Origin of the sequence: Halobacillus sp. HZG1 (assembly GCF_035818575.1) — a bacterium.
GTDB lineage: Bacteria > Bacillota > Bacilli > Bacillales > Halobacillaceae > Halobacillus > Halobacillus litoralis.
Genome location: NZ_JAYLVQ010000038.1, coordinates 1 through 57671, shown reverse-complemented (window position 1 = coordinate 57671; position 57671 = coordinate 1). Strand labels below are relative to the sequence as shown.

The following is a 57671-nucleotide window of genomic DNA, read 5'->3' as shown; positions in this document are numbered from 1 at the left end:
GCGCTCTTCCCCTTCGAATTCTTTCTCACGACCACCACTCATGAAGAAGGTCACGTGTGGATACTTCTCCGTTTCGGCGATGCGCAGCTGCTTCATATCATTGTCAGCAAGGACTTCTCCAACGGTATTTTTCAAGTCGTTCGGAGGGAAAGCAATCTTGCTTCGCACCTGATCGCTGTATTGCGTCATCCCTACAAAGTGTAGATTCTTCGGTGCGTTCTCTCCGCGCTCATAACCATCAAAGTCATCGTTTGCGAATGTACGGGAGAGTTGGATCGCACGGTCCGGACGGAAATTGAAGAAAATGATGCTATCTTCATCTTCCACTGATCCAATCGGGTTGTTGTCCTCATCTGTTAAAACGACAGGCTCAACAAACTCATCGTACACTTCCTGCTCATAAGAATCGTCGATGGCTTTAATTGGATCCTTGTACGTCGGGCCCTCACCATAAGCGATGGCATCATAAGCTTTCTTCACACGTTCCCAGCGATTGTCACGATCCATCGCATAGTAACGTCCGGAAAGAGTAGCGATTTGCCCTATGCCGACTTCTTCAATCGCTTCCTGAGTCTGTTTGATATAGGTCTTAGCTGATTGCTGACCAACATCACGTCCATCCAGGAAAGCGTGAATGAGAACTTTTTCGATTCCTTCTTCTTTCGCCAGCTTCAAGGTAGCGATCATATGGTCGATATGACTATGAATCCCGCCATCAGATAACAGGCCGAAAATGTGAAGAGCTTTATCTTTAGTCTTCGCCTCACGAACTGCGTTTAGCAGCACTTCATTCTCAAAGAAGTCCCCTTCACGAATGGAAAGGTTAATTCTCGTCAGACTTTGGTAAACGACACGGCCTGCGCCGATGTTCAAGTGCCCAACTTCTGAGTTCCCCATTTGACCTTCCGGCAGTCCGACAGCTTCCCCGCATGCCATTAATTGAGAATGCGGAAATTGGTTCCAGTAACGATCAAAGTTCGGCGTGTTCGCTTGTTTGACAGCATTACCTTTCTCTTCATCACGAAGAGCGTAGCCGTCAAGGATGATTAAGGCAGCCAGGTTTTTATTACTCATTCTTACCTGCCTCCACTAGTTTTAGGAAAGAATCAGCTTCAAGGCTGGCTCCTCCTACTAGAGCACCATCAATGTCGGACTGGGATAGGAGTTCATCAACGTTTGCAGGCTTCACGCTGCCTCCGTATTGAATGCGGACAGCTTCTGCTGCATCTGCACTTACGTATTCACTGACAACTTTACGGATGTGAGTACAAACTTCATTGGCTTGTTCAGATGTCGCTGTACGACCTGTGCCAATCGCCCAGATCGGCTCATAAGCAATGATTGTCTCTGCACATTGATCATTTGTCAGACCGTCCAATGCTTTTTTCACTTGTGTCTCTACAACGTTCATCGTTTCGTTCGCTTCCCGTTGTTCTAGAGATTCCCCTACACAAATGATCGGTGTCAAGCCATGGTTAAATGCAGCATGAACTTTCTTGTTCACCTCTTCATCGGTTTCCTTGAAAATTTCACGACGTTCGGAGTGACCAAGTACGACGTAAGATACGCCAAGCTCTTTCAGCATGACCGGGCTTACTTCACCTGTAAACGCACCATTTTCTTCAAAGTGCATGTTTTGAGCACCGATTTTAAGACTTGTACCTTCTGTTTCCTCTACGAGTTTTTGTAGAAAAGGAAATGGAGCACAAACAACCGATTCTACCTGCTCAGAGGAAGGAACTTCGTTCTTAGCTGTTTGAATAAAATCTTCCGCTTCACGGTGGTTTTTATTCATTTTCCAGTTACCAGCGATTACTTTTTTACGCATATGGTTTCACCTCTCCTTTTTATTTATCGTTCAACAAGGATACGCCTGGAAGATCTTTACCTTCCATGAATTCCAAGGAAGCACCGCCACCAGTGGAAACGTGGTCCATATCATTGGCATATCCGAATTTTTCAACGGCTGCTGCAGAGTCTCCTCCACCGATGACCGTGTAACCCTTTGTTTCAGAAAGAGCATTCGCTACGGCTTTTGTACCGTTAGCAAAAGATTCGATTTCAAAGACGCCCATTGGTCCGTTCCAGATGACCAATTTAGAATCTTTAATCACTTCTGCATATTTTTCTCTCGTCTTCGGACCGATATCCAGCGCTTCCCAGTCAGCTGGGATGCTATCGATTCCTACTTCTTCTTTGTTAGCAGAATCAGAGAAATCATCAGCAACGACGACATCATCTGGCATAAGGAAGTTTACGCCTTTCTCTTCTGCTTTTTTCATATATTCTTTAGCTAGATCAATTTTATCTTCTTCCAGCAGCGATTTACCGATCTCATGACCTTGGGCTTTTACGAATGTGTAAGCAAGACCTCCACCGATAATCAAGTTATCGACTTTATCGATCAAGTTGTCGATGACACCGATCTTATCTTTCACTTTCGCACCACCAATGATGGCTGTGAATGGACGCTCTGGATTAGACAGGGCTTTACCTAGAACATTGATTTCTTTTTCCATCAGGAAACCAGCAACAGCAGGAATATACTCTGCAATACCTGCTGTGGAAGCATGCGCACGGTGGGCAGCACCGAAAGCATCGTTTACGTAGAGGTCAGCCATGTCTGCAAATGCTTTGGCTAGTTCCGCATCATTCTTTTCTTCACCAGGATGGAAGCGCACGTTTTCGATTAGAAGAACATCGCCGTTTTCCATTTCAGAGATGGCTTTGTTCACTTCAGCTCCGTGTACTTCATCCGTTTTTGTAACCGTTTGTCCAAGAACATCACTTAGACGGTTGGCTACAGGATCAAGACGAAGATCTTCGACAACTTCCCCTTTAGGACGTCCAAGGTGACTGGCAAGAATGACTTTCGCACCGTTTCCAGTCAGGTGCTTGATTGTTGGGAGGGCAGCTTTGATTCGAGTGTCGTCTGTGACCTCTCCCTCACTCATCGGTACGTTGAAGTCAACACGGCAGAAAACGGTTTTCCCGTTCACTTCAACATCGCGGATTGTTTTCTTATTCATAGAATGACAACCTCCTTGGTTTGTGGTCAGGTTCATCGCCTGCCCTTATGTACGTTTCCACAGAATCATGTTGCAGAAACGCCGATAAGCAGGATGCGAAAAAACATGGATAAAGGAGGAGGACCTGAGACCTCCTCCTTTCCAGCTTTTTCATAGTATTTTCTAAAACGGCTCAGATATTACAAGCCTTGGTTCTTAAGGTATACAGCCAAGTCTACACAACGGTTGGAGTAACCAGTTTCGTTGTCATACCAAGAAACGATTTTAACCATGTTGTTTTCAAGGATAAGTGTAGAAAGACCATCAATGATAGAAGAGTGAGTGTTGCCATTGTAGTCTGTAGAAACAAGTGGCTCGTCACTGTATCCAAGGATTCCTTTAAGGTTTCCTTCAGCTTCTGCGCGAAGTGCTTCGTTCACTTCTTCTGCAGTTACGTCTTTATCAAGCTCAGCAACCAAGTCTACGATGGATACGTTAGACGTTGGTACACGCATAGCCATACCGCTAAGCTTACCATCAAGGTGTGGAAGTACTTTTGCAACAGCTTGTGCCGCACCAGTTGTTGTTGGGATGATGTTTTCAGCAGCTGCACGAGCACGACGGTAATCTTTGTGTGGAAGATCAAGGATCTGCTGGTCGTTCGTGTAAGAGTGAACAGTTGTCATCATACCGCGCTTAAGACCGAATTTCTCGTCAAGAACTTTTGCGTATGGAGCAAGGCAGTTCGTTGTGCAAGACGCGTTTGAGATAACGTGGTGAGAATCTTTGTCATACTGATCTTCGTTTACACCCATAACGACTGTAAGGTCTTCTTGTTTCGCTGGAGCAGAGATGACTACTTTCTTAGCACCTGCATCCAAGTGTTTCTTAGCATCGTCACGCTGAGTGAAGCGACCTGTAGATTCGATCACGATATCTACGCCAAGATCTCCCCAACCAAGTTGAGCTGGATCTTTTTCAGAAAGTACTTTAACTTCTTTACCGCCGACAATCAGGTTGTCACCGTTTGTTGTCACTTCTTGATCAAGCTTGCCATGTACTGTATCGTATTGAAGCAAGTGTGCCAGCATGTTTGCATCTGTCAAATCGTTAACCGCTACTACCTCAACTTCATTGTTGTTCAAAGCAGCACGGAAAACATTACGTCCAATACGTCCAAATCCGTTAATACCAATTCTTACTGTCATGCAAAATTCCTCCTTAGGATGATTGAAATCATATTTATTTAAAGGGATAAACCCCTTATTAACTCTTGGGCTGCACCTTCATCAGTGATCAGGACATTACTCTGGCCCGGTTGGAAATAAGATGAGATGGCTTGCGCTTTCGAGCGACCTCCAGCAACAGCAATGACATGTTTCGCACGCTTAAGATCTTCTAACTGCAGACCTACCGTACGAACTTTGTGAACGATCTCACCCTCAACATTGAAATAATAACCAAAAGCCTCGCCTACAGCGTTGTGCTTTTTGATTAATTCCAACTGTTCAGGAGAAGTCTTTCTTCGTTCTGCCATCGTGAGTGCATCCCCGACACCGTGAATAACGATTTCAGCGTTACGGATGATATCCAACACTTCTTTAATTGAAGGTTCTTCTTTTATCGTCTGATACGATTCCTCACTGAGAGGATCGGGTACATATAAAAGACGATAGTCACCCCTGGCTTTTTTCGCCATTTCCGCGCAGATCGTGTTGGCCTGGTTTTCAACTCTTTCACCTAAACCTCCACGTGCAGGCACGTATAAGCATTGATCAGCTCCAGACAGCGGCGTCATCACTTGTGCGACGGATGCCATCGTTGTTCCACCGGTAATGGCAATCACCTGATCCGGCGACATATGTTCTTTCAAATATTGGACACATGCTTTTCCCATCTCTTGTTTTACCCAATTAAGCTCATCACTATCACCCGGAACAACAACGACATAGTCTAAATTTAATTTATCCTTTAATTGTTGTTCTAAAACCTTTATCCCAGAGACCTCTTTAATAAATTCGGCTAACTGCTCAAGAATGTTCTGTCCCTCATAACTTAAATGCATACCTCGTGAGGTAATCTCTACAGCTCCTTGTTTATTCAGAAAATCCACTTCACTTCGAACCGTGCGTTCAGCCAGCTCAACACTTTCAGCTAACGCTCTTCGGCCCACAGGCTGCATGATCTGGATATAATACAACAGCTGATAACGGCGCTGTATAACGTCCAGGACATCCGGGAATAATTTTTTTTGTAAGTCGATGAACGCTCTCATGGAAAAAGCTCCTTCTTTGAAATGGTACCAACCGGGATGTATTACGTCCCAGCTAGTCATATTATGTCCCGCTCGGAGCAAAAAAATATCTTATTTCAGTTTTATATTAACAGTGGGGTAGTCCTCGTGCAAGTGAAAACCTAGACGTTTTTCATTGTAAACGCTTCATTAGTTCGAAGTAATCAATATTCCGATAATCCAGCTCTTCCTCACCAATTTTCAATACCGGCACCTCAAGCATATACTTATCCAGCAGGACAGGGTCAGTACCAATATCCACCAATACCACTGCGACGTCAAAGAGAGACAAAAGATCCTTAACTTCCTCACATAACCCGCAGTTTTCTTTAACGTATAAAATAACTTCAGACATATACAGGCCTCCCTGAACTTCCTCTTCATCATAACAAAGGAAATCTGCCCCATCCATCCCTCACTATTGCTTATTCACAAAAAAGGACACGCTGTTAGGAAGCGTGTCCTTTTTTATCATAAAAACCATTATCGATTTTCAACTTCCGTTTATCCAAGAAATGTGCTAACTCTTCGCCTACATAACTTTCGGGTGTCCGTTTCAATAACTTATAGTTGAAGGATAACTTTTGCTGTTCCTGCATGTCGAACACGTGAATCCGCCTGTCTTCAGAAACCTCTTCAGTCGACAACATTTTGTAACGGATTAGGTTTGTCATAAATACCCCTCTTCTAAATAAAGCGAAAAGTCTGACTTTATTTCTTCAATAGTAACATAGAAAAAGCCCGAAATAAACTACATTGCGATAATATACCCAAATAAACGTTCGTATAATTTCTGTGAGATTTCTGTTCAAATAATATTTAAATAACATTAATGTAACTGTTAGTGATTCGACAACATCACTATACTAATATAATGAATTTCTTGTAAAAAAAGGACCTTCCTTTCATCTGAGGAAGGTCCATCTAGTTTAGCGCGCCCGAGAGGATTCGAACCCCCGACTGACGTAGAACCGGAATCTACCGCTCTATCCAACTGAGCTACGGGCGCAAAAGCGACATGCATTTAATATTATAAGTAGAATCAACAAAAAACGCAACCCATTTTTTGATCTTCAAGAAAAGCTTCCTATTTTGGAAGGCTTAGTTACCTGACATTTGCGTGAACGGTTCAAGGCGTCCACGGGAAGCGCAAGGTAGATGTGCCCCCCAGAACGTTAGCCCGAGGAGACTCACCACTCGCCTCGGAAAGCGAACCTTTTCCCGCAGTCCCTGAAATCCTACAAACATCTCGAAATAGAGTTTTCCACAGTCCTGTCATATCGCTAAAATGTAGGTATGGACGTTTATATAGGTAAATTTAGGGTATGATGGTAGAAGGAATTGGAACACATCACATAGAACGAATAATAATAACCGTTTTTCATACTTAAAAGGCGCAGCAACCCTTGCTGAAATAAAGAATAAAAGGTCGATTGTTTTTGTTTGACCTTTATTGACCTTATAGGTATGATGAATGTATTCCATCATTATTAATTTGATGTTAAGGAGGAATTTCAAATGAATTTAGTCCCTACAGTTATTGAACAAACAAACCGCGGAGAACGTGCTTATGATATTTACTCCCGCTTACTTAAAGACCGCATCATCATGCTGGGAAGCCCGATTGATGATAACATCTCAAACTCTGTTGTTGCACAGCTGCTTTTCCTTGCTGCTGACGACCCAGACAAAGATATTTCCCTATACATCAACTCCCCTGGTGGATCGATCACAGCAGGTATGGCAATTTATGACACGATGCAGTTCATCAAACCGAACGTATCTACAATCTGCACAGGTATGGCCGCGTCAATGGGTGCATTCTTGCTGAACGCCGGTGAGCCTGGCAAACGTTATGCACTACCTAACAGTGAAGTCATGATTCACCAACCACTTGGAGGAACACAAGGTCAGGCTTCTGACATCGAAATCCACGCTAAGCGTATTATCAAAATGCGTGAGAAGCTGAATAAGATTCTTGCTGAGCGTACGGGACAACCGATGGAAGTCATCGAACGCGACACAGATCGTGATAACTTCATGTCTGCCCATGAAGCTGTAGACTATGGCTTGATTGACAAAGTCATGGAGAAAAACGAACAATAATAAAACACAAAATCCGCTGTGGAATCCACAGCGGATTTTTTTGTTCTGTATGAGAACGTTCCCTCACTGGAGAACGTTCATTTTTTCACATAAATACAGATTACTCATTCTTTACGAAGTCTGTCAGCACCTGCATCGCTTCTTCCTCATCAGAACCATCTGCAATCAATTTGATTTCTTCATCAGTTCCGACAGCAAGACTCATTAACCCCATTATACTTTTGGCATTCACCCGTTTTTCACCTTTTTCAATAAAAACGTCTGCGGTAAATTTGTTCGCTTCTTGTACGAATTGTGCCGCCGGCCTTGCCTGTAAACCTGTCTCTAACTCAATTACGATCGTCCTTTCAATCACCTGTCATTCTCCTCTCATTCTATATTTCAATTTCTTTGTAAGCGGATTCAATACTTAGAAAAAAGAACGCTCTCTTTTCGAAAGCGTTTATAATTGTATTTCATTATAGCATGAATTTGTTAAGGAAACATTAATTTCTTGTGTTTTCTGTCACTTCGCCTTTTCTAACTTTTTCGGCGAACTCATCGATTTTACGCAGCCGGTGATTGATGCCGGATTTACTTATCGACCCGCCGGAAACATACTCACCAAGCTCTTTCAAGGAAACTTCCTGGTGCTGCAATCTTAAGGATGCAATCTCCTGCAATTTATCTGGCAGCGCTTCTAAACCTACTGTCCGTTTAATGAATTTTATGTTCTCCACTTGGCGGAAAGCGGCCCCGATCGTTTTATTCAAATTCGCCGTCTCACAGTTGACGAGACGATTGACAGAGTTCCTCATATCCCGGACGATCCTTACATCCTCAAACTTGAAAAGCGCCTGGTGTGCTCCAATATTGCTAATGAGCTCCGTAATTTTATCCGCTTCTTTCAAATAAGTGATGAATCCTTTTTTACGGCTGAGTGTCCTTGCGTGCAACCCGAAACTATTCATAAGCTTACACAACGCCTCGTTGTGTTCCTCATCCGAAGAGTAAACCTCAAGATGATAGGAAGAGGTTTCCGGGTTATTGACGGAACCGCCTGCAAGAAATGCCCCTCGTAAATAAGCCCTTTTACAACACGTATCGTTCAAATACTTTTGAGGGATATCTGGATTAATGGATAGAGGACCTTTCAGAATTTCAAGATCTTCAAGAACGACTTTCGCTTTCTCCGTCATCCTCACAATATAAACATTGTTCTTTTTTAACCTCATTTTTTTCCGGACAAGGAGTTCTACCGGGTAGGGATAAAGCTTTTTGATTAACGTGTAGATCCTTCTGGCAATCGCTGCATTCTCTGTTTGTACATCCAGAATATATTCACGATTGGAAAGGGAAAAGGTTCCGTTCATGCGCACAAGGGCAGCCAGTTCTGATTCCATGCAGCAGGTATCTGCTTCTACGTTCGTTAATTCTTTTTTGATCTCTGATGCAAATGACATGATGTACACCCCCTTCTACCTACCAAGCAACACCTAAAGCATAGAGTGCAGTAACTTTGCTAATTTATCTGTGTCGTGACGTAACATAGGCTTGCTATGGTCGATGATATCTTCTTCTATGACTTTCAATCCCATGGATTTAATTCTTTCAATATCGTAAACGACGGGTTCTGCATTTTCTTCTGCATACGCAGCCCTTACCCCTTGATCAATGGGTTGATTATGCACAATCACTGACTGTAACACACCTTCTCCAATATGATCAAATAGGGCCTGGATATGATCAGCAGCCGTGTAACCGGAAGTCTCCCCCTCCTGTGTCATCACGTTGCATATATAAGTGACCGTCGCTTTTGTTTCTTTCAATGCCTGCCCGATTTCCGGAATGATGATATTCGGCAATATACTGGTGTACAGACTTCCGGGAGAAATCACTATTAAATCTGCAGACTTAATGGCCTCTACGGCTTCTGGCAAAGGCTGAATCGGCGTAGGACTTACATACACCCTTTTTATTTTCTTGTTCTGTTTTGGAATACTTGACTCACCGGTTACGACAGTTCCATCATCCATCTCCGCATGGAGGTTCATGGAATGATTGGCAATCGGATAAATATGACCACGCACATTCAGGACTCTGGAGATTTCCTTAATCCCTTTATAAAAGTCCCCCGTCATGGATGCCATCGCAGCCAGCAGAAGATTCCCCATAGAATGACCGGACAGGCCATTCCCCGCTGCAAACCGGTGTTGAAAAAGCTCCAGGAGCATAGGTTCAGCATCGGATAGGGCAGCAACGACATTCCGGATATCCCCCGGGGCGGGAATGGCCATCTCGTCCCGCAGGCGGCCGGAACTTCCACCGTCATCAGCAACCGTGACAATGGCTGAGAGGTCAATCGGTAAATTTTTTAATCCGCGCAACAGCACAGGCATTCCGGTCCCGCCACCTACAACGACGACACGCGGCTTGGTCTTATGATCCATCCGTTACAAACCCTTTCTTTTATCAATGTCTCTATGCGTGACATGGGTCACGAAGTCTGTAGAGAAGTATTCCGATAGATGCTCAGCAAGAGCTACAGAGCGGTGTTGACCGCCTGTACAACCGATAGCAATGACAAGCTGACTTTTTCCTTCTCGTTTATATTGAGGAAGCATGAAATGCAGCAGGTCTTTCAGTTTTTCAAGGAACTTCTGTGTATCTGTCCATTTAAAAACATAGGAGGAGACTTCTGTATTCAACCCTGTCAACGGCCGCATATGTTCAACATAATGCGGGTTCGGCAGGAAGCGCACATCAAACATTAAGTCTGCATCAATCGGAACGCCATACTTGAAACCGAAGGATACCATCTGAATGGAGAACACCTGTTGTTCCTGTTGGCGGTACTTTTCAATGATCCGCTCTCTCAGTTCTTTCGGTTTCAACGATGTCGTATCAATAATCGTCTGCGAACGGCCTCTCAGCTCATCCAGCATTTTTCTCTCTCTACGAATACCTTCAAGGGGCAACCCTTCTTTTGCAAGTGGGTGAGATCTTCGTGTTTCTTTATAACGGGAAACAAGCGCCTGATCTTCTGAATCAAGGAATAGAATGTGTTCCTGCAGCCATTCTTCTTTTCCAAGACGGTCAAGAGAATCAAAAAGCGCATCAAAGAATTCCCGCCCACGCAAATCCATCACTAGAGCTACATTTTGGATATTGTTGCTGGAATCTTTCATCAGTTCAAGAAATTTCGGAAGCAGGGCCGGTGGTAAGTTATCGACACAAAAAAAACCGAGATCTTCAAAACTCTGAACAGCTACGGTTTTTCCTGCCCCTGACATTCCTGTGATGATTACTAACTGAGTATCGTTGGCATTTACTGGCATCTTTCATCGCTCCCCATTAGTCAGGTCGTGACGGATCCAAATCTTCATCGATCAAGCGGAAGTCCGTCGTATATACAAATGTTCCATATACTTGCTCTTCACTGCTTAAGATGTGCTTGAAAATTCTCCGATCTCCCTCTGCCATCGGCTTTTGAAGAACTTCACTAACCGGAACCCACTCCAGTTCACCCTCTTCACTTTCATCAAGCAGATCTCCAGAATAGCTCGTACTGTAAAATGTAAACATCATCCACTCCTGAGCAGTTTTCTCCTCTTCCCGCATGACGAATGTAAAGGAACCACGAAGCTCTGGGTTTTCGATGGAAAGACCCGTTTCCTCTTTAAACTCACGGACGACAGAATCTTTAATATTCTCTCCGGCTTCCATCTTTCCGCCAGGGGCAACATACCAGCCTCTGCGTGGTTTTTTTAACATCAATACGGAACCATCAACTTTCAAAATACAATTCGCTACACGCTGCATCGTTATGGTCACCTCAATTTCTTTCTAGAGGGCATCTCCACCCATTATACAATGAATACACAGGTTGCTACAATATTATGTTCCACAGCCTGAATTGAAAACTATTTCCTTATACTTATCATGAATCTGAACAGGTCGCACCGGGAGATCCGGTTTCAAATTTTATGTGTGAACGGATGCTTGCGGCGGGAAGGCGAGTCATACCCCGCCACTCCTTTCCCATTCCTTCTCGAAATCAACCCATTAAAGTCCTTCTATTAAACATACCGATTTAACAGACCAAAACAAAAAAAGACACAGATGACGAGCACCTGTGCCTCATAGAGATTAATCTATTAAAAGGGGGTCAATTAATCATTTCCATCGTAACAGGAAAATATTTCATAGGTGTTACACCCGAGTTAAGATGGTGTTTCTTTTTAATTGACGACCTTTAATTCCTCTAAAAGATTTTCAATATAGTGCTGGGCCGATTGTGCGGCGATACTTCCATCACCAGTTGCTGTCACAATTTGACGCAATTCTTTTTCACGGATATCCCCGGCAGCGAATACACCAGGTACTTTCGTTTCCATGTTTTCATCTGTTTCGATATATCCTTGTTCATTTGTAATGCCCAGGCTTTCGAAAGGTGTGGACAATGGAATCATACCGATATAAATGAACGTACCATTGGTATCGAAATCATATTCTTCATCTGTTTTTTTATTGTGAAGCGTGACGCTTCCTACTTTGCCATCTTTTTCATTGATGGTTTTGACAACGGTATCCCAGATGAAGTCGATCTTGTCGTTATCAAATGCGCGATCCTGAAGAATCTTCTGGGCGCGTAATTCATCACGACGGTGAACGATTGTCACTTTGCTTGCAAAGCGTGTAAGGTAGACCCCTTCTTCTACTGCAGAATCTCCTCCGCCTACAACAACCAGTTCTTTATCACGGAAGAATGCGCCATCACAAACCGCGCAATAGGAAACCCCGCGGCCTCCGAGTTCTTTTTCACCCTGTACACCAAGTTCTTTATATTGAGCACCTGTCGTTACGATGACAGCACGTGCTTTATATTCTTTATTACCAGCTTTGACTGTCTTGTATTCCTTGCCATCTACGACCTCTTTGATGTCGCCGAACGCATATTCTGCACCGAATTTTTTCGCGTGATCGAACATCTTGTTGGATAAGTCTGGTCCAAGAATACTTTCAAAGCCCGGATAGTTTTCAACATCTTCCGTATTAGCCATCTGACCACCCGGAATCCCACGCTCAATCATAAGCGTATCCAAGTTGGCACGGGAAGTGTAAACAGCTGCTGTCATACCAGCAGGACCTGCCCCGGCAATGATGACATCATAAATGCGATCTTCACTCATCAATCTTCACTCCTTATGAATCCGAATAATCTCAGTTGCATTTCCTGTACATATCATAGTAAATCATACGAAAACCGTCCATTAATGTGCTTACAGAGAAAAGAAATGCATGTTCACCTATTCCTGTTCCCAGGGTCCGCCTTCTTTTCCCATCTTCGGGAACTGTTTGCATCCCTGTTCCCAAAGCTGCAAGGCTTTAGATGGGTTACCTGTATGATAAACAGAGATGCTGTACCATTTGTAATACACTCTGCGTCGAGTGACCTGCTTATCGCGAAGCGACTTGAACCGTTCGACCGCTTCTTTATAATAGCCAGCTCTCGCTAAAGTCTCAGCTACGGCTAGTTTTTGCTGTTCATGCATGGGAAATACATTACGGAGCCGTTCAATGTGAAAATCCGCTTCTTCCTTCATGCCCTGTTTCAAATAAAAGGCAGCCAAATTCACGTCACAGTGGATGTTCGCTGGTTCCTTCTCCAAGGTCTCTTTTTCAAATTGAATCGCTTCGTCACGGTTTCCGTTCATGAATAACGCGTAGGCGTATCGGTGTTTGGCGATTTTAAATTCCGGGAAAAGCTCCATCATTTCATCAAGAACACTTAAAGCCTGATCCCATTCTTCGTGCTCTAAATGGTAAAAGGCGGTTTCCTGATAGATGATGAGCTCATCTTCATCCTCAAACGCCCAATCATCGTCTTCATCTTCTTCCTCTAAAGAATCCAGCATATCCCTCAATTGCTTAGCCGCTTCTTCAAATTCGCCGTCTCCGGGTTGTTCTAAATAGGTGTCTACATATTTTTTGGCATCATTAAGAAGACCGAGGTGTGCGTAATTATTTGCCATCAGATAGTAACAATCAACGTATTCTTTTCCGTGTTCAGCCAATACCTCAGTCAGTACCTGATTGGCGGCATGATAAGAGCCAACTTCTGTGTAAACAACAGAAAGTTGGCATGGATACAATGGTTCCTCGGGAGAAGCTTCAACCGCCTTTTTCAGCCACTTGACAGCAGCACTGAAACGACGCTTTTGAAAAGCCTGAATCCCATGAGAAAAATAAAATGAACCTGTAGGTACAAATGGGATGATGTTCGTATCCTGTTGTGCTGTAGTTCCTTTAAGTGTAGTCGTCATGACTGTCCCCCTGTTTCCGTTTCAAATCTCACTAATTATGCAGTATAACATAAATGTTTACAGAGAAATAGGAGAAAAATGTAATCCGTTTAGGAATGGCGTTTTTCAAGAACAGCGAGAACATCATCCAACGGAACTTGACGATCCGTAAGAATTAATAAGAGGTGGAACAATAGATCAGCAGATTCCAGAGCGATTTCTTCCGGATCATCATTTTTTGCAGCAATGATGACTTCCCCTGCTTCTTCACCGATTTTTTTCGCAATCCGGTCGACCCCTTCCTGAAACAGAGTGGATGTGTAAGATCCTTCAGGAAGGGTCGCTTTTCGATCAGCCAGAACAGTTTGAAGTTCGTCCAGAATGTGATAACGATTTTCTTTCAGCTTGGTTTCCGAATCTGTGAGCTCTTCTGAGAAGCAGCTGTAATTCCCTTTGTGACAAGCTGGCCCCGACGGTACTACTTGAACAAGCAAAGCATCCTGATCACAATCGTAATGAATGCTTCTTACTTCCTGTGTATTTCCGGAAGTTTCCCCTTTGTGCCACAATTCCTGACGGGAACGGCTGTAAAATACCGTTTCACCGATATCCAACGTCTTTTTCAAAGATTCTTCATTCATGTAGGCTAAGGTCAGTACAGCTTTCGACTTGGCATCTTGCACAATCGCCGGAACCAGACCTTGTTCATCAAATTGAATTTCATCGATATTCATCGCACAGGCACTCCTTTTCCCTTCAAATACGCTTTCACGTTTTGCACAGATGTTTCTTTATAGTGGAAAATCGATGCAGCAAGCGCAGCATCTGCATCAGCTTCCGTAAATACGTCATAAAAATGATCACTCGAACCTGCCCCTCCGGAAGCGATGACAGGAACATTCACAACTTCCTGCACGGCTTTTAATAAAGGAAGGTCAAAACCGGATTTTTCGCCATCTTTATTCATAGAGGTCAGCAAAATCTCGCCTGCTCCGAGCTTCACGGCTTCTTTTGCCCAGTCCGTCACAAGCCAATCGGTGGGTGTGCGCCCCCCATGCGTATAAACGCGCCAGTTCGCTGTCTGTTCATCATACTTGGCATCTATGGCCACCACGATGCACTGACTTCCGAAGTAATCCGCCCCTTCCGTAATCAGAGCCGGCCTATTCACAGCGGAAGAATTCAAGGATACTTTATCTGCTCCATTTCGGAGAGTTTCCTTGATATCTTCAAGTGTCCTTATGCCGCCCCCAACTGTAAAGGGAATAGCTAGTTCAGAAGCAACAGAACGGACGACATCGATCATCGTTTTCTTTCCCTCGTGACTGGCGGAGATATCGAGAAACACAAGCTCATCTGCCCCTTGTTCGTCATACACTTTCGCAAGTTCAACAGGGTCTCCGGCGTCACGGATATCAACAAACTGTATGCCTTTTACCACACGGCCTTCCTTTACATCCAGGCAGGGAATGATTCGTTTTGACAGCATTCAGTCCACCTCCACATTGAGGGCTTCTTTTAAGGTGAACTGGTTCGTGTATAAAGCTTTCCCAACAATCGAACCAATCACATTTCGATCCTTATATTCTTTCAGTTCGTTAAGGTCATCCAAACCTTTAATGCCTCCAGATGCAATCACATCCACACCTGTTTCTTCAGCCAGGCGGACGATTTCCTTCGTATTCGGACCTGAAAGCATGCCATCTTTCGCAATATCTGTATATATGAACGTTTTCGCTCCAGCAGAAGCCAGGTCTTTCCCTAAATCCACCGCCTTCACTTCCGATTGTTCCAGCCATCCAGCTGTCGAAACAAAACCGTCACGCGCATCCAATCCAATGGCAATCCGTTCCCCATACTTGGAAAGAAGCAGTTTGGTTGTTTCCACATCGCGGACAGCAAGAGAACCGATGATGACACGGTCGACACCTGCGTCCAAGTAAAAGCGGACATCTTCTTCTGATCGAATCCCTCCGCCAATTTGCACACGACAGTCCAGTTCCTTCGCCACTCGCAGCACATGCTCCGCATTTTGCTTGGAACCTTGTTTCGCACCATCAAGATCCACCATATGGATCCATGAGGCCCCTGCGTCTACAAATTCCTTTGCCACTTCAAAAGGATTCTCCCCATAAACGGTTTCTTTATCAAAGTCACCTTGCTCAAGACGCACACACTTTCCGTCACGCATATCAATTGCAGGATAGATCGTAAAGCTCATCGTTAAAACTCCTCACTGTTTACACATTACTTTACAAAAGTTCTCTAATAGCTGCATGCCGGCTCTCCCGCTTTTTTCCGGGTGGAACTGACTCGCTACAAGGTTGCCTTTTCCAATGATTGCAGGCACTTCCATATGATAATCAGAGGTCGCATATAAAATAGAAGGATTGTTCGTCTTCACAACAAAAGAGTGAACGAAGTAAACATGGTCTTCCTTTACGTCTGTCATCAAAGGCTTGTCCGGCTGATGGATCTCAAGTTCGTTCCAGCCCATATGCGGAACTTTATAAGAACATCCTTGGTCATCCATTCCTGGAAAACGGGAAATGGTGCCTGGGAACAATCCTAACCCTTCCGTAAGTCCACCTTCTTCACTACTCTCGAACAGCAGCTGCATGCCGAGACATATGCCGTAGACCGGTGTCCCCTCGGCCACTTTATCTTTTATAAAATCTATGAATCCATGCTCCTGAAGTGCTCTCATGGCATCCGGAAATGCGCCTACACCAGGGAGGATGTACCCATCACATTCTCCCAACGACTGGGGGCGGTCCCCGATTTTGTAATCCACGCCGAGTCGTTCAAGCGCTTTTGAAACACTGAATAAATTGCCCATTCCATAATCGATGATGCCTATCATTATAAACTTCCTTTCGTACTCGGAACTCCTTTGACGCGTGGATCGATTTGAGTCGCTTCATCCAAAGCACGTGCAAAGGCTTTGAACATCGCCTCAATAATGTGATGGGTGTTCTGCCCATGATGTAAGACGATATGTAAGTTCATCCGAGCTTCTACTGCAAGTTTCCAGAAGAATTCATGAACATTTTCCGTATCAAAGGTGCCGACACGATCCTTTGGAAGCTCTGCCCGCCATTCCAGGTGCGGACGGTCACTCAAATCTACGGCTACCGTGACAAGCGTCTCGTCCATCGGCAGAGTCATGGATCCGTAACGTTTCATGCCATATTTATCGCCGACCGCTTCTCGTAACGCCTGTCCAAGACAAATCCCGATATCTTCTGTTAAGTGATGATCATCCACTTCCACATCGCCTCGACCGACAACGGATAGATCAAAGAGACCGTGTTTTGTGAACAATTCCAGCATGTGAGAAAGAAAAGGCACCTGAACATCCAAGTCCGCTTTTCCTCCTCCATCAATTCCAAGTTCAAGCTGAATATCTGTTTCTCTCGTTTTTCGTTCAATTCTAGCTGCTCTCGCTTCTGTCATTTCCATCGCTCCTTACGTGTCTCTACTGCGCGTGCGTGGGCTTCCAACCCTTCCAGCCGGGCGAACCGGGCAATTTTGTTGACGTTCGTTTCAAGAGCCTGTCTGCTGTATGAAATGACGCTCGATTTTTTCACAAAGTCATCGACATTGAGAGGACTTGAAAAACGCGCCGTTCCATTCGTTGGCAGTACATGATTGGGTCCCGCAAAATAGTCCCCGACAGGCTCACTGCTGTAAGGCCCTAGAAAAATCGCTCCCGCATGCTTGATTTTCCCCAGTTCCTGAAAAGGATCTTCCGTCACAATTTCCAGGTGTTCGGGCGCTATTTCATTGATGGTGCTAATTGCTTCTGCCCAAGTCTCACACAGCACAATCATTCCATAGTCTTCCACGCTCTTTCTAGCGATATCAGCACGAGGCAGGGAATCCAGCTGTACCTGCACTTCTTTTTCCACTGCCTTCGCAAGACGCTCACTTGTTGTCACAAGGACGCTTGAAGAACGGGCGTCGTGCTCTGCCTGAGAAAGAAGATCGGCAGCGATTTCTTCCGCACGGGCGGTTTCATCAGCAAGAATGGCAATCTCACTTGGTCCGGCGATCATATCAATATCGACATCCCCGAACACTTCACGCTTTGCAAGCGCAACGAAAACATTTCCAGGACCTGTTATTTTATCCACAGAGGGGATCGTTTCTGTCCCATAAGCAAGAGCGGCAATGGCCTGCGCTCCCCCTACTTTGAACACATCTTCCACGCCAAGGATCTGGGCAGCAAGAAGGACCCCGTCAGGTACTTTTCCATCCTCCCCTGGAGGAGTCATCATGACGACCCGCTCTACACCTGCCACTTGTGCCGGAATCACATTCATAAATACTGAAGAAGGGTAAGCAGCCGTTCCGCCCGGCACGTAAACCCCTGCGGCTTCAATCGGGGTGATTTTTTGTCCTAAGATGGTCCCGTCTTCCGAACTATCAAACCAGGAAGCGGTCTTCTGCTTTTCGTGAAAAGCACGGATGTTGTCCGCGGCCTCCTGCAGAATTTGGACAAACTCCCCATCGAGAGAGGCATACGCTTGTTCAAACTCTTCTTTTGTAACTTTGAACGTTTCCATAGTGGTCCTGTCAAAACGCTCGGTGTATTCTTTGACCGCTTCGTCTCCCCGGCTCTTCACCTGTGCAATAATCTCCTGAACAGATTTTCGCTGTTCCTCTGTTCCTTGGTCGACGGAACGCTTCAATGACTGTAAATCAGACTTGTTTATGATCTTCATCAGCGCTCCCCTTCCATCACTTCACTTAGTTTGCTTACCATTTCCTCAATTTCGTTACTCTTCAATCGGTAACTGACCGGGTTCACAATCAAACGCGACGTAATCTCTGTAATCTTCTCATACTCCACCAGCCCGTTTTCTTTCAACGTACGTCCTGTAGAGACGATGTCGACAATACGGTCTGCCAATCCAATCAAAGGCGCAAGTTCAATGGATCCATTCAATGGAATGATTTCAATCTGTTCGCCCTGCTCACGGAAATAATCAGAAGCGACTTTCGGATATTTCGTGGCGATCTTTGGTGCAATCCGGCTCAATGGCTGGTCAGGCAGTCCAGCTACAGCTACATAGCAGGGGCTGATTTTCAAATCAAGCACTTCATAAACATCCCGATCCTGTTCAAGCAGAACGTCTTTCCCGGCGATCCCGATATCCGCCGCTCCATACTCTACATAAGTGACGACATCCATCGGTTTGGCCATCATGACGCGGATGTTCTGTTCAGGAAATTCCAGGATTAACTTTCTTGACTCATCCATGTCCGCTTCCAGCTCATAGCCCGCTTTTTTCATCAGTTCCGCCGCTTCTTCGTAAATACGGCCCTTCGGCATGGCAATGGTCAACGGCTTACTCATCACGCTCACCTCCGCCTTTCGTGAAATCGATCGTCTCTGATAATTCCGCTTTAAAAGCCTGCAAATCCGGGATTTGATCCACGTGTTGTAAAAGAACCGCCTGACCATCCTCACGGTAGCGCTTCGCTTCCTTCAACCCTTGTCCGTAACTATCATCGTCAACGATGACACCGATACGCCCGTCACCTGACTCCTGCTCGTTCAATGCTTCTACCAGACGTTCCAGATGGACGGCAAATCCAGTTGCTGAGGCACTGAGCTGGAAAGAAGGAAGTAAGGTGTCATAGCGGCCTCCGTTACATAGAAGGGCCCCAAGGTTCGGCGCATAGCCTTCAAACAAAATTCCCGTGTAATAGTCCATGTGACTGATTAAATTTAAATCAAAGTGAATGTATTTTTCGACCTCATACTGTTGCAGCAGACGATACAACTGCTTCAGTTCATTTACGGCCTGCATGCAGGCTTGATTCCGAGCAAGGGAACGACTGCTCTCAAAGATTTCTTCGCCGCCTTTCAGAGCGAGGAGCTGAAGAAGGGCCTCTTTTTTATCTTTCGAAACAGAAAGCTCTTTTACCGCTTCCCTGTACCCGACGTAATTCTTTCGATATAAGTAATTTAAAAGGTATTCAATCGTATCCTCATCATCGCCAAGTAAATCTGTGAAAAAGGCTTTCACATAGCCAATGTGACCGACTGTAATCACAAAATCATCGAGTCCAGTCTGCTTTAAAGATTCAACGAGGAGAGCGATGACTTCTGCGTCTCCATAAGAGGAGTGGTCCCCAATCAATTCCGTTCCGACCTGCTCAAATTGAGCCGGTTTCCCTCCTTCGGTCTGTTGGGCACGGAATACCGGGCCTTCATAAGCCAGACGAAGCGGAAACTCAGCATCTTTCAGTTGAGACGCTGCCACCCTTGCGATGGGTGCAGTCATGTCCGGTCTCAATACAAGTGTGTGTCCCTGTTGATCCAAAAGCTTGAACAATTGCTGATCAAGTGTTGCACTTACTTTTCCTACCGTTTCGTGATATTCCATGATCGGAGTATCCATGAACGAATATCCGAACGAAAGAATGGCATTCGATAATTGTTGGCGCGCTTTCGATTTTTGGTTATAAAAAAAGGGAAGCGTGTCCCGCATTCCCAATGGCTTTTCAAACATCAGGCGTTTAACCAATGGTATTCATCCTTTCCCCAAATCCTTTAGCTTGCTAATATGCTAACATGATAAAGATAGAGCGTCAATGAAGAAACTCCTTAGCTTTGTTCCCCTTCTTATCATAGCAGAAACCGTTTCATAAATACGGGGCCTTGCTGGTAGAGTTCGCGGTTTTTCATGTAGAGGACGTTATACACCTGAACCATAATAAAACAGACGCACAAAACTGTGCGTCTGTTCATTCAGGAGAAAGCTTTATTCAAATGGAGGATTTCATCAGCGTAACGAAGAGCAAGTGGTTCTGCATTCGGTGACTCTTTCTGCATCTGTTGGTGTATGAAGAGTTTCCCAACCCTTTCAAACCTTGCTCCCTTTTCCATCATCTCAAGAGCAATGACGGATTCATAAAGCAAAGCCATTTTTCCGGCAAGAGGTTTGCTGTAATAGGTTTGTACTTCCCCCGGCTGTTTTAATACCTCGTCTACATAAGCGATAAAATTCAGAATCGCCTCCTTCACCAGTGTATACTCTTTCCCCTTATGGGCAACTTTGTCCAAGCGTTCTTGAATATGTTGGACAAATAACTCGTGCCCCTGGTATTTATTGAAAAGTTTTAAGACTTCCAGGCCGAGAATATTCGCTGTTCCTTCCCATACTGTCAATACTTGAGCATCACGCAAAAGACGAGGCGTAACAAAGTCTTCAATGTATCCATTACCTCCATGCATCTCAATCGCTTCATGTGTAAAATCCACCGCCTGTTCAGCTGTTTCTTTTTTCATGATCGCAATGCGGACACGGTTCAGGATATGTTCTTCTATTCTTGCATCTTCAGGCGTACGAGCTACTTTTTCAAAGGATTGGATTAAATCGAAAACCGCTCTCGTTTCCACTTCCTGCTTAACCGTCATAGAAACGAGAGTATCTTTCACCATCGGATATTCAATCAGCGAGTGCCCGAATGCATTTCTCTTACTGGCATAATCCTGCGCTTCTGTTAAAGAACGACGCATAATACCAATAGACGCGATTGCATTACAAACGCGGGAAAGGTTCAAGGCTTCCATCATATAGTAGAATCCCCGCTCCGCTTCTCCGACCATAAATGCTTTCGCACCGGTAAATTCAACTTCAGCGGACGGTACAGCACGGACACCTAGTTTATCTTTCAGTCTTCGGATCTGAATACCATTCAATTCTCCACTTTCATTCCTCCAGGGAACAAGAAAAAGACTGAGACCTCTCGTCCCGGATGGTGCGCCTTCTGTCCGCGCAAGAACCATAGCCACCCCGCAGGCTCCCGCGTTGCTGGCAAAATATTTTTCCCCATGGATCCTGTAATGCCCACCTTCTTTAATGGCTTTCACTTCGTTAGCACCCACATCTGAACCACCCTGGCGCTCCGTTAGAAAAGTCGCACCTTCATACAATTCAACCTCTCCCGTTGATAGCACGTGCGGTAAATATGTGGCTTTCAACTGTTCATCTGCGTAATGATCGATCAAATAAGCGGTAGCCATCGTCAACGTCACTGGACAGTAAAAACCAGGTTCTGCCTGAGAGAGAAGGTAACCTTGCGCGTACGAATACATGTAATCACCTTTTTTTCCAAGCTCAGGAATATCCTTATGAAGATAACCAACGATTCCTTCCCCATACGTTTCTTCTATAGTTTTTTTGTACCCTTCATTTAACCATACTTCTGAAATATCGTTGCCCATCTTGTCATATTTGATCAATTTCGGCTGACCCTCACGATCAGTGTGAACCGCCCGTTCATCAATCTCCTGGGCACACTTCTCACCGAAAAACCGGAGTCGCTCATCAGCCCACTGATAAAAAGGTTCATCCCACGTTTCCTTCAGGAGATCCTGAAGGTTCTCGTCCCTTTCGTAAAAGTTCATTTCACAACCCCCTTAGGCTTGACGCGCCTGTTCTCGCAATCGATGTTTCAATAATTTACCCGTCGCGTTCCTCGGAAGCTCCTCCATTTCCTCATAGAGCTTAGGAATCTTGTAATCCGCCAATTGAACCTCCAAAAAGCGTCGGCATTCATTTTCCACATCTGTCATTTGCCCGTTTTGAACAATGTGCGCTTTGACCGTCTCGCCCCAGTCAGGATGAGGGACGCCTACGACAGCCACATCCTCAATGTGTGGATGCTGCAACAAGAGCTCTTCTACTTCACGCGGATAAACATTGACCCCACCCGAGATGATCATATCCTTTTTACGGTCAATGACCCACAAGTAGCCGTCTTCATCCTTTTCACCCATATCCCCTGTAAGGAGCCATCCGTCACGGAAGGTTGCGGCCGTTTTTTCCTCATCTTTATAGTAGCCTTTCATAATTCCTTCACCTTTAAGAGCGATTTCGCCCACCCCGCCGTTTTCTACTTCATAGCCATTTTCATCTACTAGACACATTTCACAATGAAGGGCCGCACGTTTCCCGACACTTCCCGCTTTTTCATCATGCTCCTGTGGAAGCAGCAACGTTCCGCTTGGCCCTGCTTCCGTCAAGCCATACAAACAGCAAAGACTATCCGTTTCAAACTGCTCTCTCACAAACTCCACTTCTTTTTTAGACAAAGGTGCGCCGCCATAAGTCCAATATTTCACCCAGCTCAAATCCGTTTCCCTCACTTTAGGATGTTTGGCCGTCATTAAATAAGCAACAGGTGCCCCGAAAAAGTGTGACGCCCGTTCAGTCGAAACAAGCTCAAGTAATAAGTCCGGAGTAAAAGTAGGAGCGATGATGTGTGTGGCACCGACAAACGTGCCCCCTGCTAAAAAGAGATGTAATGGTGCGGAATGACTGAAGGGCATCATATGAAGCATACGGCTCGATGGTTTCATTTCCAGTTCCACGGCCATCATTGAAGAGACTGTCAAAATATTTTTATGGGTAAAGACAACCCCCTTTGGCTGCCCAGTTGTCCCTGAAGTATATAAAATCGAAGCTTCTTCATCTTCATGGGCTTCATTTACCATTTCCAGTGGCTCTTCTTTTGCAAGCATATCCGAAAAAGAGTGCCAGCCTCCGTCAGCGTCTCCAGTTTTGATAAATGTCCCCTGTCTTTCATCAGCAAGTCCTCTCACCTGATCGATGAGCAAATCATGAGTGAGCAAAGCAACAGCATCACTGTGATCGTATATATAAGTAATTTCTCCCTGTACCAAACGTGCATTAATGGGAACGACAATAGCCCCCAGTCGGTGGATCGCAAAGTAACTGATGACAAACTCTTTCGTATTCGGCATATGGATGATGACCTTGTCACCCGCCTGAATTCCTAACCTCATCAAACCTCTGGCACACTGATTGACCTGACTGTTCCACTCCTGATATGTCAAACGTTCTTCAGGTGTGACTATCCCTTCTTTTTCCGGATACTTACGAGACTGGTAAGCTAATAATTCAGAAAGATTCATACAGGATCTCCTCTCCGTTCCTTTAATTCTACTTCGAATTTGTCGAGCCACTGTCCCATTTCCGCTTTTAACTGTTCCAACTCCCGGATCCGATCGTCCACCTCCTGCATTTTTTCTTTTCCATAGGTAAGCGTCCGTTCAAGCTGACGGACCCCGGAAGGATCCTGGTCGAAAAGATGAATCATTTCTTTGATTTCTTCAAGCTGGAAACCATACTTTTTCCCACGAAAAACAAGCCCAAGACGCGTTAAATCCTTCGGAGAAAAAGAACGGTGCCCTCCCGAGCTGCGGGAAGGTTTGATCAGACCAAGCTCTTCATAGTATCGGATGGTCCGCTGAGTCACATCGTATTTGTCGGCCACTTGCTGGATAGATAAACGTCCTTCCATTCGATCCCCTCTCATTGAATGAAAATTCTAACAATTTAACTATACCATTAACGTTAACGTTAAGTTCAACTATAAAAATTTGGAAATTACCAATAGAAAAAGCACCTTACTCAGAAGGTGCTTTCATAAAGTATAGCTCCCTTTAGTGGAAGACTCAGTTTCGAGACTTTTGTTGTGTGGTTCTAGGGGCTCCGGGAAACGGTTCGTCTTGCTCCATCGTCCAGACACTCGCGTCATAAGCAGAACAGCAAAGGAATGAAAAATACATTCCGTTGCTGTTCTGCTTATGCCAGTCGTGTCTACCAGGACGATTCCGCATTTGAACACTTTCCATGGGGCGGGCGGTGAGCCTCCTCAGGCTACGCCTTCCGGGGTCTCACCTGTCCCACACGTCCCATAGGAGTCTCACCGTTTCCCTCCGCCCCTTTACCTTTTAAGTGTCTCGAAACCACTTCTAAAAGGGGCAGCTTGTATGGTTGAGGGAAGTGAATGATTAGACAACATGTATTCTTAAACAAGGTTCCAATTCTTCTCCCCTAGGCGGGCGTATAGTGTGTTGTATCAAACATTTCCGTCTGCTAAACGGCAATGGGGTAGAGTTTACATCATTCACTCCTCATAACCATACAAGCTAAGTTTTCCAGTAGTGGTTTCGAGACTCTGATATAGCAAAGGGGCGAAGGGGAATGGCGGGACTCCTGCGGGAAAAAAGTGCTTGGTGAGACCCCACAGGACGCAGTCCGAGGAGGCTCACCGCGCTCCCGCGGAAAGCGAGGCATTCCCCGCAGCCCCCATCCACTCAACAAACGTCTCGAAACTGAGTCTTCAAGAAACCTGCCATTTAGTTGAAGAGGGATTTTTTTATATAAAAAATAGACCTCTTTCCATATTGGATAATGGAGAGGCCTTTCATACATGATCCATAGCTTATTCTTATTATACCACCTTTATGAAGAAGATTCGATAAACTTCTTCAAATGTTGTAGGTGGTCTTGATCTTCCTTTTTTATGATCTGCTTGATAAGTGGTTTCATCAATTTGTTTCGGAAGCCTTCCGTATAAAGCTCCCCTTGGAAGTCTACTCTCGTCCCTTCTGACGTTTGTACGAATTCATAATGGTACCGTAAGTCCAATCCATGCTGATGACTGCGGACAGAGTATTTTCGATTGGGGTCAAAGTCGGTAACCTCAATGATTGAACGAGCTTTTCTACCTCTGATTTCCCGAGTTTCCTGGAACCTATATCCTTCCGTGACAGGTCCCTCACTCAATAGTTGTACATCGATGACTGTTTCCATAATTTCAGGGCTGTTGTTGAAATCTGTCGCCATTTTAAAAACTTCTTCTACAGGTTTTTTAATGATGACGGACTGATTCATAAAAGACATAAGTATCCTCCTCTGTTAAATGCTCTACCCCCTATATTCGCTTTTCACGTCCAGAGTCCTTTTTCAAATGACAAGAATATCCTGGCAAAACACACACAAGATAAAGGAAGCACTCAAGAAAAGCGAGGGATCTGTTTATGGGTTGGCTTTCCGTCATTCCTTTCATCGTGGTCATTGTTACGGCTATATGGACCAAACAAGTCATTCCAAGTTTACTATTCGCTGTTGTCGTGGCCGGTTACATCATCGACCCACATTGGCTGGGAGGAATGATGACAGCCTTAGGTTTCATCATTGAAGGGTTGAGGGATGAAGCCAATTTGAAGATCATCCTCTTTCTATATGCCTTCTCCGCTTTAATAGGACTTGTAAAAATGTCGGGAGGTATCAAAGGATTCGTTAAAGAAGCAACGGAGAGGATTGACCACAAAAAGGGGGCGTTCATCCTCACCTGGTTGTCTTCATTAGGGACTTTCAGTGCACCGAGCTTCCGGATCGTTACCATCGGGCCTGTAATGAAAGCATTGAGAAGGAACATTCCAATGACCAAACAGGAGCTGGGTTTCGTCATCGAAACGACAGCCTCTCCACTTGTCGTCTTGATTCCTATTGCGACAGCATTTGTTGGATATATGACTTCGGTCATTGAACTGTCCTTGCAGCAGGCAGGCACGGAAGGGGACGCATATTCTTTATATATCAGCAGCATTCCGTTCAATTTCTTCGCCTTTTCCATGCTAGCCGTTGGCTTTTATATGAGTTTTTTCCATAAGAACAAAAAGCCCGCGACTGACGCAGAGAATATGGATCAAGAAAAAAGAGAAGATGATGACCAATGGGAAGACTGTCATCCAGCTGTTACGAAAAACCTGCCAGCACAGCCTTGGCACTTGATTATTCCATTGTTCAGTGTGATCCTCCTTACTTTCTTCCTCATGTATATGGTCGGTGTCAGAGATGGAAAATCCGGATTTGATGCGCTCATTAATGCCAACGTCCTTGATGCTATGGTTTTGGCTGTCGTGCTTACCCTCATCGGCTTCGTCGTTTATCTGAAGTTTCGTAATGAGAAACTCAAGAAAATGATGGACACGCTGATTGATGGAGGAAACGAGATGATGAGTGTCATTGTTCTTCTGGCCATGGTATGGGGGTTAAGCAGTGGATCTGAAGCATTGAATTTCGCGGATACCATCTCCAAGTCTTTTGACTGGATCCCTTCCGGATTTGTTGCCGTCATCTTATTCGTCGTTGGCTGCGGCCTCTCTTATTTCATCGGCTCTTCCTGGGGAACATGGGGAATTCTCATGCCTGTCGGGATATCGATTGCGACTGTAGCAGGAAGTTCCCTGCCCATTGTCATCGGAGCCGTTTTTGCCAGCGGTACATTCGGGGCTTTCGCATCCCCTTTGAGTGATGATACGAATACGACGGCCGGCATTCTAAATTTGAACCCGATTAAATATGCTCGGTTCAAGTTGAAGCCCGCTCTTATTGCTGCTTCCTTTGCTGCTCTTCTTTATTTCGGTATGTCTTTCTTTTTATAGTTCAAACAAAGAGCCCTTCCATATTTGGGGCTTTTTTCTTTTGTTTGATTTTATTCCCTTAAATATTACAACTGTCCATTTTTGCAAATTTACATTTTACAAAAACCATACATTGAAACCCCTTACATAACCCCACACAAGCGTTTATACTAGTCCCATAAGATGATCATCAATCAAAAGAATGTTTATATTTTTGCAAAAATGCACCAATAAAGTTGAACAAGGGGGACCCCGATGGTATTGGATAATAGACGTGCACACTTATTATCAATGATTCAACAATCAACCAATCCCATTCCCACGAAGGATTTAGTCGACAGAATGAAAGTGTCCCAACGGACCATTTACTATGATATCGATCAGATCAATAGTTGGTTGCTTGCCAATCATCTTGAACCCATTCAAAGCGAGCATGGAAAGGGATTATTCTTACCTTCTTCATCTAAAGCGCATTTGAAGGATAACCAGGACAAGAGTTTTGATGACTGGCAGTATCAATTGTCCAGACAGGAACGCGAAATTCTCATCAAAGCTAAAATCCTATTGGAAGAAGAAAAGGCTTCTATGCGGCATTTCATGGAACTGACGAGCATGAGCCGAGGCACAATCGCTAAAATGATTAAAACGATCAGGCAGGAGTTTCAAGAGATGGGACTCGAGCTTTATTACAAAAAAAATATCGGATACCGATTAAACGGGCCTGAGGATATGAAGAGAACCGTGCTTTCTAATATTCTGGCTACAATCTTTTCACAACCTGATTGGCAAAACGTCAGAAATAAAGTTCATCAGATGATTCAGCCCGAATCCGACACATGGTCCCAGGAAACGGAACAGAGGCGCAAAGTGAAGAAGATTCTCTTTGAAGCTGAAAAGGAGTTAGGGCTGACACTGACAGATGAAATGGTGGAAATCCTATCCTTCCAAGTGTTAATGATTACAAAACGAATCGCGGATGGGAAGTACATCACTGTCCAGCCCGCAGAAAAGCATGTTCTCAAGCAGACCAAAGCACATCAGGGGTCTTTACTCATTACCACTGCCCTTGAAGAATGGTGGGAGATCGAATTCCCTGAGGATGAAGTTTGTTTCATTACCATGAACCTGCTGGGATCGAAAGTTCAACATGATGACTTCAGCCGATATTCTGAACAGGAGTTGTCCGGGTTGAAAGAAGTCGTCCATCAGATGATTGATGATTTCCAACTCTATTCCTGCGTAGTGTTTGACGATAAAGAAGGACTTTCAGAAAACCTGATCTCTCATATCAAGCCAACCTATTACCGGTTGAAATATGGAGTGAAAATCGCTAATGACTTAGCGGGCACGATTCAGGAAACCTACCCTGATATTTTTCACCTGACTAAACGGGTGATGAAGCACCTGGAACTTTATGTCGGGAAAAAGATTCCCGATGAGGAGGCCGCTTACATCACTTTACATTTCGGGGGATGGCTCAAGAAAGAAAAGAAGCAGGTAGAAACAAAACTTACCGCTGTCATCGTCTGCGAAAATGGGATTGGTACATCCAATATGTTGCGCACCCAACTCGAAAATTTAATTGCCGGATTGAACATCAAAGATACCCTCTCCATGAGAGAGTATCAAAGGAACAACCACAAGGCGGATGTCATTTTTTCAACAAAGTTCATAAAAACGAAAGATATACCCGTTGTCCATGTTCCCGCGATTTTAACGAATGTTGAAAAGGAGCGTGTCATTCAACGGATGAATGAACTTTTTGGTTCGAGTACGACAGAGCTCGATGCAGGCGACCCATTCATTCAAGTCATCGAACGCTACGCGACAATTCATCGTAAGGACGAATTGAAAAGAGAATTGTCATACCTTCTCGAACAAAAGACTCCGCATACAAAGGAGATGAGAAAGCCCATGCTCAACGAATTATTAACAGAACAAACGATACAGTTGAAAGACAAGGTCCAGAATTGGGAAGAAGCCATCAAAGTGGCATCCCAGCCACTCATTGATCAACAGGTTATTCGTCTGGATTACGTTCAGGCGATGATTGATAACGTAAACGAGTTAGGTCCTTATATTGTGATTGCGCCGGGTATTGCCATCCCCCACGCAAGACCTGAAGCAGGCGTGGAACAACTTGGCATGAGTTTACTAAGACTAAAAGACTCTGTTTATTTTTCAGATAAAGAAAAACATAGGGCTCAACTTGTCATCGTACTGGCAGCTATTGATAACGAAACCCATTTGAAAGCCCTGGCACAACTCACAGAACTGTTGTCAGATGAAAAACATGTGGAGCGTTTAATCTCTGCAGAAGAAACTGAACAGGTCATTGATCTGATTAATCAAGCAGTAGAAGTTTAAAATCAAAGAGGAGGAATTAGAAATGAAAAAAGTATTAGTTGTATGTGGAAACGGTTTAGGAAGCAGCATGATTGTGGAGATGAATATTAAAGCAGCATTGAATGATATGGGGAAAGAAGCAGAAGTTTCTCACACGGATTTAACAACAGCCAAGACAGAACAAGCGGATGTCTATCTAGGATCTGAAGATATCGTAGAGAGCCTGGAAGACGGACAGAAAAATGTCGTGAAATTAAGGAACCTTATGGATAAAAACGAACTTCGTGCAGCGTTGGAAGAACAGAATCTATAAAGTTCAGTCACCCTATTAAACTACAAAGGAGCGTCTCCCATGATTGATTTAATAATGAAAGACATCTTAGGTACACCTGCGATCCTTGTTGGTTTATTTGCTCTGATCGGACTCCTGGTACAGCGCAAAAATACAGGGGATGTTGTTTCTGGAACGCTTAAAACGGTAATGGGCTTTGTCATCCTCGGGGCTGGTGCGAATGTTCTCGTACAGTCCCTGGGCCAATTCAGCAGTATGTTCAATGAAGCCTTTGCTGTAGATGGAGTTATCCCAAATAATGAGGCCATTGTTGCCCTTGCTCAGGAAAGCTTTGGGACAGAAACAGCGATGATCATGTTATTCGGAATGGTCGTCAATATTATTCTTGCAAGAATCAGCCCTTTTAAGTATATCTTTCTAACCGGCCACCATACGATGTTCATGGCCTGCCTGATTTCTGTCATTTTATCCACGGGTGGTTTCTCAGGCATCTCCCTGATTATCCTGGGTTCTATTATCCTTGGAGGATTAATGGTCCTTTTCCCTGCCATGCTTCAGCCTTTCACAAGAAAAGTCACCGGTTCCGATGATTTCGCCATCGGCCACTTCGGCTCCATCGGTTACCTGGTCGCTTCTTTCGTAGGGAAACGCGTTGGTAAAGGGTCAAAATCAACAGAAGAAATTAAGGTACCAAAATCACTCGGTTTTCTGAGAGACACCTCCGTTTCCGTGTCGCTAACAATGATCATTCTGTTCTTCGTTGTTGCAGGTGCAGCTGGACCTGCGTTTGTTGAAGGTGAATTGAGTGCCGGCCAGAACTTTTTAGTCTTCGCATTCATGCAGGGACTTACGTTCGCAGCTGGGGTTTATATTATTTTAGCCGGGGTTCGCATGCTCCTTGGTGAAATCGTTCCTGCTTTCAAAGGGATTGCGGATAAAGTTGTCCCTAATGCTAAACCCGCTCTTGATGCTCCAGCCATCTTTCCTTTCGCAGGGAACGCCGTCATTATCGGATTTTTATCCAGCTTCATTGCCGGACTTGTAAGCATGTTATTCTTACCTTTACTCGGTTTGAAAGTCATCGTTCCAGGATTGGTCCCCCACTTCTTCACTGGGGCCGCTGCCGGAGTCTTCGGTAATGCTACCGGTGGTCGAAGAGGAGCAGTAATCGGTTCGATGGCCAATGGTGTCATGATCAGCTTCCTACCGGCTCTATTGCTACCGGTACTAGGATCTTTAGGCTTCCAAGGAACAACCTTTGGAGATGCTGACTTTAGTGTAGTTGGAGTCGTCTTAGGGAACATCATCAATCTTATTGATTCCAATATTGCTATTTTTGCAGTCATCATTCTTCTCCTGGCCATTCCTTTCTTATGGGGCCTCAGGTCAAAAACAAGCGAGAAAAACTCTAATACAAATGTGGCTTAAACACAACGAAACACTCCCTGCCGAAGCAGGGAGTGTTTTTTTCATCCACACCTTATTCCTACCCATAAACTATGATAGAGTTTGGCCGGAGGGTTTAAAAATGAAAGACTACTTTATATATCTTGGGTGTACGGTGTTTCTCAGTTCAATCATCAGCTGGAGTCTATTCCATTTAGTAGGGGCCGGGGCTTTTGTCATACCTGTCATCGCTCTTTTAATCTTTATCTCTTATCAATTGAATCGATTGGAAGGTAAATGGGAGCAAGAGTAATTAATCATCCGCCTATTAAAAGCAGAAACATCCTAAGGTCAGAACATTTATTGATAAACACTTAATCGGAGACCACAAAAAAAGGAGACACCATGAGGTGCCTCCTTTTTCTTCATTATTTAATAGGCAGGAATAGACGGTAACTCGTTTCAGCACCTGTATAGGGTTTGTATTCTTCAAAACCGAATCCTTCCACCTCCTGATAACCTTCATCCTTTATCCACTTATGCAAATAAGCGTACGGATTGAAGTCATGAACGGAAGGGTCATATTCAAGCATGGCATACGTATGAGCAGGGATGGTCTTTGTAATCATGTTTGGCGGAATTTTCTCGAAGCTATCGACCTCTACAGCAGCAATCCAATAAAAAGCATCAGTCATCTCATTCCAATTTGGCGGATCAACGAACATTCCGATGGAACGTGGTGCGTTGACTCTGTTTCTAACTTTCGGCAGATTGGTCGTATGGAACTGCTCCATCAACCTCGGAATTTTAATTTCCCGTTCATCCATCATAGTTTGACAAGAGACGCCGACGACCTTGATATTGGACCTGCGAACAACCTGGGGTTCCACAGCGGTTGTCAATTGCTTACTCATTGCATGGCCACTCCTTTTGGTTTTGAATATTCTCCCTAACTACTTCCACATCGATCCTAGATTTCCTTGTGAAATTTGTGTGTTCGATGAAATTCGTAGCCTTTCGACCTTCTTTTTGCATGATTTTATTTATGAGGTCCTTTTCCTATATCCTATTGTTGGTTCGGGCTGAATTATGCTCATAAATTCACTTCCAACCGACGACCGCTTGTAATATGGCTTTTTGGACATGCATACGATTTTCAGCCTGCTGAAAGACCGCCGATTGATTCCCGTCAATGACACCTGCTGTAACTTCTTCCCCTCGATGGGCAGGAAGGCAATGCAAAAAGGAGACATCCGATTTAGCTTTGCTTATTAATGCTTCATTTACTTGGTAGTCTTTGAAATCAAGCAAGCGTTTTTCACTCTCCTCTTCCTGCCCCATACTTGTCCACACATCTGTGTAAATGACGTCCGCTTGCTCCACGGCCTTTACTGGATTCTCTTCCAGTACAACCGATCCGCCATACCGCTTCGCCAGCGCTTGTGATTTCTCGGTAATCAGAGGGTCGGGTTGATAGCCGTCCGGTGCAGATACGACCATATCCATCCCCATCATCGCGGCTAATATCATCAGCGAATGAGCGACATTGTTTCCGTCACCGATATAGACGACCTTCACCCCACACAAGCGCCCCTTCAACTCTAAAATGGTGAAGATATCCGCCAAAGCCTGACACGGGTGGTAAATATCACATAATCCATTGATCACAGGCACAGAGGCGTATTCAGCAAGCTCCTTCAACTTCCCATGCGATGTGGTTCTGAACATGATTGCATCAACGTATCCGGAAAGTACCTGAGCCGTATCAGCAATGGTTTCACCGCGGCCGATCTGGATATCTCTCGTGTTTAAATATAGGGCATGGCCGCCCATTTGGACCATACCAACCTCAAAAGAAACGCGGGTTCTTGTAGAAGATTTTTCAAAAATCATCGCCAGGTTTTTGCCTTTTAATGATTGAGAATAAGGATTTTCTTTTAAATGTTGCGCCTGCGCTAATAATTGAGAAACCTCGGCCTGATTATAATCAAGCCAAGTCAAGACGTCCTTTCCATGCATTGAACCATCTGTTGCGTACATTTGTTCCATCAAATTCATTACGATTGCACTCCTTCACGTTTATTACCCGGCAGAGGGGCAGGGTTGAAATCTTCACAGGATAACGATGCCATATAGGCGTTGAACGTTGCTTTCTCACTGAATACAGTCAATCCATTCTTAACCGCCTGTATTCTGCGTTCACTCGCTTGAGGACTGGAGTCCTCATTGACATAAATGGAAGCTTCCTCTACTTTGAGCCACTCCTTAAAATCCTTAGCTGAAAAAGTAGAATCCCCTTCGACAAAACAAGAATTACTCACCTCATGCGCATTCGGTAAATGGGAGAAAACTTTACGCAGGGCTTCCTCTGTTGTTCTTCCAAGGCACATTCCCTCCCCCGTCGATTTCATATTCGGGCCAAGCTTATGATCAACTTCCGTCAACGCATAGGAAGAAAATACAGGATACTTCACGGCCGTTTGGTCAAACTCAGGTTTTGGAATGGACAGTAAATCGACTTCATCTGAGGCCAATATACGAACGGCTAAATCCACAAGGGGAATGTCTGCCACTTTACTCACAATCGGCACTGTACGACTAGCTCTTGGGTTCACTTCCAGCACATACACGTTTTCTCCGCTCAGTAAAAACTGGATATTCATGATCCCTTTATAGCTAAAGTGACGTACGATTCTCCGACCATAAAATTCAATGGTCTCTTTGACTTCACTTCCAAGATTCGAAGGAAAAAGCGCCATACTGTCCCCGGAATGAACGCCTCCCGGTTCTATATGTTCAATAATGTCAGGAAGGTAGAGATTTTCTCCATCCGCCACAAGGTCCACCTCTACCTCCTTCCCTTCCATAAAAGTATCCAGAACAATCGGGTAGTGATGATCATCTGCTTCCTGAAGCGACTGCTTCAACTCGTTCATATTTTTGACAATAACCATACCTTGGCCGCCAATGACATACGACGGACGACAAAGAATGGGAAATGAATAATGTTCCGCCGCTTTTAGTGCTTCATTTTTGGTATGGCAAGTGGTCCCTGACACATAAGGAATGTCCAAATCATTTAAAGCCGCATAGAATTTATCTCTGTCCTCCAGCGCATCCAGAACATCCGTACCGACTCCTGCAAGCGGCACCCCTTCTGCCTCTAGCTCAGCAGCTAAATTGATGGCTGTCTGCCCGCCAAATGATGTGAATACAAGGTCAATGTCTTCGTGATCAACGATGGATGTTATGATTTCTTTTTGAATCGGTTCGAAGTAGAGACGGTCCGCTGTTTCATAGTCCGTACTCACCGTTTCCGGATTGTTGTTCACCATGATCGTCGTCCACCCTTGTTTTTGGAGACTTTGGATGGCTTTCACCGCACTATAATCAAATTCAACACCCTGTCCGATTCGTATCGGGCCGGATCCGAGGATCAACGCTTTCTTCTTCCCTGGCAGGGGAGAAATTTCATTCACACCTGCAAATGTGCTGTACACATAGTTCGTGGCCGCTTCGAATTCCGCTGCACATGTATCGACGAGCTTGAATTGACGAAGAATCCCAAGATCCTCTCTTCTGTTTTGTATTTCTTTTTCAGATACACCAACAAGATGAGCAATCTCCTGATCTGAAAATCCACAGACTTTGACTTTTCTCAAAAGCACTTCATCCAAAGGCTCTGTTTGCAAACACTTCTCTAACTCCACAAGGTTTTTCAGCACCTGTAAAAAGAAACGGTCAATCTTTGTATTACCGTGAATCACTTCAAGACTTTCTCCTTCTCTTAAAAGGTGGAGAATAGCGAAATAACGCAAGTCTGTTGGTTTCTCCAGGTGATCCCATGGATTCTGAATGTCAGGAATTTTTGTATCCAGGGAATGCACAGCTTTTTGAAAAGCCCCTTCCAACGTTCGATCGATAGCCATGACTTCCCCTGTTGCCCGCATCTTCGTCCCAAGCTTTCGATCGGCTTCTGAAAACTTATCGAACGGCCAGCGCGGGAATTTAACAACGACATAATCAAGCGCCGGTTCGAAGCTTGCGTACGTATATCCAGTAAGGGGATTTTCAAGCTGATCGAGCGTATAGCCGAGAGCCACCTTGGTCGCCATTTTTGCAATCGGATACCCCGTGGCTTTCGAAGCCAGGGCTGATGAACGACTGACGCGCGGATTAATCTCAATCACATAGTATTGGCGGCTATCTGTATCAAGCGCGAATTGAACATTACACCCTCCGATGACATCGAGTTCAGATACAATTTTGAACGCTGCTGTCCGAAGCATTTGGTAATCGTTATCCGACAGTGTCTGGGAAGGGGCCACGACAATCGAGTCTCCGGTATGCACCCCTACAGGATCGAAATTTTCCATATTACAAACAGAAATGCATGTTCCGTTGTGATCCCGCATGATTTCATACTCAATTTCCTTGAAACCTGCGATACTCTTTTCTACGATGACCTGGTGGATCGGACTCGCTTTCAGTCCTGTCGCAATCAGTTCTTCCAGTTCCTCTGGTCTGTGAACGATTCCACCCCCGCGTCCTCCAAGCGTATAAGCAGGTCGACTGATGATCGGATACCCGACTTTTTCAGCAAAAGCTTCTGCCTGCTCGATCGTGGTAATCACTTCACTTTCAGGGACTGGTTGGGATAATTCATGCATCAACCCGCGGAACAATTCTCTGTCCTCCCCTTTTTGAATGGAATGCACACTGGTCCCCAATAACTCCAGGCCATACTCCTGCAAGACGCCTTCTCTTTCCAGTTCAACAGCTAGATTAAGAGCAGTCTGTCCCCCGAGCCCGGCAAGGAGTGCATCCGGGTTTTCCAAATCTATGATTTTTGTTAAGCTTTCTACCGTCAATGGCTCACAATACACGACATCCGCGACGTCATGGTCGGTCATGATGGTTGCCGGATTGTTATTGACGAGTACCACCTCACACCCTTCTTCTTTCAGCGCGAGACAACCTTGCGTCCCTGAGTAATCAAATTCTGCTGCCTGCCCAATCATGATCGGACCTGATCCGATGACTAATACTTTACGAGACATGTGTCTTCACTCCTTTGTTCTTCACCAGTGTAAGAAAATGATCAAACAACCATTCCGCATCTTTCGGCCCGGGATGGGCTTCAGGATGGAATTGAGCGGACATGATCAGTTTCGAGTCATGCATCAAACCTTCAATGGAACCGTCATTCACGTTGTAAAACCTTGTTACGAGCGGCGTTCCATTCAAGCTGTCTTCTTTGACCACATAGTTATGATTTTGCGAGGACAGAAATACTTTCCCTGATACCACGTCTTTGACTGGATGGTTGGCACCGCGATGACCAAATGTCAACTTCGTCGTATCTCCTCCAAAAGCAAGAGCAATGACCTGATGTCCCATACAGATTCCAAAAGACGGGAACTTTTCTAAAGCCTTTTTCAAAAGGGGTAAAACGTCCACGGTATCCTTCGGGTCCCCCGGACCATTCGATAGGACGATAGCATCCGGTTGAAGCGTATCCAGCATTTCAATTTTTGAAAAAGGAAGAACTGAAACCTGAACCCCTCTTTCCAGAAGGGCGTTCAAAATCGATTTCTTCCAACCGAAGTCGATGAGCGCCACATGAACGTCCCCTCCTCCAAACGTATGAATTTCATGCCCACTCACCTGTTGAATCTGATGGGTCTCCGTCGGTTTGAATCGATAATTGGGCTCGAGAGAAAGGGCGGCTTGCTGGGTTCCTTCTACGCGAATAGCCTTGGTCACTTCTCTTGTATCTGCATCTGTCATGTATGGAATATTTTGTTCGTCCAGATAAGTTCCTAATGACTTCTTTGTCTGAAAATGTGATGGAGTTTCCGCACATTGGTACATGACCACACCACTTACTTGAATCTCTTGGCTTTCTCCATCCTCCTCGTTAATCCCGTAATTTCCTATCAATGGATAAGTAAATACAACAATCTGCCCTTTATAAGAAGGATCGGTCAGCACTTCCTGGTATCCTGTCATGCCGGTAAAAAAAACGATCTCCCCCTGGACGCTTTGGTCAAAGGAAGGTGATGCCTTCCCTTCAAATGTTGTTCCGTCTTGTAAACATAAGTATCCTTTCATTCCATCACCCCATAAAATGAATATTTATTATATATTACGTATTTTTATACATTAAACTTTTGAGAAAGACGGTGCTGTACACAACTGTGAACGTCACCGCCTATACATTTTTTATGCTTTTTGCAAACTGTTTTCATGCTGTTGGATGGCTTCGGTAATTAAAGCGACCGCCTGGTCCATCTCCTCATATTCCACGGTTAATGGAGGGAGAAGCCTCAAAACATTCGGACCAGCTACCACAGCCAGAAGTCCTTTTTCCCTTAATGAGTGAACGATTTGAATTGCTTCACCGGATATGGAAATCCCCAACATCAAACCTTTTCCACGTACTTCTTTCACACTTTTAAAGCGGGCCAATGAATCTTCAAGCTTATCTTTGAATGCGGTCCCTTTCTCCGTAACAGAAGCGAGGAAATCAGGAACAAAGATTTTTTCAAGGGTCGCTTTCACTGCCACTGAAGCTAACGGATTCCCACCGAACGTAGAACCGTGAGATCCAGCTGTGAAGGAATCTTTTAATTCAGCCTTCCCTATCATAGCCCCGACAGGAAATCCGCTGCCCAATCCTTTGGCAGCTGTCACGATATCAGGATCCAGTCCATGGTGTTGATAGGCGAAAGCTTTTCCTGTACGCCCGATTCCGGTTTGAACTTCATCGATAATCAAAAGGGCACCTAATTCCCGGCATTTATCTTCCACCGTCTTCAGGAATTCTCTGGTTCCCGGTACGACTCCACCTTCTCCCTGAATGACTTCGACCATAATCGCAGCCACATGACCGTCATGAACTTCCTCTATACTTTTCACATCGTTATAAGGGAAGTATTCAAACGTCGGAAGCAGGGAACCGAATCCATCATGAATCTTTTCCTGACCTGTTGCACTCATCGTAGCAAAGGTCCGTCCATGGAAAGACTGCTTGAATGTAATGATTTTCTCTCTTCCTGTATGTTTACGGGCAAGTTTGATTGCCGCTTCATTCGCTTCTGCCCCGCTGTTACAGAAAAAAGCATACGGTAGTCCAGAGGCTTCACACAACAATTCCGCTGCCTCTTCCTGGACAGGAATTTGGTACAGGTTGGATACATGCCATACTTGATTCAACTGTTCTTCCAGCGCTTTCTGAACTTCTGGAGGGCGATGACCGAGATTACATACAGCAATCCCTGATACAAAGTCCAAATAATCTTTCCCTTGATCGTCGGTCACTGTCGTTCCCTTTCCAGATACAATCGTTAAAGGAAAGCGGTTATACGTAGGAAATAAGCTCACTATACCGTCTCCTTTCTTTTAGCTCTAATGGAGGTACCACTCAATGCATCACCTTCCATCAAGGCTTGGTCTCCACTTACAATCCGCACTTCTTCTAAATGGTCGGATAAAGCTTCCGTTGCAGAATGAACTTTCGGGATCATTCCACCATAGATAATTCCCTGATCGATCATCCCATCGATTTCTTCGGGTGTTGTGTATGCCAGGACTTTACCTTCAACAAGTATGCCCGGGACATCCGTAACATAAAGAAGCTTTTCAGCACCGACAGCTGTAGCAATAGCCCCCGCAGCCACATCAGCATTAATATTTACCGTTTGATGATCATCGGTCCTTCCAAAAGGCGCAACCACCGGAAGGTACCCTTCTTCAAGAAGTTTATGGAGCAGCAACGGATTCACATCTCTTACCTCTCCTACAAGACCGAGATTTTCTTTATCCAGGTAATCGGCTTGCAGCAACGCGGCTTCAGACCCTTTCACTCCGACAGCCGAGACTCCCTTCTCCATAAGATGACCTGTAATCCTGCCATTCACAGAACCCCCAAGAACCATTTCTACAACCTCGAGCGTCTCTGGAGTCGTCTTTCGTAATCCATCATAAAATTCACCTTCAATATTCAGCTGCCCCAGTAACTTTGTAATGGCAGGGCCTCCACCGTGCACAATAATGATTTGATAGTGTTCCTGCAGTTTTTGAAAGCTGCCGTAAAAGTCTTCAGTGAGTCGGTCAAGCATACTTCCACCGAGTTTTATGACAATAAGAGGTTTAGGTTCTGTAACTTGCATTGATTTTGACGTAGTCATAAGTCAAGTCACACCCCCACGCCGTGCCTTCCCCATCTCCTTCATAAAGGTGGATGGTCATTTTTACTTTTTCATTGTCCAGGTCTTCGGTTGCTTGCTCTTCAGAAAATGGACACGGTGTGCCGTTACTGAATACAAGTTGATCTTCAATATAGATATCACACTGGTTCGGATCTACTTCTGCATCACTATGGCCGATGGCGCCAACAATCCTTCCCCAGTTGGCATCCAACCCGTAGACAGCTGTCTTCACCAGGCTCGAACCGACCACTTTCTTTCCGATGACTCGTGCTTCTTCATTCGTGCGGGCGCCAGTGACCTCCACTTCAATCAGCTTGGTAGCCCCTTCCCCATCTTTAGCGATTTGTTTGGCAAGATCTTCACAAACAAGTTGAAGAGCGGTTTGAAAAGCTTCCCAATCCGGGTGATCCTCTGTCAGTGGTTCGTGATCTATTTCTCCATTCGCAAGCGTCAGAACCATATCATTCGTTGAAGTCTCTCCATCAACGGTAATCTGATTGAAGGAATTTTCAATAGATGGGCTTAATGCACGTTTCAAATCATCAGGTTCGATGGTGGCATCCGTCGTGATAAAACCAAGCATGGTCGCCATATTCGGGTGAATCATCCCCGACCCTTTTGCTGCTCCACCGATGGTGACAACTTTCCCTTCCACCTGTACCTGGTAACACGCATGCTTTTGACAAGTATCTGTCGTCAGGATCGCTTGCTGAAAATCTTTATACCCTGCTTCTGTGGGTTCTACATTTTCGCAGCCGTGGGCGATTTTTTCCATCGGAAGCTGTTGTCCTATGACGCCCGTAGAGGCTACGGCTACGTATTCATCCGGCATCCCGAACCTTTTTGCAATCATACGGCGCATCTCGTATGCATTAGCCAATCCTTCTTCTCCTGTGCATGCATTAGCGACTGCACTATTGATTACGACACTTTGAATTTTCCCCTGTTCCGCAATGCTTTCCTGCGTCACCTTTAGAGGAGGGGCCTGGAAATGGCTTTGAGTGTACACAGCCGCTGCAGAAGCCGGTCGGTCACTCATGAGAAGAGCGAAGTCCTTTTTTCGGTATCTTAATCCGCTATGAATTCCACCTGCCTTGTATCCTTTTGGCGTAAGAATGGAACCATCCGCTACTTTTTCGATTGTTTGTGTGTTCTTCGCTTGTATCAAACCATCTCTCCCTCTCTTCTTTAAGGATAAACAGGGAGTGGTGCAAGCCCTGTTCTCTCTTCATATTGGAATACTAGATTCATATTTTGGACCGCCTGACTGGCCGCCCCCTTCATTAAATTATCAATGACACTTACAATGGTGACCCGCTTAGTCCGGGCATCGATGGTAAGGCCGATGTCACAGTAATTAGAGCCGTACACATCTTTCGTGCAGGGAAACCCACCCGATTCCCTGATCCTGACGAAAGGCTGCGCCTCATAGTAGCTCTTAAACTTCTGCCGCAAATCTTCTTCACTCATCTCTTCTTTTAGCTGAAGATAAATGGTAGCCATGATTCCTCTCGTCATCGGAACAAGATGAGTGGAAAAGGTGACAGCCTCCATTTGATCGTCCCAAATGGACAATTGCTGTTCAATTTCCGGAATGTGCTGATGCTGATTCACTTTATAGATTTGAAAATTTTCCTGGGCATGAGCAAAATGGGTGATGGGATTTGGGTTTTTCCCTGCTCCTGAGACTCCTGACTTGGCGTCGATGACGATGGAGTCCGGCTTGGCCAATCCCTCTTTGATTACTGGTCCCAAACCAAGTAATGTGGCGGTTGGATAGCACCCAGGATTGGCTATAAGATCTGCTTTTTGTATTCGCTCTAGATTCCACTCGGGAAGACCATAGACGGCTTTCTCCAACGTTTCCTCAGGAGCTGCTTCTTTTTTATACCACCGCTCATAAGATGCGGGCTCATTAATCCTTAAATCTCCAGAAAGGTCTATAACTTTGGCATGCCCGCCCTGCAGTTGAGGTGTCAATTTACTTGAAACCCCAGACGGCGTCGCTAGGAAAACGACGTCCAAGTCCTCCCTCATCTTCTCTGGCACTAAATCTTGTAACACATAGGATTCTGATCCTTGAAACTGAGGGTAAATGTCGTCAAATTTCTCCCCAGCCTGGGAAGATGAATATAAGGTTATCGTTTCTACCTGTGGATGATTTGTTAATAAGCGGAGCAATTCAATCCCGCCGTACCCGGTCGCGCCTACGATCCCTGCTTTCACTCTGAATCCACCTCTATGTATAATTATTATTTCTTCTGTATATTTACAATATTATTAACCCTTAGCGACCATATGTCAATAGATTACCATCACAATTTGTTAGTTTTACAGATTCTTAATGGTAACACTGAATAATCTCAATAATTCCTACTGAGAACGGATTGATTATCTTCTAAAAGGCCGATCGTTTATACACATGTGGATAAGTGGTGATCCCTTCTCATAAGTTCTTCTCTTATTCACATATGCACAATTTTATACACATTATCAACAGTATCCCTTCCTCTATCCCCACCCAAAAGTTATCTATACATAAAGACTCCCTTTTGAGTTGTTTGATAGGTGGATAGGCCTACCAGGAAACAGTCCGCTTCTTACGGGGAGAGCATTTTTCACATCTATGGAACAACGGTTGGGAAGATGCGGGACTCCCGCCAGAGAAGAACATAGGCTTGGCGGCTTTCCCACAGGAAAGTGTTCAAATGCAAAAGACCCCGAAAACATTCGAAATAGAGTCTTAAGCCATCCTGCCATTCTATTTAATAAACCATGAAAAAACACCCCGGCCGTCAGCGGCTGGGGTGTGGATGATTAAACGTCGAAGGACTGGAATATGCTTTTTTCGTTCATTGAGAAAACTTCGCGTCCCACGAGGTGGTTGATGATCACTTTATTCCGATGGATCGACAGCCCAAGGTTGGTGGAACCGACACCATGGGTATGGGAAATCCCACTATGCACATAGATTTCATTCGCTGTCTCTTCGGTTGTGACAAGCCGATAATCTGCAGTCACCTTGTACCTACCTTCTTCATCCCATTCAAGAAAATCTTCCAAGTGGTGGACAAAGTCTGGAACAAAAGGCTTGTAACCAGTGGCTGCAATGACAAGGTCCGTTTCGTGAGTGAACGTTTCCTTTTTCTGATAATGGTAACATTCGAGCTCATAACCACCCGCTGCTTTTGGACGGACATCCTTCACTTCACTAAGTACCTGCAGTCCCACATTCAGGTCTTCCTGCCCGACTGAATATTCATAAAGAAGGTTATAGATATCATTGATTGTATGATTGCTGATACCTTTATAATACAGTCCTTGATTAGCAAAGATCTCATCTTTCTGGTTTTGCGGAAGTTGATAGAAATATTTCACGTAATCCGGTGAAAAGTGCTCAAGGCTAAGCTTGGATTCTTCCATTGATTCAAAACTCGCAGACCGTGTAATCCAATCGAGTCGATAGCCGCAATCACGCTGCTCTTTCAAAAGTTCGCGGAAAGTCTCAGCAGCACTTTGGCCGGAGCCTACAACGGTAATCGAGTCCGCTTTACGGCAGCGGTCCTGATTCGGAAGGAAGTCTGCTGTATGGAAAACGTCCTCTGAAGAGGCATCTTGGAAAGATCGTGGCATGACAGGTACGCTGCCTGTTCCCATGACTAAATTCCTCGTGTGATAAACCTCCTTCTCCCCGCTTTCCTCCTTCGTCACTTCAACTTTGAAAAGTTCTTCATTATCCTTGTAATGCTTTATATTCGTAACCTTTCTCCCGAATCTGCAGCTGTCCAGCTGATGGGCGGCCCACTGGCAGTAATCATTGTATTCTCTTCTCGGGATATCCAGCCGCTGCAAAAAGTAAAATTGATACATGCGCTCATTTTTACTGATGTAGTTCAAGAAACTATATTTGTTCGTAGGGTCTGCCATTGTTACTAAATCAGCGATAAAAGGGACTTGCATCTTTGTCCCTTCGATCAACATTCCCGGGTGCCAGTCGAAAGCCTCCTTCTGCTCAAAAAACAGGGATTCAACTTCGTCTATTTCATCCAGCAAAGCAGCCAGACTTAAATTGAAAGGTCCCACACCTACTCCGATCAAATCGTAAATCTTTTCTCTTTGTTCCATCATCGACGACTCCTTTATGTTACGTTGCTCAAATGTTAGGGAAAGGGTCTCCTCATCCCGCATCAATCACCCTGAGCCTTCCACTCAATAGATCATATCTTTTCAGAAAAATGACCGATTTCTGAAAAAGATGCACTGACCTTATGTTATCATAACCACATCGTTACGATAATAGCCGAACACGAAGAGGAGGATCTTATGACCCCTATTCATTTAGTGGAATCGAACAACCGCCGCCGTTTCATGGCAGACCTTCTGTTAGCCGATGAATCTGAAAGCATAATCGAAAGCTATATCGATGATGGTGTGTTCTATACCATTGATCTCGATGGTGTACATATAGGTGTCTGTTTGTTCGTATTTCCTGAAGCGTACACGGTAGAAATTAAAAACATCGCCATACAGGAAGCCTTCCAAGGAAAAGGATTTGGGAAAAAAGTGATCCAGGCGTCCTGTACGCTTTTTCAAGAGAAAGGATACAAAGAAATGCGCGTCGGAACTTCTAATTCCAGTATTGAAAATTTAGCCTTCTACCAGAAAGCCGGTTTCCGGTTCCACGAAATTCATCGTGACTTCTTCTTACAATACTCTGATCCTTTTTATGAAAATGGGATAAGAGGGATGGACATGATCTATTTCCGCAAACCTTTAAACCCATGATATAAAAGCCTCCATCTCCTACCACCAAGGTTATCCGCCATACTTTTCAGAATATTTTAAAAATAGTGTTGCCATATGTCTATACATCCCCTATAATTTAACCATGTTTTGAAAACGTTTTCAAAAGAGTCACTCCATGAATTCAAGAATGACCGCACTTCCCCCCTCTTTTTTGAAATCGGTTTCAAAGATAACTAGGATAAAGGAGGTTTGATAGTGGTAACCATTGATGATGTAGCCAAGCTCGCTGGTCTTTCTAAATCTACCGTATCCAGAGTGATCAACCATTACCCCCATGTTTCTCCAACCAAGAAAGAAAAAGTCTATCACGCCATGAACACCCTGGGATATGTCCCTAACTCTTCCGCCCGTAGTTTAAGAAATAAAAAGACGAAAATCATCGCTGTCATTGTCCCAAGATTAATGAACCCCTTTTTCGGCCAACTCGTTGAATCCATAGAAGTAGAAGCATCCAAACAAGGCTTTCAGTTATTGATTTGTCAGACGATGTATTCTCCTGAAACGGAAGTCGGACACTTGGAACTGTTGAAGACAAAACAAGTGGACGGCATCATCATGACCTCTTATGAAAATGAGTGGGAGATCATCGCTGATTACTTAAATTACGGACCTTTAATCATGTGCAATGAGTTTGAAGAATCCGCGAAAATCCCGATTATTAAGCTTGATCAGGTGTATGGTGGCTACATCGCGACGAGCCACCTCATTAATCAGGGTCATAAACACATCGCTTACTGCTCCGGCGGTCATAAGAGTATGGTAGCCAATCACCGGAGAAAGGGATTTGATCAAGCTTTAGGTGAGCATGGACTTCCTTATGATGAAGCTTACGGTTTTTATAATGCCTACTCCATTAGAGATGGGATGGATGTATTTAATAAAATACGTAAGATGAAGACTCCTCCGACTGCTGTTTTCACAGGAAGCGATGAGGTTGCTGCAGGAATCATCACATGTGCGAAAGACCATGGATGGAAAGTCCCTCAGGATTTAGCTGTCATCGGTTTCGATAATCAAGTCATATCAAGGATTATGGATCCGAAAATCTCTACAGTCGAACAACCGATTGATCAAATGGCAAGACAAGCCGTCAAAGTCATGGTCGAAAAAATCAACATAAGAGAACAGCCACAAAAAGAGCGTTATGAGTTTCCCCTAAAGTTGATTGTGCGTGAATCGACTACAGGTAAGTCATTGAGTGCTGTGGAATAAAACTTTGTTTACTTACAGGAGGTAATGGAATGAAAGCAAAACATTGGTTATTGTCCATGCTGTTGATTTTGGTGTTGGCATTGGCTGCATGCAGCGGCTCGGACGAAGGGGCATCAGGAACAGAGGATTCTTCAAGTGACGATACCACCACCGAATCAGACAGCAATGAAGATAGCGGTGAAAATAATGAAGATGCAGAGGCTTCAGGTGAAGTGGTTGAAATCGTTTATGCCAGAGGGCAAGATTCAACGGAAGCAACGGAACGTCTTGTCGAAGCTTTTAACGAACAGAACCCAAATATTAACGTGACGTTCCGCGAAATGCCTTCTGATACAGGACAACAGCACGATGCCTATGTGACGATGCTTAACGCGGAAAGTTCCGAGATCGACGTTATGGACCTTGATGTTATATGGCCGGCGGAATTTGCCCAGGCAGGTTACGTTCAGGAACTTGACCGTTTCCTCCAGCAGGAAGGCATTGATACAGACAGCTACAACCAGGGAGCATTATCCGCTGCCAACTTTAACGGAAAACAATGGGCAATGCCTAAATTCATTGATACAGGTATGCTTTTCTACCGCACAGACATCATTGGTGAAGATCAAGTTCCTGGTACGTGGGATGAGCTGATTGAATCCGCTCAAACCAATAACGGTGAAGATGGAACAGAGTTCGGTTACTTGATGCAGGCCAAACAGTATGAAGGTCTTGTATGTAACGCGGTCGAGTTCATCGCTGCGTATGGCGGACAGATTTTGAATGAAAGTGGTGAAGTGGCCATCAACAGCCCTGAAACCATCAAAGGAATTTCCAAATTGGTAGAAGTAGCACAATCGGATTTCGTACCTGGCAACATCAATACATTCACAGAAGTCGAGTCCCATACCGCGTTTATCGAAGGACAATCTCCTTATATTCGTAACTGGCCATACCAGTGGAATTTGGCGAATGATGAGAATGAATCTGAAATCGTTGGTAATGTCGGTGTCGCTCCCCTTCCTGAAGGAGATGCCGGAAGTGCTGCCGCTCTAGGTGGATGGATGACAGCGATCAACAAGTTCTCTGAGCACAAGCAGGAAGCATGGGAATTCGTGAAATTCATGACAGGACCTGAAGGCCAGAAAATCTCTGCCATCCACGGTGGACTGGCTCCTACTCTTCCTGAGCTTTTTGAAGATCAAGAAATCCTGGATGCCAACCCGTTCTTCGCTGAAGAAGGTTTCCAGAATGCATTGGAAGCAGCTGTTTCCCGTCCGGTAGCACCAAACTATCCGGAAGTATCTGAAATTCTTCAGATCAATATTTCTAAAGCAATTGCTGGCGAAATGACACCAGAAGAGGCAGTTCAGACGATGGAAACCGAATTGCAAGGCGTCATGCAGTAGCCTGCCTTTCAGTCTTCAGGGAATCTTCCCTGGAGGCTGAACCTTCTATGAATTAAAGGAGGAACGAAACCGTGGCCAAGAACTTGAATGAGTCTCAAAAGAAAGAGCGAAGGCTTGGGTATTTCCTCATCGCCCCTTCATTAATCCTCATATTAGTGATTGCGATTTGGCCTGTTATCCAATCCTTTTATTTCAGTCTTTTCGATTATCGACTGAATGAGCCCACAAAATCCAGTATTCATTTAGATTATAGCCTTGATTTAGAACGCTACCTGAACCACCAGCCCTTTTTGATCACAGCTCTGGACGACGAAATTGAAGAAGCCTCTGGGAACGTATCCACAGAGCTTACAGAGATTAAATCGAACATAGAAAAATACGATGAAGAACTTTTACAGGATGAAAACATAGCAGAGCGGTACGAAGAGGTGAATGACATTTTATTCAACTTTGAAGTGCCGAGTGATGAATTGAAATTCGTTGAGATTGAGCGGCAGTTCGGGCAGGACTTTGAAGAAACATTCGGTACCGTTAAGGAACGGTTGGGTGAACTTGCCGCAGACGATCAATTACAGAACGCCAACCGGTTAACCGGGTTAGCCGATGGGCTGAACGAGAGCATTGTCAAACCGAATTTCATAGGAGTTTCCCATTACAAACAAAACTTGTCAGACGGACGATTATGGAGATCTCTCGGAAACACCTTTCTGTTCACTACCGTGTCTGTCGGCTTTGAATTAGTGCTCGGAATGGCCATTGCCCTTTTAATCAATAAAGCCTTCTTCGGACGTGGCCTTGTCCGCGCTTCCATATTAATTCCCTGGGCCATTCCTACAGCCGTATCCGCCATGATGTGGAAGTTTTTATATGATGGGCAGAACGGAATCATTGCGAAGTTCTTTTCTGATATCGGAATTGTGGATAGCATGAGTACACTGCTTACTACACAAGCAGGTGCGATGGCTTCTGTCATTCTTACTGATGTTTGGAAAACGACGCCTTATATGGCGCTTTTACTGCTCGCAGGTCTGCAGACGATTCCCTCCTCCCTATATGAAGCTGCATCCATTGACGGTGCAAGCAAATGGAAACAGTTTACGACCATTACCCTCCCTTTGATCAAGTCTGCGATACTCGTCGCTCTGCTTTTCCGGACGCTTGATGCTTTCCGTGTTTTTGACTTGATCTACGTACTTACTGGTGGAGGACCGGCGAACTCGACCGAAGTCATATCGATGCTTGCCTATAAGGTCATGTTCACACAGACGAACTTCGGGGAAGGCTCAGCCCTTGCTGTGATCGTCTTCATCTGTGTAGCGATCATCTCTACCATTTATATTAAATTCCTCGGCTCCGACTTACTTGGTGACGGAGTAAAAAAGTAAAGGAGTGAACGTACAGTGAAAAAACAAGCGGGCGTACGGTTTTATATCTTTTTGGCTGCCTTTGTCTTTATCATCATGTTTCCGTTCCTCTGGATTCTTTTGAGCTCCATCAAACCCTTGTCAGAGCTCTTCGGTCCAGCTGCGTTCAATTGGTTCACAACTGACCCAACCGTTAATAGTTATGTTTCTGTCTTTACGAATCACCCATTCTTGCTTTATTTATGGAACAGTACCGTCGTAGCGACCATTACCACAGTCTATACGGTGTTCGTCGCGGCCTTCGCTGCTTACGCTATTGCCAGATTGCGCTTTCGAGGAAAAGCGGTCATTCTTGGGGTTGTCTTATCTGTATCCATGTTCCCTCAGATCGCGACCATTTCCCCCATCTACATTTTTCTGAAAAACATCGGACTGACGAACAGCTACCTGGGATTGATCATTCCTTACACAACGTTCGCCCTGCCTTTATCGATTTGGCTGCTCGTCACGTTTTTCCGTAAGATTCCGTTCGACCTTGAGGAATCTGCAAAAATGGACGGCGCCTCCATGATGCAGACCTATTTCCGTATCATCCTGCCGCTTGCGGTACCTGGTATTTTCACAACAGCCATTCTTGTATTTATCGCCGCGTGGAATGAATTTCTTTTCGCACTCACTATCAATACCGCGCAAAGCCACAAAACCGTACCCGTTGGCATTGCAATGTTCCAGGGCCAGTACACCATTCCATGGGGAGAGATATCTGCCGCTACCGTCATTGTTACGGTCCCTCTTGTCATCATGGTGTTATTGTTCCAGCGAAGAATTGTATCGGGACTGACTTCCGGTGCTGTAAAAGAATAAACCATAGCAAAAAGACTGCTCTTCTTTTGAGCAGTCTTTTTTTTAAGCCACATTTCTTTTACTCCATATTCCCCCCTACAGTCCCTGCCACTCAAAAAACCCGTTTTGCAAAATGGATGTAGCACTAAAAAAGTTAATATACCTTTCATAAATTTCCAACATATGAACATGCTAATGAAAAACAACGGAGGTGTGAGCTTTTGAAGGGTAACAAAACAAATCATATAACTCCCCCTGATGCTCAGCCTCTTCATTCGTCATTGGATGATAATGTGAACGATCTCCGCACAACACTTGGAAACAGCTCAGACTTTGTGACCCGTCTTTTTTCCATTCATAAGACATCTGCCGCCATTCTTTATATGGATGGTCTCGTAGATAAGAATACCGTGCAAAACTTTATCTTGGAATCTCTTATGCTTGAGATCCCTGCAAAACGTCCTATAACACACCATCTATATGAGTCCATTAAAAAGGCTAACCTTCCCATTGGTGAATTGTCGGAAGTAGATGACAAGCATGAACTATTGAAGAAGTTACTTTCTGGTGACACCATTCTGCTTCTGGATAAAGAAACAAAAGCTTTATCTATAAGTACAAAAGGATGGAGTGACAGGGGGGTTCAGGAGGCAACCTCAGAAAGCGTCATCCGCGGCCCAAAAGAAGCTTTTACTGAAACGATCCGGACCAATACGGCTCTGTTACGACGAAAAATCAAGGACCCTGACCTCAGAGTCGAAGCAAAAACTATCGGAAGGAAAACATGTACGGATGTTGCCATGGTTTATTTAGAAGGTACAGCTGAAAAAGAAGTCATTGAACAAGTGAATGAACGACTGGACCAAATTGATATCGATGCCGTTTTAGAAAGTGGTTATATAGAGGAATTCATTCAGGATGCCCAATATTCCCCGTTTCCTACAGTTTATAATTCAGAAAAACCCGACGCCATTGCCGGGGGGATTTTAGAAGGCAGGGTGGCCATCCTTGTTGATGGTACTCCAAATGTCCTGTTAGTCCCCGCTTTATTTGTGAATTTCATGCAATCAAGTGAGGACTACTACCAGCGGACAGACATCGGAACACTAGTAAGGTTGCTGCGATTATTCTGCTTTTCGGTGGCCTTGTTCATGCCATCACTCTATATCGCTTTTACAACCTTCCACCAGGAAATGATTCCTCCCCCTCTCTTAATCAGTCTTGCTTCTCAAAGGGAAGGGGTACCCTTCCCGGCTTTTGTGGAAGCTTTAATGATGGAGTTGACCTTTGAGGTCCTTCGTGAAGCCGGTATCCGCCTGCCAAAGCCTGTAGGTTCTGCTGTTTCCATTGTCGGAGCCCTCGTGCTCGGTCAATCAGCTGTGCAGGCTGGGCTTGTCTCTCCCGCCATGGTCATCATAGTGGCCATTACGGCGATCAGCAGTTTCGTTTTCCCTGCCTACAATATGGCTATTTCGATTAGAATTCTTCGTTTTCCATTAATGATCCTTGCGGCCACCTTCGGACTGTTCGGTATCATTTTAGGTATGATTGCCATGGTATTTCATTTATGCAGTTTGAAGTCGTTCGGGAAGCCTTATATGGCACCTCTCGCCCCTATGATCCCGAGAGACCAAAAAGATGTATTGATCCGTTTACCACACTGGGGTTTGTTATCGCGGCCAAGCTTATTCACGAAAAACAACCAGAAGCGTGTCGATTCTAAATCAAAGGAGAGATAAAGGCGGTGTATAGAAATATATATGTCAAAGCGACCTTCGTGGCTATCAGTCTCCTTCTTCTTTCTGGTTGTTGGAATAGCAAAGAATTAGATGACCTTGGTATTGTCGTAGCTGTTGGATTGGACAAAACAGAGGATGATCAATTTCTATTGATCACTCAAGTTATCAATCCTTCCGAAATTGCGACAGATGCACCAACAACAAGACCTCCTGTTTCCATTTACGAATCAACAGGAGATTCTGTCTTCGAGGCTTTTCGAAATATGACCCAAAAGTCTCCGAGGAAGATGTACCTTTCCCAATTACGGCTTCTTGTAATCGGCAATAAATTAGCTGAGGAAGGTATCCTCCCCTCTCTAGACATTTTCTATAGAGACCATGAATTCCGCACCGCTTTTTTTGTAACGATCGCCAAGGATACTGGAGTGAAAGAACTCCTGAAAGTCCTTACTCCTTATGAAAAAATCCCTGCTAATAAACTGATGCACACCATGGAAGCTGTGGAGAGCAGTCAGGGAAGTTCCAAAGGAATCGTCATTGACGAATTGATCTCCCAAATTCTTAGCAAAGGGCAAAGCCCTGTCCTGCCGGGGCTTCTAATCAAGGGAGACGCTGACACCGGTACGTCAATCGAAAACATTGAAAAAATCGATGCCCCTACACAACTAAGAGTTGATAACCTGGCCGTTATGGAAAAAGATCGTCTAATCGGCTGGTTAACACCGGAAGAAAGTAAAGGCCTTAACTATATTACAGGTGATATGAAAAGTACGACTGTTTCTTACCCTTGTAATGATAAAGGACTTGTAAGTGTGGAAGTGCTACGGACAGACAGCGGTTTAAAAGCGAACTTTAAAGGCGGAGAGCCTTCTGTATTGATCGAATTAGAATTAGAGGGCAACGTAACCGAATTAGACTGCCCCATCGACCTTACCAAAGCTGAATCCATTGAAGACATAAATAAAGAAGTTGAGAAAAAAGTTAAACAAAATATGGAAGCTTCCATCAGAGCAGCCCAGGAAAACTTCGGAAGTGATATTTTCGGTTTCGGTAACCTCATGCACCGAAAAAACCCTGAATATTGGAAGACTGTGGAGAACACGTGGAATAGCGAGTTCAAAGAATTAAAGGTAGACATTCAAATCAAAGCACAAATTAGAAGAAAAGGGAATACAACTCAACCCATTACAAAAGAAGAATAGGCGTGATTCACATGTGGTCTATGACTGCCATAATTGTTATAGCAATCGGAATATTCATGTTTGAATTTCCCAAGTTGTACAAGAAAAACAGAAAAAAAGATGCTTGGTTCTTTGCGATATTCCTCCTTTTCTTCACGTCCTTTAGTGTTTTGGAAAGCCTGAATGTTGAGATCCCTAATCCGCTAGACCTTATTCAAAGGTTCTATATAATGATTGGATTCTAATTGATAAGAGGTGTAAAAATGGATAATCAGAAGATCAGCCCCCGGCAGTTTATGTTTCTCGTCATTTTATTTTCCGTGGGAAGCTCTATTCTGATCGTACCCACCCCGCTCACGGCCAATGCGAAACAGGATGCCTGGCTATCCATTATCATATCAATCGCTGCTGGCTTGCTCCTTGTAATGCTATACAACCATATGGCAACCCTTATGAAAGGACAAACGTTCGTACAGGCCACCATTGCTGTATACGGAAAATGGTTTGGGAGAATTCTGCTTGTTCTCTACCTCTCTTTCCTTTATATTCTGGCCTCCCTGGTGTTAAGGAACATCGGCGACTTCATGACCACCCAAATCATTCCAGAAACCCCTTTGCAATTCACCCATATCCTTTTTCTAATTGTAGTCATATGGGGGGCTTATCTAGGGATTGAAACCATCGGACGATCTTCAGAAATGTTTATGCCATGGGTGGTCCTCCTGGTGTTCTTTTTTACGATCACCTTATCTCCCCAGATAAAAATGGAAAACCTGCAGCCTGTTCTAAGCAATGGAATCCTTCCTGTACTGAACACTTCGACTTTCGTGATCGGTACACCGCTATTAGAGATGGTCACTTTTCTGATGATCATCCCTTATGTCAAAGACGGTAAAACTAAGGAAAAAGCCTGGCTGTTAGGGACTTTTCTTGGCGGGGCTATCTTAACGTTAATCACCTTACTATGCATCTTGATTTTAGGGAGCGATTTAACAGCATTGAACACCTATCCCAGCTACAAATTAGCTCAAAAAATCAATATCGCCGGTTTTTTAGAAGGACTGGAAATTATGGTAGCCATCATTTGGATGATTACAATCTTCTTCAAGATGGTCATCCTTTATTATTCAACCACTGTAGGAATTGCTCAATTTCTAACTATGGAAGACCACCGTCCTTTGTTGCTTCCCTTAGGCATGGGAATGGTTGTATTATCCATCATCGCCTACCCGGATGTTGCATATTTTGAGACCTTTATCAATGAAACATGGTTCCCCTATGCCATGACGCACGGCTTGATCATTCCTTTAATGGTTTGGGCAGGATTGTTAATCAAGTCCAAGAAACAAACGAAACCCCAACATGATCGTTCGTAAAAAGCATCAAATCGAAAACTCTGTTAAAGGAAGAGCACAAATAAAAAAGCACAGGTATTTTCGCTGTGCTTTTTCGACGATCTTCTTAGCCGATTCAGTTCAAGGCCGCGAAGCCCTAAGCGTAAATTTGTATTCATCACTCTTGAAATAATTTTCACTGTACTCAAAAATCGTTCCATCCACAAAGACACTATACAACTGAATCTTTAAAATCGGCATGGAATCGTTGACCGTAAGTGCTTCTGCAATATCCTTAGAAGGCAGTACCGGGATGACTTCCTGAAAGCTGTCTTTAATCTTCATCCCAACCTCCTCTTCAATATAATCATATTTCGACCCGGTCATAATCCCATAGGAAAGGTTCGGAAACATGGAAACAGGTAAATACGTATCCTCAACGACATAAGGAATATCATCGACAAGTCTCTGACGGCGGACGTAAAACACTTTGTCTCCGTCCGCAAGCTTGAGCATTCGTTTCACATGATCGTCCGCTTCTTTCAATTCAAAGTGCAGGATTTTGTTTACGGGTTCTTTATTTAAACGTCTCATTTCCTCTGTGAAACTCAACAGTTCGAAAATGTTGTGTTCAATCTTCTGCTCTTTCACATAAGTACCGCTCCCCTGTACCTTCTCAAGCAGCCCCTCTTCGACCAGGCCTTTGATGGCCTGTCTCACTGTTACGCGGGAGGCTTCGTATCTTTCTGAAAGATGCATTTCTGTCGGGATTGCTTCCCCTTCTTTCCATATTCCCGATTGGATTTCCTCTTTGATTTGTTGAGCAATTCTACGATACAAAGGCGCAGCCATTTTTATTCCTCCTATAACTAGTGACCTGTGTGATGTGGGAATGTGGCGCCCCAACCCCACATTTCAAACCAGGCCAACACCTATCTCTACCATCATTATAACGAAATGTTGCAAAAAATACGATACAAATGTTGACGCTTTCAATAATATGTATTATATTCATATTAAGTTAAAAATAAAACAAATATAATACCTTTATTGGAGGTCTACAATATGAAAAAACAAAACCTTGTCGTCGTCGGTGGCGGCAGCACCTACACAATCGGGATGATCATGAGTCTTGTTGCAGAAAAAGAACAGTTTCCATTGAAAACGATTACTTTTTACGACACCAATGCAGAACGTCAGGAAAAGATTGCGAAAGCATCAGAAATCATCCTTCGCGAAAAGTACCCTGAACTGGAAAGCTTCCACTACACAACAGATAAAGAAGAAGCACTGACAAATGCTGATTTTGTTTTCGTTCAAATTCGGACAGGCGGTCTTGCGATGCGTGAGCAGGATGAGCAGATTCCTCTAAACCATGGAGCTGTCGGCCAGGAAACGTGCGGACCAGGTGGAATGGCTTATGGACTGCGTTCCATCGGAGACATGATCGACCTTGTCAACGACATTCGTCATTATTCTCCTGATGCTTGGATTCTAAACTACACCAACCCGGCAGCGATTGTCGCAGAAGCCCTTCGACGTGAGTTCCCAGAAGATAAAAAGCTTTTGAACATTTGCGATATGCCAGCAGCAATCATGGTCAGTTACGCAGGAATCCTTGGAAAAGACGTCTTCGACCTTGTCCCAGAATACTTCGGACTTAACCACTTCGGCTGGTTCACGAAAATTTCCGACAAGGACGGAAACGATCACACAGATACAATCAAACGTGCCATTACCGAAGATGGGTTTATTCCTGAAGATGCTGAAATCGCCAACGACCCTTCCTGGATCAAAACGTTCAAACAGGTGGAGCAAATGGTGACAGACTTCCCTGAATACCTGCCGAACACGTACTTGCAATACTATCTCTACCCTTCTCAAATGGTAGAAAAAGAAGACGTGGCCAATACACGTGCCCGTCAAGTCATCAATGGCCGTGAAAAACGTGTCCACACATTGGCAGATCAAATCATTGCAGATGGTACCACAGCTAATGTTGAACTTGAAGTGGACATCCATGGTCGTTACATGATCCGCGTCGCTGCATCCATGGCTTACAACAATGGAGACATTTTCATCGTCATGGTTGAAAACAATGGTACGATCGCCAACCTTCCAGACGATGCAATGGTTGAAGTTCCAGCGATGATTACAAATCGTGGACCGAAGCCATTCGCCGTCGGCAACATTTCCACCTTCTATAAAGGGTTGATCGAAGGGCAGCTGGCATACGAGAAACTGGTCGTTGATGCCTACTATGAAAACAGCTATGAAAAAGCGCTGCAGGCGCTCACGTTGAACCGTACAGTTGTAGACGCACCTCGCGCCCGCAAAATTTTGGATGACATGATTGAGGCTAATCAACAGTACTGGCCTGAATTGCATGCCAACAAACAGCTTGTGACATCAAAATAACCCATAGGAACCCCGGCCATCCCGGGGTCTCCTCTCCATCAAATAAGAAAGCGTTTCCCTATAAAGGAGGATCAGAAGTGAAGAAATACTTTGGAAGCTTACAGAAGTTCGGGAAATCACTGATGGTTCCCGTCGCCTTGCTCCCTGCTGCCGGTATATTGCTGGGATTCGGAGCTGCGTTGACAGGACCACTCGCTGATTCACTCACTTTTCTACAGAATGACATCATTCAACTCATTGGTAACGGAATGTCAGATATCGGAATCAGTATCTTTAATAACCTGGCTGTCATATTCGCTATCGGTGTGGCCATCGGATTAACAGGTGGATCGGGGATTGCCGCCCTGGCAGCCCTGCTCGGTTATATCATTATGAACAAAACGATCTCCTTCGCCTTAGGCATCACCCCTGAAATGGTCAGTGAAAGTGGAGAATATGGCATGGCACTCGGTATTCCCACACTGGAGACAGGTGTCCTTGGCGGAATTGTCGTCGGGCTCTTAGCCGTTTGGATTTATAACAAGTTCCATGAGTTTGACCCTCCAGAAGTACTCGGCTTTTTTGCCGGTGACCGTTCTGTTGGGATTGCCATGGTCTTTTCATCCATTTTCCTTGCTCTTGCTATGATGGTCGTATGGCCACCGATTCAAGGGGGCATCAATGCAGTTGCCAACGTCATTGCCAACGGTGCGACAAACCCTTTATACATCGGACTTTACGGCTTCTTAGAACGTGCATTGATCCCGACAGGCCTGCACCACATCTGGTATGCTCCCTTCCTATGGACATCTCTAGGCGGGACGGCAGAAGTAGCTGGCAGTGCCGTGTCCGGTGACCAGTACATCTTCCTCGCACAGATTGCGGAAGGGGTCGAAGTTACAGCCGGCCGCTTCATGGCAGGTAAATTCCCTGTCATCATGTTCGGACTATTAGGAGCTGCGCTCGCGATGTACCGCCGCGCAGATAAAAAGAATCAGCCTGTCGTGAAAGGGATGCTCATTGCTGCTGCGGGTACTGCCTTTTTGACAGGAATCACAGAGCCGATTGAATTCACATTCTTATTCGTTGCGCCATTGCTGTTCGTCTTTCACGCATTTCTTGCCGGGATTTCATTTGCCGTGATGTACATGCTTGATGTTCACCTCGGCTGGGCAGGCGGTTCTGGATTGATCGACTTCATCCTCGTCAATGCTCTTCCGGGTACCGGAAACTGGTGGATAAACCTTGTCGCAGGTGCCGTATTCTTCGTCATCTATTATTTCTCTTTCTCCTTCGCTATTAAAAAGTGGGACCTCGCTACTCCAGGTCGTGGAGGACAAGAGAACAAGCTTTACACACGTAAAGATTTCAACGAGCAGAAGAAAGGCGGCAAAGGTAATCAAACAAAAGAGACAGCCGCTGCCATCATGGAAGCTCTTGGTGGAGAATCAAACTTGAAGCACGTCGACGCTTGCTTTACAAGATTGCGTGTGGAAGTTTCTGAAGTAGGTGAAATTAATGAAGACCGCTTAAAGGAACTTGGAGCCGCAGGGGTTGTTAAAGTGGACCACAATATCCAGGCTATCTTCGGGGGACGGTCCGACCTTTACAAGAATGAAATCAATAGAATTATAAAAGAGTCGAATGTATCTTAGGTCTTTGTCTTTCATTATTATCCTGTGATTTTATTGGTATAGGAATGACTCAAGCGACCATCGCCAATTTGCATTCACTTCTAAAAAAGGAGTCCCTAACTAGCAGGGACTCCTTTTTCAACCTTACATTTATCCTTTTTCAGATAAGCTCCCGATTGTGGAAGACTCAGTTTCGAGATGTTTGTGTGATTCTAGAGGCTCCGGGAAACGGTTCGCTTTCCATGGGGCGGGCGGTGAGCCTCCTCAGGCTATGCCTTCCGGGGTCTCACCTGTCCCACACGTCCCATAGGATTCTCACCGTTTCCCTCCGCCCTTGACCTTATAAGTGTCTCGAAACCACTTCTAACAGGGGCAGCTTGAATGGTTGAGGGAAGTGGATGATTAAAACACCTGTATTCATAAGGAAGGTTCCAATTCTTCTTCCCTAGGCTGGCATAAAGTGCTTTGTATCAAGCATTTGCCTATGCTAAACGTCAATTGGGCTAGAGTTTATATCATTCACTTCTCATAACCATACAAGTGATTTTTAAGTAGTAGTTTCGAGAACCTTCCTTGGTTAGGGGGCG

Annotated in this window: 52 protein-coding genes and 1 tRNA gene (1 of these 53 running past the window's edge); 16 read left to right on the top strand and 37 right to left on the bottom strand. The window is 44.7% G+C overall.

Annotated features, from left to right (window positions below; translation table 11 throughout):
- The 8 genes from gpmI to VKA52_RS05765 all read right to left on the bottom strand — a co-directional run.
- Positions 1 to 1074: the 5' portion of a 2,3-bisphosphoglycerate-independent phosphoglycerate mutase gene (gene gpmI, locus VKA52_RS05800; protein ID WP_326314527.1), read on the bottom strand. 465 nt of this gene lie to the left of the window's left edge; the window shows 1074 of its 1539 coding nt (coding positions 1-1074); it begins with the start codon at positions 1072 to 1074; the stop codon falls past the left edge of the window.
- Entirely contained in the window at positions 1067 to 1828 is a 762-nt protein-coding gene (gene tpiA / locus VKA52_RS05795; protein ID WP_160911559.1) for a triose-phosphate isomerase, read from the bottom strand. The genes gpmI and tpiA overlap by 8 nt, the downstream gene beginning before the upstream one ends.
- Positions 1829 to 1847: 19 nt before the next feature.
- A complete protein-coding gene (locus VKA52_RS05790) occupies positions 1848 to 3029 on the bottom strand; it encodes a phosphoglycerate kinase (RefSeq protein WP_160911557.1) in 1182 nt (393 codons plus the stop codon).
- Positions 3030 to 3208: 179 nt separating this feature from the next.
- Complete coding sequence (gene gap / locus VKA52_RS05785; protein ID WP_160911555.1) at positions 3209 to 4216, bottom strand: type I glyceraldehyde-3-phosphate dehydrogenase; 1008 nt, start codon at positions 4214 to 4216, stop codon at positions 3209 to 3211.
- Positions 4217 to 4254: 38 nt separating this feature from the next.
- A complete protein-coding gene (locus VKA52_RS05780; RefSeq protein WP_160911553.1) occupies positions 4255 to 5283 on the bottom strand; it encodes a sugar-binding transcriptional regulator in 1029 nt (342 codons plus the stop codon).
- A 151-nt stretch (positions 5284 to 5434) separates the two neighbouring features.
- Positions 5435 to 5656, bottom strand: coding sequence for a glutaredoxin family protein (locus VKA52_RS05775; protein WP_326314526.1), 222 nt, complete (start codon positions 5654 to 5656; stop codon positions 5435 to 5437).
- A gap of 94 nt (positions 5657 to 5750) precedes the next feature.
- A complete protein-coding gene (locus VKA52_RS05770; RefSeq protein ID WP_160911549.1) occupies positions 5751 to 5975 on the bottom strand; it encodes a hypothetical protein in 225 nt (74 codons plus the stop codon).
- A gap of 259 nt (positions 5976 to 6234) precedes the next feature.
- Positions 6235 to 6310, bottom strand: a tRNA-Arg gene (locus VKA52_RS05765).
- Between the two features lie 509 nt (positions 6311 to 6819).
- Here VKA52_RS05765 and clpP point away from each other — a divergent pair.
- Positions 6820 to 7407: an ATP-dependent Clp endopeptidase proteolytic subunit ClpP gene (gene clpP, locus VKA52_RS05760; RefSeq protein ID WP_160911547.1), complete on the top strand. Its 588-nt coding sequence runs from the start codon at positions 6820 to 6822 to the stop codon at positions 7405 to 7407.
- A gap of 100 nt (positions 7408 to 7507) precedes the next feature.
- Here the strand turns inward: clpP and VKA52_RS05755 are convergent, their stop codons facing one another.
- The 19 genes from VKA52_RS05755 to VKA52_RS05665 form a co-directional block, all read right to left on the bottom strand.
- Positions 7508 to 7762, bottom strand: coding sequence for an HPr family phosphocarrier protein (locus VKA52_RS05755; RefSeq protein ID WP_160911545.1), 255 nt, complete (start codon positions 7760 to 7762; stop codon positions 7508 to 7510).
- 130 nt (positions 7763 to 7892) lie between these two features.
- On the bottom strand, positions 7893 to 8849 hold the full coding sequence (gene whiA / locus VKA52_RS05750; protein WP_160911543.1) for a DNA-binding protein WhiA: 957 nt from the start codon (positions 8847 to 8849) through the stop codon (positions 7893 to 7895).
- A 33-nt stretch (positions 8850 to 8882) separates the two neighbouring features.
- Positions 8883 to 9836, bottom strand: a complete 954-nt coding sequence (locus VKA52_RS05745) for a gluconeogenesis factor YvcK family protein (RefSeq protein ID WP_326314525.1) — start codon at positions 9834 to 9836, stop codon at positions 8883 to 8885.
- 3 nt (positions 9837 to 9839) lie between these two features.
- Entirely contained in the window at positions 9840 to 10724 is an 885-nt protein-coding gene (rapZ, locus tag VKA52_RS05740; RefSeq protein WP_160911539.1) for an RNase adapter RapZ, read from the bottom strand.
- A gap of 16 nt (positions 10725 to 10740) precedes the next feature.
- Complete coding sequence (locus VKA52_RS05735) at positions 10741 to 11208, bottom strand: 8-oxo-dGTP diphosphatase (RefSeq protein ID WP_160911537.1); 468 nt, start codon at positions 11206 to 11208, stop codon at positions 10741 to 10743.
- A gap of 419 nt (positions 11209 to 11627) precedes the next feature.
- The gene (trxB, locus tag VKA52_RS05730) at positions 11628 to 12578 is read right to left on the bottom strand and encodes a thioredoxin-disulfide reductase (protein ID WP_326314524.1); all 951 of its coding nucleotides are present in this window, start codon (positions 12576 to 12578) and stop codon (positions 11628 to 11630) included.
- A gap of 117 nt (positions 12579 to 12695) precedes the next feature.
- Positions 12696 to 13712 (bottom strand): tetratricopeptide repeat protein, encoded by a 1017-nt coding sequence (locus tag VKA52_RS05725; protein WP_326314523.1) that lies wholly within the window; start codon positions 13710 to 13712, stop codon positions 12696 to 12698.
- Positions 13713 to 13801: 89 nt separating this feature from the next.
- Positions 13802 to 14425, bottom strand: coding sequence for a bifunctional phosphoribosyl-AMP cyclohydrolase/phosphoribosyl-ATP diphosphatase HisIE (gene hisIE, locus VKA52_RS05720; RefSeq protein WP_326314522.1), 624 nt, complete (start codon positions 14423 to 14425; stop codon positions 13802 to 13804).
- Positions 14422 to 15180, bottom strand: a complete 759-nt coding sequence (gene hisF / locus VKA52_RS05715; protein WP_326314521.1) for an imidazole glycerol phosphate synthase subunit HisF — start codon at positions 15178 to 15180, stop codon at positions 14422 to 14424. The genes hisIE and hisF overlap by 4 nt, the downstream gene beginning before the upstream one ends.
- The gene (gene hisA / locus VKA52_RS05710) at positions 15181 to 15912 is read right to left on the bottom strand and encodes a 1-(5-phosphoribosyl)-5-[(5-phosphoribosylamino)methylideneamino]imidazole-4-carboxamide isomerase (protein WP_326314520.1); all 732 of its coding nucleotides are present in this window, start codon (positions 15910 to 15912) and stop codon (positions 15181 to 15183) included.
- A 12-nt stretch (positions 15913 to 15924) separates the two neighbouring features.
- The gene (hisH, locus tag VKA52_RS05705; protein ID WP_326314519.1) at positions 15925 to 16554 is read right to left on the bottom strand and encodes an imidazole glycerol phosphate synthase subunit HisH; all 630 of its coding nucleotides are present in this window, start codon (positions 16552 to 16554) and stop codon (positions 15925 to 15927) included.
- A complete protein-coding gene (gene hisB / locus VKA52_RS05700) occupies positions 16554 to 17147 on the bottom strand; it encodes an imidazoleglycerol-phosphate dehydratase HisB (RefSeq protein ID WP_326314518.1) in 594 nt (197 codons plus the stop codon). Before hisB ends, hisH begins: the two co-directional genes overlap by 1 nt.
- Positions 17144 to 18418, bottom strand: a complete 1275-nt coding sequence (gene hisD, locus VKA52_RS05695) for a histidinol dehydrogenase (RefSeq protein ID WP_326314517.1) — start codon at positions 18416 to 18418, stop codon at positions 17144 to 17146. Before hisD ends, hisB begins: the two co-directional genes overlap by 4 nt.
- Positions 18418 to 19053, bottom strand: coding sequence for an ATP phosphoribosyltransferase (gene hisG, locus VKA52_RS05690; protein ID WP_326314515.1), 636 nt, complete (start codon positions 19051 to 19053; stop codon positions 18418 to 18420). The genes hisD and hisG overlap by 1 nt, the downstream gene beginning before the upstream one ends.
- Positions 19046 to 20230, bottom strand: a complete 1185-nt coding sequence (locus tag VKA52_RS05685) for an ATP phosphoribosyltransferase regulatory subunit (protein ID WP_160911517.1) — start codon at positions 20228 to 20230, stop codon at positions 19046 to 19048. The genes hisG and VKA52_RS05685 overlap by 8 nt, the downstream gene beginning before the upstream one ends.
- A 224-nt stretch (positions 20231 to 20454) precedes the next feature.
- A complete protein-coding gene (locus tag VKA52_RS05680) occupies positions 20455 to 22116 on the bottom strand; it encodes an acyl-CoA dehydrogenase family protein (protein WP_326314512.1) in 1662 nt (553 codons plus the stop codon).
- Between the two features lie 12 nt (positions 22117 to 22128).
- Positions 22129 to 23646: a class I adenylate-forming enzyme family protein gene (locus tag VKA52_RS05675; protein ID WP_326314510.1), complete on the bottom strand. Its 1518-nt coding sequence runs from the start codon at positions 23644 to 23646 to the stop codon at positions 22129 to 22131.
- Positions 23643 to 24035, bottom strand: a complete 393-nt coding sequence (locus VKA52_RS05670) for a MerR family transcriptional regulator (RefSeq protein WP_160911511.1) — start codon at positions 24033 to 24035, stop codon at positions 23643 to 23645. The genes VKA52_RS05675 and VKA52_RS05670 overlap by 4 nt, the downstream gene beginning before the upstream one ends.
- Before the next feature lie 947 nt (positions 24036 to 24982).
- Positions 24983 to 25423 (bottom strand): SRPBCC family protein, encoded by a 441-nt coding sequence (locus VKA52_RS05665; protein ID WP_326314508.1) that lies wholly within the window; start codon positions 25421 to 25423, stop codon positions 24983 to 24985.
- Between the two features lie 137 nt (positions 25424 to 25560).
- Between VKA52_RS05665 and VKA52_RS05660 the strand changes: the two genes are divergently transcribed.
- From VKA52_RS05660 to VKA52_RS05640, 5 genes are all read left to right on the top strand, one after another.
- Positions 25561 to 26970 carry a Na+/H+ antiporter NhaC family protein gene (locus tag VKA52_RS05660; protein ID WP_326314507.1) on the top strand — a complete coding sequence of 470 codons (1410 nt, stop codon included), beginning with the start codon at positions 25561 to 25563 and terminating at the stop codon, positions 26968 to 26970.
- Between the two features lie 234 nt (positions 26971 to 27204).
- Positions 27205 to 29316 carry a BglG family transcription antiterminator gene (locus VKA52_RS05655; protein ID WP_326314506.1) on the top strand — a complete coding sequence of 704 codons (2112 nt, stop codon included), beginning with the start codon at positions 27205 to 27207 and terminating at the stop codon, positions 29314 to 29316.
- A gap of 22 nt (positions 29317 to 29338) precedes the next feature.
- Positions 29339 to 29608: a PTS sugar transporter subunit IIB gene (locus VKA52_RS05650; protein ID WP_160910706.1), complete on the top strand. Its 270-nt coding sequence runs from the start codon at positions 29339 to 29341 to the stop codon at positions 29606 to 29608.
- A 39-nt stretch (positions 29609 to 29647) separates the two neighbouring features.
- Positions 29648 to 31015, top strand: a complete 1368-nt coding sequence (locus VKA52_RS05645; RefSeq protein WP_326314505.1) for a PTS ascorbate transporter subunit IIC — start codon at positions 29648 to 29650, stop codon at positions 31013 to 31015.
- A 100-nt stretch (positions 31016 to 31115) separates the two neighbouring features.
- Positions 31116 to 31286 (top strand): hypothetical protein, encoded by a 171-nt coding sequence (locus VKA52_RS05640; RefSeq protein WP_326314504.1) that lies wholly within the window; start codon positions 31116 to 31118, stop codon positions 31284 to 31286.
- A gap of 115 nt (positions 31287 to 31401) precedes the next feature.
- Here VKA52_RS05640 and VKA52_RS05635 read toward each other — a convergent pair whose 3' ends face one another.
- The 9 genes from VKA52_RS05635 to VKA52_RS05595 all read right to left on the bottom strand — a co-directional run bounded on the left by VKA52_RS05635 (position 31402) and on the right by VKA52_RS05595 (position 43311).
- Complete coding sequence (locus tag VKA52_RS05635; protein WP_160910703.1) at positions 31402 to 31887, bottom strand: GyrI-like domain-containing protein; 486 nt, start codon at positions 31885 to 31887, stop codon at positions 31402 to 31404.
- A gap of 187 nt (positions 31888 to 32074) precedes the next feature.
- On the bottom strand, positions 32075 to 33031 hold the full coding sequence (gene argF, locus VKA52_RS05630) for an ornithine carbamoyltransferase (RefSeq protein WP_326314503.1): 957 nt from the start codon (positions 33029 to 33031) through the stop codon (positions 32075 to 32077).
- A complete protein-coding gene (locus VKA52_RS05625) occupies positions 33031 to 36033 on the bottom strand; it encodes a carbamoyl phosphate synthase large subunit (RefSeq protein WP_326314502.1) in 3003 nt (1000 codons plus the stop codon). Before VKA52_RS05625 ends, argF begins: the two co-directional genes overlap by 1 nt.
- Positions 36023 to 37087, bottom strand: coding sequence for a carbamoyl phosphate synthase small subunit (locus VKA52_RS05620; protein WP_326314501.1), 1065 nt, complete (start codon positions 37085 to 37087; stop codon positions 36023 to 36025). Before VKA52_RS05620 ends, VKA52_RS05625 begins: the two co-directional genes overlap by 11 nt.
- 111 nt (positions 37088 to 37198) lie before the next feature.
- Positions 37199 to 38362, bottom strand: coding sequence for an acetylornithine transaminase (locus VKA52_RS05615; protein WP_326314550.1), 1164 nt, complete (start codon positions 38360 to 38362; stop codon positions 37199 to 37201).
- Positions 38359 to 39165 (bottom strand): acetylglutamate kinase, encoded by an 807-nt coding sequence (gene argB / locus VKA52_RS05610; protein ID WP_326314500.1) that lies wholly within the window; start codon positions 39163 to 39165, stop codon positions 38359 to 38361. The genes VKA52_RS05615 and argB overlap by 4 nt, the downstream gene beginning before the upstream one ends.
- Positions 39128 to 40354, bottom strand: a complete 1227-nt coding sequence (gene argJ / locus VKA52_RS05605) for a bifunctional ornithine acetyltransferase/N-acetylglutamate synthase (protein ID WP_326314498.1) — start codon at positions 40352 to 40354, stop codon at positions 39128 to 39130. Before argJ ends, argB begins: the two co-directional genes overlap by 38 nt.
- A gap of 20 nt (positions 40355 to 40374) precedes the next feature.
- Positions 40375 to 41412, bottom strand: a complete 1038-nt coding sequence (argC, locus tag VKA52_RS05600) for an N-acetyl-gamma-glutamyl-phosphate reductase (RefSeq protein ID WP_326314497.1) — start codon at positions 41410 to 41412, stop codon at positions 40375 to 40377.
- 591 nt (positions 41413 to 42003) lie between these two features.
- Positions 42004 to 43311, bottom strand: coding sequence for a lysine N(6)-hydroxylase/L-ornithine N(5)-oxygenase family protein (locus tag VKA52_RS05595; RefSeq protein ID WP_326314496.1), 1308 nt, complete (start codon positions 43309 to 43311; stop codon positions 42004 to 42006).
- A 198-nt stretch (positions 43312 to 43509) separates the two neighbouring features.
- Here VKA52_RS05595 and VKA52_RS05590 point away from each other — a divergent pair, with 198 nt between their 5' ends.
- From VKA52_RS05590 to VKA52_RS05555, 8 genes are all read left to right on the top strand, one after another.
- On the top strand, positions 43510 to 43971 hold the full coding sequence (locus tag VKA52_RS05590; RefSeq protein ID WP_326314495.1) for a GNAT family N-acetyltransferase: 462 nt from the start codon (positions 43510 to 43512) through the stop codon (positions 43969 to 43971).
- A gap of 216 nt (positions 43972 to 44187) precedes the next feature.
- Positions 44188 to 45204: a LacI family DNA-binding transcriptional regulator gene (locus tag VKA52_RS05585; protein WP_326314494.1), complete on the top strand. Its 1017-nt coding sequence runs from the start codon at positions 44188 to 44190 to the stop codon at positions 45202 to 45204.
- Between the two features lie 29 nt (positions 45205 to 45233).
- Positions 45234 to 46592 (top strand): ABC transporter substrate-binding protein, encoded by a 1359-nt coding sequence (locus VKA52_RS05580; protein ID WP_326314493.1) that lies wholly within the window; start codon positions 45234 to 45236, stop codon positions 46590 to 46592.
- A gap of 71 nt (positions 46593 to 46663) precedes the next feature.
- Positions 46664 to 47977: a carbohydrate ABC transporter permease gene (locus VKA52_RS05575; protein WP_442788825.1), complete on the top strand. Its 1314-nt coding sequence runs from the start codon at positions 46664 to 46666 to the stop codon at positions 47975 to 47977.
- A gap of 15 nt (positions 47978 to 47992) precedes the next feature.
- On the top strand, positions 47993 to 48820 hold the full coding sequence (locus tag VKA52_RS05570; protein WP_206946562.1) for a carbohydrate ABC transporter permease: 828 nt from the start codon (positions 47993 to 47995) through the stop codon (positions 48818 to 48820).
- Positions 48821 to 49020: 200 nt separating this feature from the next.
- A complete protein-coding gene (locus tag VKA52_RS05565) occupies positions 49021 to 50538 on the top strand; it encodes a spore germination protein (protein WP_326314491.1) in 1518 nt (505 codons plus the stop codon).
- Positions 50539 to 50543: 5 nt separating this feature from the next.
- Complete coding sequence (locus tag VKA52_RS05560) at positions 50544 to 51740, top strand: Ger(x)C family spore germination protein (protein ID WP_326314489.1); 1197 nt, start codon at positions 50544 to 50546, stop codon at positions 51738 to 51740.
- Positions 51741 to 51982: 242 nt separating this feature from the next.
- On the top strand, positions 51983 to 53095 hold the full coding sequence (locus VKA52_RS05555) for a GerAB/ArcD/ProY family transporter (RefSeq protein ID WP_326314488.1): 1113 nt from the start codon (positions 51983 to 51985) through the stop codon (positions 53093 to 53095).
- Between the two features lie 99 nt (positions 53096 to 53194).
- Here the strand turns inward: VKA52_RS05555 and VKA52_RS05550 are convergent, their stop codons facing one another.
- Entirely contained in the window at positions 53195 to 53905 is a 711-nt protein-coding gene (locus tag VKA52_RS05550) for a GntR family transcriptional regulator (RefSeq protein ID WP_326314486.1), read from the bottom strand.
- A gap of 213 nt (positions 53906 to 54118) precedes the next feature.
- Here VKA52_RS05550 and VKA52_RS05545 point away from each other — a divergent pair, with 213 nt between their 5' ends.
- Both VKA52_RS05545 and VKA52_RS05540 read left to right on the top strand, forming a co-directional pair.
- Positions 54119 to 55471 (top strand): 6-phospho-alpha-glucosidase, encoded by a 1353-nt coding sequence (locus VKA52_RS05545; protein ID WP_326314485.1) that lies wholly within the window; start codon positions 54119 to 54121, stop codon positions 55469 to 55471.
- A 77-nt stretch (positions 55472 to 55548) separates the two neighbouring features.
- Entirely contained in the window at positions 55549 to 57105 is a 1557-nt protein-coding gene (locus VKA52_RS05540) for a PTS transporter subunit EIIC (RefSeq protein ID WP_326314482.1), read from the top strand.
- Positions 57106 to 57671 lie beyond the last annotated feature (566 nt).

Coding starts and splice junctions, on each gene's coding strand:
- tpiA (WP_160911559.1), bottom strand. CDS start 1,828: ATGCGTAAAAAAGTAATCGCTGGTAACTGGAAAATGAATAAAAACCAC.
- VKA52_RS05790 (WP_160911557.1), bottom strand. CDS start 3,029: ATGAATAAGAAAACAATCCGCGATGTTGAAGTGAACGGGAAAACCGTT.
- gap (WP_160911555.1), bottom strand. CDS start 4,216: ATGACAGTAAGAATTGGTATTAACGGATTTGGACGTATTGGACGTAAT.
- VKA52_RS05780 (WP_160911553.1), bottom strand. CDS start 5,283: ATGAGAGCGTTCATCGACTTACAAAAAAAATTATTCCCGGATGTCCTG.
- VKA52_RS05775 (WP_326314526.1), bottom strand. CDS start 5,656: ATGTCTGAAGTTATTTTATACGTTAAAGAAAACTGCGGGTTATGTGAG.
- VKA52_RS05770 (WP_160911549.1), bottom strand. CDS start 5,975: ATGACAAACCTAATCCGTTACAAAATGTTGTCGACTGAAGAGGTTTCT.
- clpP (WP_160911547.1), top strand. CDS start 6,820: ATGAATTTAGTCCCTACAGTTATTGAACAAACAAACCGCGGAGAACGT.
- whiA (WP_160911543.1), bottom strand. CDS start 8,849: ATGTCATTTGCATCAGAGATCAAAAAAGAATTAACGAACGTAGAAGCA.
- VKA52_RS05745 (WP_326314525.1), bottom strand. CDS start 9,836: ATGGATCATAAGACCAAGCCGCGTGTCGTCGTTGTAGGTGGCGGGACC.
- rapZ (WP_160911539.1), bottom strand. CDS start 10,724: ATGCCAGTAAATGCCAACGATACTCAGTTAGTAATCATCACAGGAATG.
- VKA52_RS05735 (WP_160911537.1), bottom strand. CDS start 11,208: ATGCAGCGTGTAGCGAATTGTATTTTGAAAGTTGATGGTTCCGTATTG.
- trxB (WP_326314524.1), bottom strand. CDS start 12,578: ATGAGTGAAGATCGCATTTATGATGTCATCATTGCCGGGGCAGGTCCT.
- VKA52_RS05725 (WP_326314523.1), bottom strand. CDS start 13,712: ATGACGACTACACTTAAAGGAACTACAGCACAACAGGATACGAACATC.
- hisIE (WP_326314522.1), bottom strand. CDS start 14,425: ATGAATATCGATGAAATTCAATTTGATGAACAAGGTCTGGTTCCGGCG.
- hisF (WP_326314521.1), bottom strand. CDS start 15,180: ATGCTGTCAAAACGAATCATTCCCTGCCTGGATGTAAAGGAAGGCCGT.
- hisA (WP_326314520.1), bottom strand. CDS start 15,912: ATGAGCTTTACGATCTATCCTGCAATTGATATGCGTGACGGAAAGTGT.
- hisH (WP_326314519.1), bottom strand. CDS start 16,554: ATGATAGGCATCATCGATTATGGAATGGGCAATTTATTCAGTGTTTCA.
- hisB (WP_326314518.1), bottom strand. CDS start 17,147: ATGACAGAAGCGAGAGCAGCTAGAATTGAACGAAAAACGAGAGAAACA.
- hisD (WP_326314517.1), bottom strand. CDS start 18,418: ATGAAGATCATAAACAAGTCTGATTTACAGTCATTGAAGCGTTCCGTC.
- hisG (WP_326314515.1), bottom strand. CDS start 19,053: ATGAGTAAGCCGTTGACCATTGCCATGCCGAAGGGCCGTATTTACGAA.
- VKA52_RS05680 (WP_326314512.1), bottom strand. CDS start 22,116: ATGAACTTTTACGAAAGGGACGAGAACCTTCAGGATCTCCTGAAGGAA.
- VKA52_RS05675 (WP_326314510.1), bottom strand. CDS start 23,646: ATGAATCTTTCTGAATTATTAGCTTACCAGTCTCGTAAGTATCCGGAA.
- VKA52_RS05670 (WP_160911511.1), bottom strand. CDS start 24,035: ATGGAAGGACGTTTATCTATCCAGCAAGTGGCCGACAAATACGATGTG.
- VKA52_RS05665 (WP_326314508.1), bottom strand. CDS start 25,423: ATGTCTTTTATGAATCAGTCCGTCATCATTAAAAAACCTGTAGAAGAA.
- VKA52_RS05660 (WP_326314507.1), top strand. CDS start 25,561: ATGGGTTGGCTTTCCGTCATTCCTTTCATCGTGGTCATTGTTACGGCT.
- VKA52_RS05655 (WP_326314506.1), top strand. CDS start 27,205: ATGGTATTGGATAATAGACGTGCACACTTATTATCAATGATTCAACAA.
- VKA52_RS05650 (WP_160910706.1), top strand. CDS start 29,339: ATGAAAAAAGTATTAGTTGTATGTGGAAACGGTTTAGGAAGCAGCATG.
- VKA52_RS05645 (WP_326314505.1), top strand. CDS start 29,648: ATGATTGATTTAATAATGAAAGACATCTTAGGTACACCTGCGATCCTT.
- VKA52_RS05640 (WP_326314504.1), top strand. CDS start 31,116: ATGAAAGACTACTTTATATATCTTGGGTGTACGGTGTTTCTCAGTTCA.
- VKA52_RS05635 (WP_160910703.1), bottom strand. CDS start 31,887: ATGAGTAAGCAATTGACAACCGCTGTGGAACCCCAGGTTGTTCGCAGG.
- argF (WP_326314503.1), bottom strand. CDS start 33,031: ATGAATTTGATGGAACAAATGTACGCAACAGATGGTTCAATGCATGGA.
- VKA52_RS05625 (WP_326314502.1), bottom strand. CDS start 36,033: ATGTCTCGTAAAGTATTAGTCATCGGATCAGGTCCGATCATGATTGGG.
- VKA52_RS05620 (WP_326314501.1), bottom strand. CDS start 37,087: ATGAAAGGATACTTATGTTTACAAGACGGAACAACATTTGAAGGGAAG.
- argB (WP_326314500.1), bottom strand. CDS start 39,165: ATGACTACGTCAAAATCAATGCAAGTTACAGAACCTAAACCTCTTATT.
- VKA52_RS05595 (WP_326314496.1), bottom strand. CDS start 43,311: ATGGAACAAAGAGAAAAGATTTACGATTTGATCGGAGTAGGTGTGGGA.
- VKA52_RS05590 (WP_326314495.1), top strand. CDS start 43,510: ATGACCCCTATTCATTTAGTGGAATCGAACAACCGCCGCCGTTTCATG.
- VKA52_RS05580 (WP_326314493.1), top strand. CDS start 45,234: ATGAAAGCAAAACATTGGTTATTGTCCATGCTGTTGATTTTGGTGTTG.
- VKA52_RS05555 (WP_326314488.1), top strand. CDS start 51,983: ATGGATAATCAGAAGATCAGCCCCCGGCAGTTTATGTTTCTCGTCATT.
- VKA52_RS05550 (WP_326314486.1), bottom strand. CDS start 53,905: ATGGCTGCGCCTTTGTATCGTAGAATTGCTCAACAAATCAAAGAGGAA.
- VKA52_RS05545 (WP_326314485.1), top strand. CDS start 54,119: ATGAAAAAACAAAACCTTGTCGTCGTCGGTGGCGGCAGCACCTACACA.